Annotated in this window: 54 protein-coding genes and 2 pseudogenes (2 of these 56 only partly in view); 20 read left to right on the forward strand and 36 right to left on the reverse strand. The window is 61.3% G+C overall.

The genetic code is table 11. The annotated features are described in order from the left end of the window. Positions 1-30 carry the 3' portion of a branched-chain amino acid ABC transporter substrate-binding protein gene (locus ACSQ8V_RS27755; protein WP_213766039.1) on the forward strand. Its footprint begins 1,131 nt before the window's first position, so only the last 30 of its 1,161 coding nucleotides appear in the window; its start codon lies off the left edge, out of view; the stop codon is at positions 28-30. 1,121 nt (positions 31-1,151) lie between these two features. On the opposite strand, the gene ACSQ8V_RS27760 is transcribed toward ACSQ8V_RS27755, so the two are convergent. Beyond that, a complete protein-coding gene (locus ACSQ8V_RS27760; protein ID WP_436207829.1) occupies positions 1,152-2,066 on the reverse strand; it encodes a LysR substrate-binding domain-containing protein in 915 nt (304 codons plus the stop codon). A 125-nt stretch (positions 2,067-2,191) separates the two neighbouring features. Between ACSQ8V_RS27760 and ACSQ8V_RS27765 the strand changes: the two genes are divergently transcribed. The 3 genes from ACSQ8V_RS27765 to ACSQ8V_RS27775 all read left to right on the forward strand — a co-directional run bounded on the left by ACSQ8V_RS27765 (position 2,192) and on the right by ACSQ8V_RS27775 (position 5,937). After that, positions 2,192-3,346: a methionine aminotransferase gene (locus tag ACSQ8V_RS27765; RefSeq protein WP_436207830.1), complete on the forward strand. Its 1,155-nt coding sequence runs from the start codon at positions 2,192-2,194 to the stop codon at positions 3,344-3,346. Positions 3,347-3,396: 50 nt separating this feature from the next. After that, on the forward strand, positions 3,397-4,191 hold the full coding sequence (locus tag ACSQ8V_RS27770; RefSeq protein WP_436184764.1) for an ABC transporter substrate-binding protein: 795 nt from the start codon (positions 3,397-3,399) through the stop codon (positions 4,189-4,191). A gap of 177 nt (positions 4,192-4,368) precedes the next feature. After that, on the forward strand, positions 4,369-5,937 hold the full coding sequence (locus ACSQ8V_RS27775; protein ID WP_436207831.1) for a DHA2 family efflux MFS transporter permease subunit: 1,569 nt from the start codon (positions 4,369-4,371) through the stop codon (positions 5,935-5,937). A 140-nt stretch (positions 5,938-6,077) separates the two neighbouring features. Here ACSQ8V_RS27775 and ACSQ8V_RS27780 read toward each other — a convergent pair whose 3' ends face one another. From ACSQ8V_RS27780 to ACSQ8V_RS27790, 3 genes are all read right to left on the reverse strand, one after another. Continuing rightward, the gene (locus ACSQ8V_RS27780) at positions 6,078-6,440 is read right to left on the reverse strand and encodes a type II toxin-antitoxin system PemK/MazF family toxin (RefSeq protein WP_213764156.1); all 363 of its coding nucleotides are present in this window, start codon (positions 6,438-6,440) and stop codon (positions 6,078-6,080) included. Beyond that, positions 6,440-6,694, reverse strand: coding sequence for an AbrB/MazE/SpoVT family DNA-binding domain-containing protein (locus ACSQ8V_RS27785; protein ID WP_089165892.1), 255 nt, complete (start codon positions 6,692-6,694; stop codon positions 6,440-6,442). Before ACSQ8V_RS27785 ends, ACSQ8V_RS27780 begins: the two co-directional genes overlap by 1 nt. A gap of 188 nt (positions 6,695-6,882) precedes the next feature. Further along, on the reverse strand, positions 6,883-8,391 hold the full coding sequence (locus ACSQ8V_RS27790; protein WP_213764158.1) for an MFS transporter: 1,509 nt from the start codon (positions 8,389-8,391) through the stop codon (positions 6,883-6,885). 311 nt (positions 8,392-8,702) lie between these two features. On the opposite strand from ACSQ8V_RS27790, the gene ACSQ8V_RS27795 reads away from it, so the two are divergent. The 4 genes from ACSQ8V_RS27795 to ACSQ8V_RS27810 all read left to right on the forward strand — a co-directional run bounded on the left by ACSQ8V_RS27795 (position 8,703) and on the right by ACSQ8V_RS27810 (position 11,759). Next, the gene (locus ACSQ8V_RS27795) at positions 8,703-9,176 is read left to right on the forward strand and encodes a universal stress protein (RefSeq protein ID WP_436207832.1); all 474 of its coding nucleotides are present in this window, start codon (positions 8,703-8,705) and stop codon (positions 9,174-9,176) included. Positions 9,177-9,311: 135 nt separating this feature from the next. Beyond that, positions 9,312-10,052, forward strand: a complete 741-nt coding sequence (locus tag ACSQ8V_RS27800; RefSeq protein ID WP_213764160.1) for a helix-turn-helix domain-containing protein — start codon at positions 9,312-9,314, stop codon at positions 10,050-10,052. 105 nt (positions 10,053-10,157) lie between these two features. Continuing rightward, positions 10,158-11,501 (forward strand): SUMF1/EgtB/PvdO family nonheme iron enzyme, encoded by a 1,344-nt coding sequence (locus ACSQ8V_RS27805; protein ID WP_436207833.1) that lies wholly within the window; start codon positions 10,158-10,160, stop codon positions 11,499-11,501. Between the two features lie 114 nt (positions 11,502-11,615). Then, the gene (locus ACSQ8V_RS27810) at positions 11,616-11,759 is read left to right on the forward strand and encodes a MerR family DNA-binding transcriptional regulator (protein ID WP_436207834.1); all 144 of its coding nucleotides are present in this window, start codon (positions 11,616-11,618) and stop codon (positions 11,757-11,759) included. 81 nt (positions 11,760-11,840) lie between these two features. Here the strand turns inward: ACSQ8V_RS27810 and ACSQ8V_RS27815 are convergent, their stop codons facing one another. From ACSQ8V_RS27815 to ACSQ8V_RS27845, 7 genes are all read right to left on the reverse strand, one after another. Next, on the reverse strand, positions 11,841-12,194 hold the full coding sequence (locus ACSQ8V_RS27815; RefSeq protein WP_436207835.1) for a copper-binding protein: 354 nt from the start codon (positions 12,192-12,194) through the stop codon (positions 11,841-11,843). After that, on the reverse strand, positions 12,191-15,409 hold the full coding sequence (locus ACSQ8V_RS27820; RefSeq protein ID WP_436207836.1) for an efflux RND transporter permease subunit: 3,219 nt from the start codon (positions 15,407-15,409) through the stop codon (positions 12,191-12,193). Before ACSQ8V_RS27820 ends, ACSQ8V_RS27815 begins: the two co-directional genes overlap by 4 nt. After that, entirely contained in the window at positions 15,406-16,950 is a 1,545-nt protein-coding gene (locus tag ACSQ8V_RS27825; protein WP_436207837.1) for an efflux RND transporter periplasmic adaptor subunit, read from the reverse strand. Before ACSQ8V_RS27825 ends, ACSQ8V_RS27820 begins: the two co-directional genes overlap by 4 nt. 11 nt (positions 16,951-16,961) lie before the next feature. Next, positions 16,962-18,263 (reverse strand): TolC family protein, encoded by a 1,302-nt coding sequence (locus ACSQ8V_RS27830; protein WP_436207838.1) that lies wholly within the window; start codon positions 18,261-18,263, stop codon positions 16,962-16,964. A gap of 112 nt (positions 18,264-18,375) precedes the next feature. Further along, positions 18,376-18,741: a hypothetical protein gene (locus ACSQ8V_RS27835; protein ID WP_255631328.1), complete on the reverse strand. Its 366-nt coding sequence runs from the start codon at positions 18,739-18,741 to the stop codon at positions 18,376-18,378. A gap of 145 nt (positions 18,742-18,886) precedes the next feature. Then, entirely contained in the window at positions 18,887-19,141 is a 255-nt protein-coding gene (locus ACSQ8V_RS27840; protein WP_436207839.1) for a DUF2933 domain-containing protein, read from the reverse strand. Between the two features lie 129 nt (positions 19,142-19,270). Beyond that, positions 19,271-19,516 carry a hypothetical protein gene (locus tag ACSQ8V_RS27845; RefSeq protein WP_436207840.1) on the reverse strand — a complete coding sequence of 82 codons (246 nt, stop codon included), beginning with the start codon at positions 19,514-19,516 and terminating at the stop codon, positions 19,271-19,273. A gap of 699 nt (positions 19,517-20,215) precedes the next feature. On the opposite strand from ACSQ8V_RS27845, the pseudogene ACSQ8V_RS27850 reads away from it, so the two are divergent. The 4 genes and pseudogenes from ACSQ8V_RS27850 to ACSQ8V_RS27865 all read left to right on the forward strand — a co-directional run. Continuing rightward, positions 20,216-20,374 (forward strand): annotated as a pseudogene (locus ACSQ8V_RS27850) (winged helix-turn-helix domain-containing protein); the annotation flags it as partial. Positions 20,375-20,376: 2 nt separating this feature from the next. Further along, a pseudogene (arsB, locus tag ACSQ8V_RS27855) lies at positions 20,377-21,363 on the forward strand (ACR3 family arsenite efflux transporter); the annotation flags it as partial. After that, a complete protein-coding gene (gene arsC, locus ACSQ8V_RS27860) occupies positions 21,360-21,785 on the forward strand; it encodes an arsenate reductase (glutaredoxin) (RefSeq protein ID WP_436207841.1) in 426 nt (141 codons plus the stop codon). The pseudogene arsB and the gene arsC, both read left to right, overlap by 4 nt. A 602-nt stretch (positions 21,786-22,387) precedes the next feature. After that, entirely contained in the window at positions 22,388-23,701 is a 1,314-nt protein-coding gene (locus tag ACSQ8V_RS27865) for a diguanylate cyclase domain-containing protein (protein WP_213764171.1), read from the forward strand. Between the two features lie 112 nt (positions 23,702-23,813). Here ACSQ8V_RS27865 and ACSQ8V_RS27870 read toward each other — a convergent pair whose 3' ends face one another. Then, positions 23,814-24,401: a TetR/AcrR family transcriptional regulator gene (locus ACSQ8V_RS27870; RefSeq protein WP_436207842.1), complete on the reverse strand. Its 588-nt coding sequence runs from the start codon at positions 24,399-24,401 to the stop codon at positions 23,814-23,816. 121 nt (positions 24,402-24,522) lie between these two features. Here ACSQ8V_RS27870 and ACSQ8V_RS27875 point away from each other — a divergent pair, with 121 nt between their 5' ends. Next, a complete protein-coding gene (locus tag ACSQ8V_RS27875; protein ID WP_436207843.1) occupies positions 24,523-25,884 on the forward strand; it encodes a carotenoid oxygenase family protein in 1,362 nt (453 codons plus the stop codon). Between the two features lie 209 nt (positions 25,885-26,093). Here ACSQ8V_RS27875 and ACSQ8V_RS27880 read toward each other — a convergent pair whose 3' ends face one another. The 12 genes from ACSQ8V_RS27880 to urtA form a co-directional block, all read right to left on the reverse strand. Further along, on the reverse strand, positions 26,094-27,035 hold the full coding sequence (locus ACSQ8V_RS27880; RefSeq protein ID WP_436207844.1) for a phosphotransferase: 942 nt from the start codon (positions 27,033-27,035) through the stop codon (positions 26,094-26,096). 13 nt (positions 27,036-27,048) lie between these two features. Further along, complete coding sequence (locus tag ACSQ8V_RS27885) at positions 27,049-27,975, reverse strand: phosphotransferase (protein ID WP_436207845.1); 927 nt, start codon at positions 27,973-27,975, stop codon at positions 27,049-27,051. A 4-nt stretch (positions 27,976-27,979) separates the two neighbouring features. Then, positions 27,980-29,269 (reverse strand): Zn-dependent hydrolase, encoded by a 1,290-nt coding sequence (locus ACSQ8V_RS27890; protein ID WP_436207846.1) that lies wholly within the window; start codon positions 29,267-29,269, stop codon positions 27,980-27,982. Next, positions 29,244-29,993 carry a DeoR/GlpR family DNA-binding transcription regulator gene (locus ACSQ8V_RS27895; protein ID WP_213764176.1) on the reverse strand — a complete coding sequence of 250 codons (750 nt, stop codon included), beginning with the start codon at positions 29,991-29,993 and terminating at the stop codon, positions 29,244-29,246. Before ACSQ8V_RS27895 ends, ACSQ8V_RS27890 begins: the two co-directional genes overlap by 26 nt. A gap of 73 nt (positions 29,994-30,066) precedes the next feature. Beyond that, complete coding sequence (locus ACSQ8V_RS27900; protein ID WP_436207847.1) at positions 30,067-31,605, reverse strand: amidase; 1,539 nt, start codon at positions 31,603-31,605, stop codon at positions 30,067-30,069. A 44-nt stretch (positions 31,606-31,649) separates the two neighbouring features. Then, a complete protein-coding gene (locus tag ACSQ8V_RS27905) occupies positions 31,650-32,378 on the reverse strand; it encodes an ABC transporter ATP-binding protein (protein WP_255631330.1) in 729 nt (242 codons plus the stop codon). Continuing rightward, on the reverse strand, positions 32,375-33,100 hold the full coding sequence (locus tag ACSQ8V_RS27910) for an ATP-binding cassette domain-containing protein (protein ID WP_213764178.1): 726 nt from the start codon (positions 33,098-33,100) through the stop codon (positions 32,375-32,377). Before ACSQ8V_RS27910 ends, ACSQ8V_RS27905 begins: the two co-directional genes overlap by 4 nt. Further along, a complete protein-coding gene (locus ACSQ8V_RS27915; RefSeq protein WP_436207848.1) occupies positions 33,100-34,167 on the reverse strand; it encodes a branched-chain amino acid ABC transporter permease in 1,068 nt (355 codons plus the stop codon). Before ACSQ8V_RS27915 ends, ACSQ8V_RS27910 begins: the two co-directional genes overlap by 1 nt. Next, a complete protein-coding gene (locus ACSQ8V_RS27920) occupies positions 34,164-35,030 on the reverse strand; it encodes a branched-chain amino acid ABC transporter permease (protein ID WP_213764180.1) in 867 nt (288 codons plus the stop codon). Before ACSQ8V_RS27920 ends, ACSQ8V_RS27915 begins: the two co-directional genes overlap by 4 nt. 13 nt (positions 35,031-35,043) lie before the next feature. Continuing rightward, positions 35,044-36,285 carry an urea ABC transporter substrate-binding protein gene (locus tag ACSQ8V_RS27925; protein WP_436207849.1) on the reverse strand — a complete coding sequence of 414 codons (1,242 nt, stop codon included), beginning with the start codon at positions 36,283-36,285 and terminating at the stop codon, positions 35,044-35,046. Positions 36,286-36,510: 225 nt separating this feature from the next. Next, complete coding sequence (gene urtB, locus ACSQ8V_RS27930; RefSeq protein ID WP_213764181.1) at positions 36,511-37,413, reverse strand: urea ABC transporter permease subunit UrtB; 903 nt, start codon at positions 37,411-37,413, stop codon at positions 36,511-36,513. Between the two features lie 69 nt (positions 37,414-37,482). After that, complete coding sequence (gene urtA, locus ACSQ8V_RS27935) at positions 37,483-38,676, reverse strand: urea ABC transporter substrate-binding protein (RefSeq protein WP_436207850.1); 1,194 nt, start codon at positions 38,674-38,676, stop codon at positions 37,483-37,485. A gap of 419 nt (positions 38,677-39,095) precedes the next feature. Between urtA and ACSQ8V_RS27940 the strand changes: the two genes are divergently transcribed. From ACSQ8V_RS27940 to ACSQ8V_RS27970, 7 genes are all read left to right on the forward strand, one after another. Then, positions 39,096-40,277, forward strand: coding sequence for a transporter substrate-binding domain-containing protein (locus tag ACSQ8V_RS27940; protein WP_255631332.1), 1,182 nt, complete (start codon positions 39,096-39,098; stop codon positions 40,275-40,277). After that, the gene (locus ACSQ8V_RS27945) at positions 40,277-40,876 is read left to right on the forward strand and encodes an ANTAR domain-containing response regulator (RefSeq protein WP_213764183.1); all 600 of its coding nucleotides are present in this window, start codon (positions 40,277-40,279) and stop codon (positions 40,874-40,876) included. Before ACSQ8V_RS27940 ends, ACSQ8V_RS27945 begins: the two co-directional genes overlap by 1 nt. 453 nt (positions 40,877-41,329) lie before the next feature. After that, on the forward strand, positions 41,330-41,770 hold the full coding sequence (locus tag ACSQ8V_RS27950; protein ID WP_213764184.1) for a hypothetical protein: 441 nt from the start codon (positions 41,330-41,332) through the stop codon (positions 41,768-41,770). Positions 41,771-41,855: 85 nt separating this feature from the next. After that, positions 41,856-44,252, forward strand: a complete 2,397-nt coding sequence (locus ACSQ8V_RS27955; protein WP_436184788.1) for a N,N-dimethylformamidase beta subunit family domain-containing protein — start codon at positions 41,856-41,858, stop codon at positions 44,250-44,252. An 18-nt stretch (positions 44,253-44,270) separates the two neighbouring features. Then, positions 44,271-45,179 (forward strand): hypothetical protein, encoded by a 909-nt coding sequence (locus ACSQ8V_RS27960; protein WP_436207851.1) that lies wholly within the window; start codon positions 44,271-44,273, stop codon positions 45,177-45,179. Beyond that, positions 45,176-45,859 carry a tetratricopeptide repeat protein gene (locus tag ACSQ8V_RS27965; protein ID WP_436207852.1) on the forward strand — a complete coding sequence of 228 codons (684 nt, stop codon included), beginning with the start codon at positions 45,176-45,178 and terminating at the stop codon, positions 45,857-45,859. Before ACSQ8V_RS27960 ends, ACSQ8V_RS27965 begins: the two co-directional genes overlap by 4 nt. A gap of 15 nt (positions 45,860-45,874) precedes the next feature. Then, positions 45,875-46,177 (forward strand): hypothetical protein, encoded by a 303-nt coding sequence (locus ACSQ8V_RS27970; protein ID WP_436207853.1) that lies wholly within the window; start codon positions 45,875-45,877, stop codon positions 46,175-46,177. Here ACSQ8V_RS27970 and ACSQ8V_RS27975 read toward each other — a convergent pair whose 3' ends face one another. The 12 genes in view from ACSQ8V_RS27975 to urtC are tightly spaced (at most 59 nt apart) and all read right to left on the reverse strand, a layout consistent with a single transcriptional unit that may run on beyond the window. After that, positions 46,178-47,905 carry a nitric oxide reductase activation protein NorD gene (locus tag ACSQ8V_RS27975; RefSeq protein WP_436207854.1) on the reverse strand — a complete coding sequence of 576 codons (1,728 nt, stop codon included), beginning with the start codon at positions 47,903-47,905 and terminating at the stop codon, positions 46,178-46,180. Between the two features lie 9 nt (positions 47,906-47,914). Then, a complete protein-coding gene (locus ACSQ8V_RS27980) occupies positions 47,915-48,745 on the reverse strand; it encodes a CbbQ/NirQ/NorQ/GpvN family protein (protein ID WP_436207855.1) in 831 nt (276 codons plus the stop codon). 36 nt (positions 48,746-48,781) lie between these two features. Next, entirely contained in the window at positions 48,782-49,600 is an 819-nt protein-coding gene (locus tag ACSQ8V_RS27985; RefSeq protein WP_436207856.1) for an urease accessory protein UreD, read from the reverse strand. After that, positions 49,590-50,252 (reverse strand): urease accessory protein UreG, encoded by a 663-nt coding sequence (ureG, locus tag ACSQ8V_RS27990; protein WP_436207857.1) that lies wholly within the window; start codon positions 50,250-50,252, stop codon positions 49,590-49,592. The genes ACSQ8V_RS27985 and ureG overlap by 11 nt, the downstream gene beginning before the upstream one ends. A gap of 19 nt (positions 50,253-50,271) precedes the next feature. After that, positions 50,272-51,975, reverse strand: a complete 1,704-nt coding sequence (gene ureC, locus ACSQ8V_RS27995) for an urease subunit alpha (RefSeq protein ID WP_436208021.1) — start codon at positions 51,973-51,975, stop codon at positions 50,272-50,274. A gap of 9 nt (positions 51,976-51,984) precedes the next feature. Next, positions 51,985-52,683 carry an urease subunit beta gene (gene ureB / locus ACSQ8V_RS28000; RefSeq protein WP_436207858.1) on the reverse strand — a complete coding sequence of 233 codons (699 nt, stop codon included), beginning with the start codon at positions 52,681-52,683 and terminating at the stop codon, positions 51,985-51,987. 18 nt (positions 52,684-52,701) lie between these two features. Next, on the reverse strand, positions 52,702-53,421 hold the full coding sequence (locus tag ACSQ8V_RS28005; RefSeq protein WP_436184796.1) for an urease accessory protein UreF: 720 nt from the start codon (positions 53,419-53,421) through the stop codon (positions 52,702-52,704). Beyond that, on the reverse strand, positions 53,372-53,869 hold the full coding sequence (gene ureE, locus ACSQ8V_RS28010; RefSeq protein WP_436207859.1) for an urease accessory protein UreE: 498 nt from the start codon (positions 53,867-53,869) through the stop codon (positions 53,372-53,374). Before ureE ends, ACSQ8V_RS28005 begins: the two co-directional genes overlap by 50 nt. Positions 53,870-53,875: 6 nt before the next feature. Beyond that, positions 53,876-54,916, reverse strand: coding sequence for an aliphatic amidase (locus ACSQ8V_RS28015; protein WP_436207860.1), 1,041 nt, complete (start codon positions 54,914-54,916; stop codon positions 53,876-53,878). A gap of 59 nt (positions 54,917-54,975) precedes the next feature. Beyond that, positions 54,976-55,665: an urea ABC transporter ATP-binding subunit UrtE gene (gene urtE / locus ACSQ8V_RS28020; RefSeq protein ID WP_436207861.1), complete on the reverse strand. Its 690-nt coding sequence runs from the start codon at positions 55,663-55,665 to the stop codon at positions 54,976-54,978. Between the two features lie 2 nt (positions 55,666-55,667). Beyond that, positions 55,668-56,405 carry an urea ABC transporter ATP-binding protein UrtD gene (gene urtD / locus ACSQ8V_RS28025; RefSeq protein WP_436184798.1) on the reverse strand — a complete coding sequence of 246 codons (738 nt, stop codon included), beginning with the start codon at positions 56,403-56,405 and terminating at the stop codon, positions 55,668-55,670. Beyond that, on the reverse strand, positions 56,402-56,533 hold the end of the coding sequence (gene urtC / locus ACSQ8V_RS28030) for an urea ABC transporter permease subunit UrtC (protein ID WP_436207862.1). It continues 1,032 nt past the right edge of the window; the window shows 132 of its 1,164 coding nt (coding positions 1,033-1,164); its start codon lies beyond the right edge, outside the window — the gene reads right to left on this strand; it ends in the stop codon at positions 56,402-56,404. Before urtC ends, urtD begins: the two co-directional genes overlap by 4 nt.

Consider the following 56,533-nt stretch of genomic DNA (forward strand, 5'->3'; position numbering starts at 1 on the left):
GTGCCGATCGTGACGAAGAGCGGGACGTAACCAGGGGGCGCGCGCAGCGCGAGAGGGGGGGGCGCTGCGCGAGGGGGTTTTCGTTCGCACTTGGGGGTGGGGGCGGGGTTTTGGGTGTTAGTGGTCGGGGTCGATGCCGGGGTGGTCGGTTTTGGGGTTAGCAGTTGGGGTTAATGCTGGGGTGGTCGATTCTGGGGTTAGCGGTCGGGGTCAATGCCGGGTTGGTGCTTTCGGCCGTGGTGGTCTGCGAGAGTCGGATTTTCTCTTTATCACTATTAGCCACTGTGCGTGGCGGCACGTCATTTCTTTGTCCAAAGCGACAAAGAAACGAAGCAAAGAAAACGCTTTCAACCACGCTACCCTAAGTGTCCACAGCGTGCAGTTTTCATTCATAGGTGCCCCAAAAGCACGGTGCTCGCCAGAGCCTGGAATATTTGAACCCCTCCTTCTCGCGAATCCTGACACGAACACGCTTCGCCCCGTACGCTCTCGGGCAAGCACATTTGCCAAGGAACCTGCACGGCCTCACACGTCTTTATTTACTGTCATGTCTTGGTGGGTTGCCCGCGTGGTCAGCGCAGCTCGGTGGGCTATACGGCCGACCCATATTTAAAGCTTCTTTTTTTACAGATCATTTGCGTGGCCCGCGCCTTATTTGCGCCGGTCATGGCCTCACGCACTTTGCGGCCTCGTTTCCAGGAGGGTTGGCTACGTGGTTCGAGACGCGCACAAATTCGGCGAGCGGTCGTCCGCGGATAACGCGGGGCGCCCCTTGGGCAGGTTCAATCACTGGTGGCGAAGCGTGTGGGTATCCGTGTTCGGAGAAGGAGGGTTTCACACATCCGTGGCTCTGGCGAGCACCGTGCTTTTGGGGCACCTATGAATCAAAACTGCACGCTGTGGACACTTAGGGTAGCGTGGTTGAAAGCGCTTTCTTTGCTTCGTTTCTTTGTCGCTTTGGACAAAGAAATGACGTGCCGCCACGCACAGTGGCTAATAGTGATAAAGAGAAAATCCGACTCTCGCAGACCACTAAGGCCGAAAGCAGCAACCCGGCATTGACCCCGACCGCTAACCCAGAACCGACCACCCCGGCACTGACCCCGCCCACTAACCCCAAAACCGCCCCCCACCCCAAGTGCGAACGAAAATCACGCGCTCATGTAAGCCAAAAGATTCGCCCGCGTCACCGCAGCCTCCTCCTCAAGCCATTCAGCAAACTCCCGCAATACCGGCGAAGGCGCCGGCCGCTCCGGATAGATCAGATAATACGAAGCCCCGCTAGGCACACAAAGCGAAAACGGCGTGATGATTCTCTGCGCCCGCAAGTCCTCCTCGATCAGCGATAAATCCCCAATCGTCACGCCCAAGCCCTGCATGGCAGACGAAATGGCAAGATCAAGCGTATCGAAATGCTGCGCTTTCGCCGACGGCAACCCGTGATACCCATACGCTTCCAGCCACCTGAGCCAGTCCCGTCGATCACGCGTTGGATGCAACAAAGTCTGATTGGCAAGATCATCCGGCGTAGCTGCGCCGGCCCGCCCCGCTTTCCACAAGCCCGGCGCGCACACCGGCGTGAGCACTTCATCGAACAGATGATGCGAACTCACCCCCTTTAACGTCGGCCGCCCGAACACAATGGCGGCATCGAACTGCTCGGCATTGAACTCCACCCCGTGCGACACGGCCGCCGTCACCTCGATCGCGAGCTCCGGCCGCTCGTTCTGCAACCGGATCACACGCGGCAAAATCCAGCGCATCGCGCACGTGGGACATTTCACCCGCAACGTGCCCGACTGCGCCCCGCTACGCTCCAGCGCCTCAGTAATCTGCGCCAGTGCCTGCTGCAACGGCGCGAGCAGCATCGCGCCATTCGGCGTCAGCGCAAGACCTCGCGGCTGGCGCACGAACAGCGCATAACCCAGATGCGCCTCCAGCCCGGAAATCTGCCGGCTGACAGCGCCTTGCGTGATGTTGAGAACATCGGCGGCACGGGTAAAGTTCAGTCGCTGTGCCACGACCGCGAAGGTTTTAAGCACATCCAAAGACGGCAGCGGTTTCATTGTCGGATCTCGTAAGCCATGAGCTGGATTCATGGCTAGTATGACAAACTTTCGATTGTCCGTACTTTATTGCTGCGGTCGAATGACAATCGATACTTGAATTCAGTCCTCCGGAGACAACCGCCGTGAAAAGTGCCTGGACCCCCGCGTCGAAGCTGCCGAATGTCGGCACGACCATTTTTACCGTGATCGGCCAGCTCGCCGAGGAACATCAAGCGCTGAATCTCTCGCAAGGCGCACCGAATTTCGCGTGCGATCCGAAACTGGTGGACGACGCCGCCCGAGCCATGCGCGCCGGGCATAACCAGTACGCGCCCATGGCCGGCGTGCTGGCGCTGCGCGAAGCCCTCGCGCTGAAAACACAGCAGCTCTACGACGCCACCTACGACCCGGGCAGCGAAATCACCGTGGTGGCAAGCGCCAGCGAAGGGTTGTACGCCTCGATCAGCGCACTCGTCCATCCCGGCGACGAAGTGATCTACTTCGAACCGTCATTCGATAGCTACGGCCCCATCGTGCAATTGCAGGGCGCCACGCCCATCCCGATCAAGCTCTCGCCGGTGGATTTTCATATCGACTGGGATGAGGTGGCCGCGGCCATCACGCCGCGCACGCGCATGATCATCATCAACTCGCCGCACAATCCGTCCGGCAGCGCGTTCACCACGGAAGACATCAATCGCCTCACGGCACTGACGCGCGATTCGAAGATCATCGTGTTGTCGGATGAAGTGTATGAACACGTTGTGTTCGACAGCGCCCTGCATCAAAGCATGGCGCGTTATCCGGCGCTCGCCGAGCGCAGCGTGATCGTGTCGTCGTTCGGCAAGTCGTATCACGTGACGGGGTGGCGGGTCGGTTTCACGCTCGCTCCGGCCGAGTTGACCAACGAAATCCGCAAGGTCCATCAGTTCATGACCTTCGCCGCCGATACCCCCATGCAGATCGCGTTCGCGCAAGCACTCGGCGACGCATCGAGCTATCTCGGGCTCGGCGAGTTCTATCAGAAGAAACGCGATCTCCTCGCCGAAGCGCTGAGCGGTTCACGCTTCGAACTCTTGCCGAGCGCTGGCAGCTTCTTCATGCTGGCGCGCTTCGGCGCGTTCTCCGATGAATCGGACAGCGACTTCGTGCTGCGCCTGATTCGCGAAAACCGCGTCGCGACCATTCCCTTGTCGGCGTTCTACACCGACGGCACGGACAACCGCATCATCCGACTCAGCTTCGCCAAGGACGACGACACGCTGCGCGAAGGGGCGCGCCGCTTATGCGCGGTTTGACATTGCCCGCCTTATGCCAATTCAACTTCTACCAATAAAGAGACGCTCCAATGAAAAACACCGCTCGCGTTCTGTCGGCCGCCCTGTTGCTGGCCTCGTCGTTGTGTAGCGCCGCCGCGTACGCCGCCGAGTCCAACACCCTGCGCTACGGCGTGGAAGCGCAATATCCGCCGTTCGAATCGAAGGCGGCATCCGGTGAATTGCAGGGGCTGGATATCGATGTCGGCAACGCGGTGTGCGCCGCGGCGAAAATGAAATGCGTGTGGGTCGAAACCTCGTTCGACGGTTTGATTCCGGCCCTGCAAGGCCGTAAATTCGATGCAATCAATTCCGCGATGAACGCAACCGATCAACGCCGCCAGGCCATCGAGTTCACGACGGTTGTGTATCGCGTGCCCACGCAACTGATTGCGAAGACGGGTAGCGGGCTTGAGCCGACGCCGGCGTCGCTGAAGGGCAAGAACATCGGCGTGTTGCAGGGTTCGATCCAGGAAAATTTCGCCAAGGCGCATTGGGCGAACGCGGGCGTGAATGTCGTGCCGTACCAGGATCAGAACCAGGCTTATACGGATCTGAAGGCCGGCCGTCTCGACGGCACGCTCGTCCTCTCCGCTGCCGGACAAACCGGCTTCCTGTCGAAACCGGACGGCGCGGGATACGGCTTTGCCGGCGGCCCGGTCAGCGACGACAAGATCCTGGGCAGCGGCATTGCATTCGGCATTCGCAAGAGTGACGACGCGCTGAAACAGCGCTTGAACACGGCTATCGCGAAGCTCAAGGCGGACGGAACGATTGCGCAGTTCGCGAAGAAGTATCTCGGCGACATCGACGTGTCAGCTAAATAAAGCTCGTCTGAAACAGGGATATCCGAAGTTGATGGAAGGGCCGCTTAAAGCTTGATAGCTGGATGAAAGCCGCAGCGCGATCAGCGAGGTTTTTTGAACGCTGGCACACTGCGGCCTTCGTTGTTGGCACAATCGGCCGCTGTGTTGCATCGGGTGGCCGCTTTATCCGGATATCCCATGAGCACTGCGCCTGCCGCGCTGCCTGCGCCCTCCCCGCCGCCGTTGAAAGGCGGCCAACTGGTTCTCGCGACCATTGCCGTGGCGCTCGCCACGTTCATGAACGTGCTCGACTCATCGATCGCGAACGTCGCTATCCCGACTATTTCCGGCAATCTCGGCGTGTCCGTCGATGAAGGCACGTGGGTCGTGACGGTGTTCGCCGCGGCCAATGCCGTGTCGATTCCGCTGACCGGCTGGCTGACTCAGCGCATTGGGCAGATCAAGCTGTTTGTTGGCGCAATATTGTTGTTCGTGATTTCTTCGTGGCTTTGCGGGCTTGCACCCACACTGCCGATCCTGCTCGCCGCGCGGGTTTTGCAAGGCGCCGTTGCCGGGCCGCTGATTCCGCTGTCGCAGGCGATCTTGCTGGGTTCGTATCCTAAGGAGAAAGCGTCGATGGCGCTCTCCCTTTGGGCGATGACCGCCGTTGTCGGGCCGATTGCCGGGCCGGCTTTAGGTGGCTGGATTACCGACAGTTATAGCTGGTCGTGGATCTTCTATATCAACATTCCCGTCGGATTATTCGCCGCCAGCGTCACGTGGTTCATCTATCGAAAACGTGAATCGGCGACGCGTAAGGCGCCTATCGATACGATCGGGCTTATTTTGCTGATTGCCTGGGTTGCGTCGCTGCAGGTCATGCTCGACAAGGGACGGGACCTTGACTGGTTTTCATCACCGGTAATCGTATGGCTGGGCATCATTGCGCTGATTGCCTTTGCGCTTTTTGTGGTGTGGGAATTGACCGATGCCAATCCTGTCGTCGATCTTCGGCTGTTCGCCGGGCGGAATTTCTTCGGCGGAACGGTGGCTATTTCCGTGGCTTACGGGGTCTTCTTCGGCAACCTTGTTTTGTTGCCGCAATGGCTGCAGGAATATCTGAATTACCGTTCCGTCGATGCCGGGCTGGTCACCGCGCCATTGGGGATCTTTGCGGTGATTCTCACGCCGGTCATGGGACGGTTTTTACCGCGGAGTGACGCGCGTGTTGTCGCGACCATGGCGTTTATCGGGTTCGCCATTGTGTTTTACATGCGCTCGAAGTATGTGATTGAGGTCGATACCTGGCACTTGGTGTTGCCAACGCTTTTGCAGGGCATTCCCATGGCACTGTTTTTTGTGCCGTTGACGTCGATTATCTTGTCGGGGTTGCCGCCATCGAAGATCCCGGCTGCTGCGGGGTTATCGAATTTTGCGCGGGTGTTTTGCGGGGCGGTGGGGACGTCGCTTGCAGGCAATGAGTGGACGAATCGGATAGCCTTGCATCATGAGCGGCTGACCGAGCAAGCCAATGCAAATAATCCGATATTCTTGCAGTCAATGCAGGCGTCGCAGGGGGTGCTGAATATCAACGAAGCTCAGGCGCGCGGGTTGTTCGATTTCACGGTGAATACGCAAGCCGCGATGATGGGGCTGAACGATATCTTTTTCGCTTCCTCCATTATTTTCATTCTGATTATTCCGCTTATCTGGATTACAAAGCGGGCGAAAGGCGGTGGAGGCGGAGCGGCGGCAGGCGCGCACTGAGTTTCGCTCGCGCGGGGGATTAAGGTGGTCGTTTGGCGGCCCCGCGCGATCCGGGTTCGGAAAGCGAGAACGATCAGTTTAACCACTCATTGCGACGTGTCAGCCGCAGCTTGGGCCACGTCGCTATGCTTTATCTTTTCCTAGTCGCCAATCGCGATAATCTGGTTCAACTGCTCGCACGCTGCGGCAAACACCTCATCGGATGCACGCTTCCACGGATGGGCCTTCGCTCCTCGCGCTCGCCAATCGAAAGACTTGGGCTGGTGTCCAAGCACGTAGCTCGTAACGTTTCTCGGCCCCTGGAATTTGATTGCAAACGGATTCGTGTCGTTGAATGCCGCTGTCGTCATTGGAAGCCCGATGACGATCCCGGTGCGCTCGTTGAATGGCTTCGGTGACAAAACCAGCATGGGGTGCATATCCTTCATCTCGCGACCGACCTGAGGGTTGCAATCAATCCAGATAATGTCGCGTCGATCCGGCGCCCACAAAGCGACTGCCATCAAAACTCCTCCACACCGATGCGGCCCGTGGCCATCGCTTCACCACCGTGCGTTGCAGGATCGAACTTCGCCAGTTTCTCCGCGAGCGTGAGCTTGCGAGGACCCACCGGCTTCACCGTCACGCCGATCTCGTCAGTCGTCACCTCGACCTCCTGACCGACCTCGAAATGCGCGGAGCGTGCAATAGCGGCGGGGATACGGACAGCCAGACTGTTTCCCCACTGCTGGATCGTGAGCGTTGCTGTTTTCGCCATGATGCCAACCTCCCATTAACGTTGATACAAGTATATACGTTGCATAGCGAGGTTTCAACATGTCTAAACGGCCAAAACGCGCTTGGGGTCAGTGATATGCCTGGGGCAAAAGCCCGTGTGCTGCCCGTCGATTTTCAGGCCGGTTGCAAACGCCCTGTCAATGATGTTCGACAAGTAATACCCACCCCCTACCCCTTCCGAAAGGTAATGTGCGAAACCCTCCGCACCATCAGCACCGCCGATAACGCCGCCACCGCGGTCAGCGCCACACCAATGTGAATGGACTGCACGAGCACCTCGCGGGCGCTCTCGATCAGCGCCGGCCCATCCAGCCCGGCCGGCACCAGATCGGCCAGCAACTTCCCCCGCAACGCGGAATCAATCAGGATTCGCGGATCGTCAAATCTTGGCAGCCACGCGGTACTCGCCGGTTCGCCGAGCACTCGCAGCGTGCGCGTAATCACGTCCCGGTAATGATGCTGCACGATCACCGCGACCACGCTCGTTCCGAGCATCCCGCCGACCATTCGAGTGGACTGCAGCAACGCCGTGGTAATGCCAAAGCGCTCACGCCCGGCAATCTCCTGCCCGAATACGTTCAGGTTATTCAGCACGAAACCCAGGCCGATACCAATACCCGCCATCGGAATCTCGATCCAGATATGCTGCGTGGAAGCATCGGCAAACGCCAGCGCAATGCACGCGAATAGCAGCAACGTGAATCCAATCGACAAGATGAATGTAGGCTTACGCAAATGAATCACAATGCGCGTGTTGATAAAACTGCCGATGGCAATAAACATCGCAATTGGCGTAGCCAGTAATCCAGCCTCCTGCGGCGATAAACCAAAACCACCCTGCAGCAAAAGCGGCGCAAAAAAGATCAGCGAAAACATCACGAAACCTGACAGCATCGACAACGTGAATAACGTAACAAGCTGCGGGTCTTTGAAGAGGTCGAGGGGAATGATCGGATGCGTCGCGCGACGCTCGCAGATCAGCAACGCCACGGCGGCGCCCGCCACGCACACAGCCAACACCACGTTCCCCGTGGTCAGGCCGCTCTTCGGCACGGCTTCAATGAATGCCTGCAAGCCGCCGAGCACGAGGGCAACCAGCACCGCGCCCAGCCAGTCGATCTTCACCGCACCCTCGCGCGGCCGATGGAAATTCGGCAAATGCGCCCATATGAAATAAAACGCGGCAATCCCCACCGGCAGGTTGATCAGGAAAGTCGAGCGCCATCCCCAATGCTCACTCATCCAGCCGCCCAACGACGGCCCCGCCGCCGTCCCGATTCCATATGACGCCGCCATTACCACCTGCCAGCGCACCCGCAAACGCGGATCGGGGAAGAGATCGGGAATCGACGCGAACGCCGTGCCGACCATCATCCCGCCACCCACGCCCTGCAAACCGCGCGCGATGACCAGGAACAGCATGTCGTTGGCCACGCCGCACAACACCGAAGCCGCCGTGAACGTGATCACCGCGGCAATCACGAACCACTTTCGCCCGAAATAATCGCCAAGCCTGCCGAATACCGGCACCGTCACCACCGACGCCAGCAAATACGCGCTCGCAATCCACGCGTAATACTCGAAACCATGCAATTCCGCGACAATCGACGGCAGCGCGGTACTGACCACGGTCTGGTCAAGCGCAACCAGCATGTTGACGAGACCGATGCCGAGCATGGCGAGAAGAGCGTTGCGGAAAGGCAGTGGAGCGGGGGATTCGGGATCGGACGGGGAAGCGGACTGAGGAGCAGATTGGGACACGGGCTGGGACTAGGAGAGTAAAAATAGAAGGAATCGATACAAAGACCACGTTCCGGATTGTATGACGACATTATTTCGTCCGGTTGGTCAGGATTGAAGGGTTGTCGACAAAGAAGAACATTAATCGGATTATTACTGTCGTACATTTGTAAGCCGAACAATCAGACGCGACCGTTTTCATCGATTAAAAACCGTCGCTTGCATTTCAACCGCTGAAGGAGAACCGTATGTTCAAACGAATCGTCGTGGCTATTGACGGCAGCCACACCTCGCGCCGCGCATTCGAATCCGCGCTCGAACTCGCCGCCACGCACGGCGCGGTGCTGCAGCCCTATTACGTGGTCGCGAACGCATCGGTCTATTACGACGTGCCGGGCTACGACCCATCCAGCCTGCGCGACGAGCTTGTCGACGAGGGCGCCAAACTCGCCAGCGAGGCCAACGCCGAGATGAAACAGCGCGGCGTGCAAGGCGCAGTGGTCATTGCCGAAGGTTCGTCGGTGGATGATGTCGCGGAGATGGTGCTTGCCGCCGCAATCGCGTTCAACGCGGACCTGCTCGTGATGGGCACACACGGCCGCAAGGGCTTCCAGCGGCTGCTACTCGGCAGTGTCGCGGAAAGGTGCCTGCGCCAGGCAACGTTGCCGGTGCTGCTGATTCCAGCCGCCGCCGGGGCCGAAGCACCCGAGTCAAAGGAATAAACGCGGCGGGGAGAGCGAGCAAGCGCGCAAGCGAGCAACAGCGTTCTCACGCGACGTTTTGCCACCCGGGGGCGGATCGCATCGATGGGACAATTTCCTTGTTCCAGATCAAAACGAACCAAAAGCGAGCGAGCCATGCAAACCGTCCACGAGACCTCAGTTCCTCTGCCCAGCGCCCCCTCGCGCCACGCCGCGCATTGCTCGACCTGCGCCTTGAAGCACTACTGCCTGCCACAAGGCCTCTCTTCCGACGACGTCAACAGGCTCCAGACGGTCATCGTCAACGCTCGCACGATCAAGCGGGGCGAAACCCTGTTTCGCGTCGGAGACACCTTCGACACCCTCTACGCCATCCGTTCCGGCTCGATCAAAACGGTTGTATCAACACCGAACGGCAACGGCCGCGAACAGGTCATGGGTCTTCATCTCGGCGGCGATGCGCTCGGCCTCGAAGGATTCGATAATGGCCGGCACGCATGCCACGCCATCGCCCTCGAAGACAGTTCGGTCTGCCTGATCCCCTACGTGCACTTTGAGCGCGCCTGCCGCGAGACCAGTTCCCTCCAGCGCCGGCTGCTGCAGTTGCTGAGCCGCGAAGTTGTCCGGAAGGCGACGCAAACACTGATCCTCGGCACATTGCGCGCCGACGAGCGGGTAGCCGCCCTGCTGCTTGATCTCTCCGCCCGGCTGGCCCGCCGCGGTTATGCGGGCAACGAGTTCAACCTGCGCCTCACGCGCGACGACATGGGCAGTTTTCTCGGCATCACGCTGGAAACGGTCAGCCGGACGTTGTCGCGTTTTCAGGCAAAGGGCCTGATCGATGCAAACGGCAAGCTCATCCAGATCCTCGACTTCGACGGCCTGCGCGCGATCTGATTTCCGGCCGCTTCTCCGGCCCGCCTGGCGATCCAAGCAGGCTTGGCATGTCCTCTGCTACGATTTATCGTTCTGCATCGGCCCATGCCCGGAGACAAGAGCGAAATGAATCGCGAACCTACCCCGCTGCATCCGCTGCTCGCCCGCCTGCGCGAAGCGCGCCAGACTACTGACGCGTTGTTCGGCATCGTCAAATCCGAATTCCTGTATGAACGCCCGATTTCCGAGCGGCATCGGATCGTGTTCTACATCGGGCATCTGGAGGCGTTCGACCGCAATCTGTTCGATCAGCGGCTCTTCGACCTGCCCAGCCGGAATCCCGAGTTCGACCAGTTGTTTGCATTCGGCATTGATCCCGTCGATGGGGGTCTGCCAAGCGACCAGCCTCAAGACTGGCCGACGCTCGACACGATTCGCGCCTATGTGCAGCGGATTCGCGATGACATCGATGCGCGTTTCGATTCCGTCGAAATTACAAACCGCGAAGATAGCCATGACAATTCCAGCGCTCCGGAAGCTGCGCCCGAAACGCTGCTGGAGGTCGCGATCGAGCACAGGCTGATGCACGCGGAAACGCTCGCGTACATGTTGCATCAGTTGCCGCTGCATCAGAAAACCGGACCCGCGGTCACCGAAGACACTGCGAAACACCCGCTCGACGAGACCCTGCCAAGGGAAATGGTCCATGTGCCTGCAGGGGTAGCCACGCTGGGGCTTAAGCGTGATAGCGGCACGTTCGGCTGGGACAACGAGTTCGGTGAACATAGCGTGGAGGTGCCGGCATTCGAGATGGACCGCTACATGGTGACGAATTCGGACTGGCTGGATTTCATCGATGCCGGCGGTTACGCGCATCGCGATTACTGGCGCGACAGCGACTGGGCGTGGAAAGAACGTGAGGGCATCGAAAAGCCGGCGTTCTGGGTACGTGATGAATCGTCGGCGGAATCGGAAGACTCCGCAAAGCGCTCACGCTGGAAGCTGCGGACCATGTTCGCCGAGATTCCGCTGCCGGCGGACTGGCCGGTGTATGTGAGCCACGCTGAAGCCAGCGCCTATGCGAAGTGGGCGGGCAAGTCGCTGCCGACCGAAGCACAATGGCAACGCGCCGCCGAGGCGGCCCCACATGCCCAACAGGGCAATTTCGATTTCCGCCGATGGGAACCGTCACCGGTCCAGGCTCACCCGGAGAATCACAGCGCGGCGGGCGTGGTGGGACAGTTCGGCAACGGCTGGGAGTGGACGTCGACGACCTTCGGGCCGTTACCCGGGTTCGAGCCGTTTCCGTTCTACCTGGGTTACTCCGCGAACTTCTACGACGACCAGCATTTCGTGCTCAAAGGCGGCTCGCCACGCACGGCGGCTTGCATGCTGAGACCGAGTTTTCGTAACTGGTTTCAAGCGCATTATCAGTACGTGTATGCCGGGTTTCGGTGCGTGCGGGGGTGACTACTTAAGCAATAGTTGACTCTTGATGTCGCTTATTGCTTTACCGTGAAAAATTGCCAACTATCGTTCGGCCGCAAGACGTGTCATTTGCCAATCGACTAGGATCATCCGTGTATGAGCGCGACTTATTCTATTGGTGCGTCGAGCACGCTCTGCGGCGTCAATATCGAAACCATCCGTTATTACGAGCGCGTGCGGCTAATGCCCATGCCAGCGCGCCGCATTCAAAGTCGGTTCGGTGTGGCCGGGCACGTTTGAACGCGGTCCAGCGCCAGCAAGGCAATGCGGGGCGCCAAGACAAGACGCCGCCACATTGCCGTGCAACCGGCGTAACGGGCGTTACTGTTTCATCAGCTTCACGATGGTCAGCGTCCCATCGATATTCTCCACGCGAACTTTGACCTTCTCACCCTCCTTCGCCTGTTTGATCATTGACGCGTCCTTCGCCTTGTAAGCCATCGTCATCGCCGACATGTTGATGTTCTTCAAGGCTCCATGCTGAAGCGTCACCATGCCGGTGGATGGATCAACCTTCTTGACGACCGCATCGGTGAGCGCCGAGTTGTCCGGCGCCATGGCACTCATTGCGCCATTGTCCATCTTCATGCCCGCCATGTTGTCGGCCGCCAGCGCTGCGGTGGCCAGCGTGAAGGGGGCACAAAAGGCGGCGGTCAGGGTTATCAACTTCTTCATTGGCTTTCTCCAGAGTGAGTTTGCGGCACGAGCGTGCCAGTGGGTACTGCGTGAGGTTGAAGCGTTTCCTTGGTGTTTCGATTCGCGCGCGCGACGCGTCGGCGTTGCAGCAGGAGCCAGGCCGCCGGAATGATGAGCATGGACAAAAGCGGTGCGGTCACCATGCCGCCAACCATGGGCGCCGCGATGCGCTGCATGACTTCGGAGCCGGAACCATGGCCCAGCATGATGGGGATAAGGCCCGCCAGTACGACGGCGACCGTCATCGCCTTGGGTCTCACGCGCAGGACGGCGCCTTCACGGATGGCATCGATGAGCGTTGCTTCGGTAAAGGGCTCGCCTTCTTCTAGCCGACGATTAAGCGCGCCCTTCAGATAGAGCAGCATCACGACACCGAATTCCGCCGCCACGCCCGACAACGCGATGAAACCTACCGCCGTGGCAACGGACACCGCATGTCCCAGTATCCAGATCAGCCAGAAGCCGCCGACCAGTGCAAAAGGCACCGTCGACATCAGCAACAACGCATCGGCCGCCGAGTTGAACGTCAGGAAGAGCAACACGAAAATAACGACGAGCGTCACCGGAATTACCGTCCGCAACTTGGCCGCCGCTCGCTCCAGATACTCGAACTGCCCCGACCACGCGATCGAATAGCCGGGCGGCAGCACGACATTCTGCGCAACCGCGACCTGCATCGCCTTCACGGCCGATTGCAGGTCCGTGTCGCGAATGTCGACGTAGACGTAACCCGTCAACCGCGCATTTTCGCTCCGGATCATCGGCGGCCCATCGGAAATCTTCAGGGTGGACACGTCGCCCAACGTGATCTGCGCGCCCCGGTCCGTGACGATCGGTAACTGCCGCAGATTGTCAACGGAGTTCCGGATCTCCCGTGGATAGCGGATATTGATCGGAAAGCGCTCGCGCCCATCGATGACCTCACCGACGTTATCCCCGCCGACAGCGGACGACACGATGGATTGAACGTCAGTAATCGACATGCCATAACGGGCGGCCGCCAGCCGGTCGATATCGACGTCGATGTAATGCCCGCCGTTCAGACGTTCCGCCAGTGCCGACGTCACGCCCGGGACGTTCTTGACGGTGGACTCGACCTGCGTCGCGATCTTGTCGATCTGCCCGAGGTCGGGACCGGAGATCTTCACCCCCACTGGTGTCTTGATGCCGGTCGACAGCATGTCCAGGCGATTGCGGATCGGCGGCACCCAGACGTTCGACAAACCGGGAATCTTGACCCGCGCGTCGAGTTCATCGATGAGCTTCTGGGGCGTCATGCCGGGGCGCCATTCGCTGCGCGGCTTGAACTGGATGGTGGTCTCGAACATCTCGAACGGCGCGGGGTCGGTCGCGGTGTCGGCACGGCCCGATTTGCCGAACACGGTCTTCACTTCGGGCACCGTCTTGATGAGCCGATCCGTCTGCTGCAGCAACTCGGCCGCCTTGTCTGCCGAGATGCCGGGTAACGCGGTCGGCATGTAGAGCAGGTCGCCTTCGTCGAGCGGCGGCATGAATTCGCCACCGAGCCGCGACACGGGAATCATCGTGACACCGAGCGCGACGACCGCCAGCGCAATCGCAATCCATGGCCGCCGTAGCGTCGCTTCGAGCAATGGGCGGTACAGCCGAATCAGCACACGATTGATCGGATTGGCGTTCTCATGCGGAATCCGGCCGCGGATCAGAAAGCCCATCAGCACCGGCACGAGCGTCACGGATAACCCGGCCGCTGCGGCGATCGTGTAGGTCTTGGTGAACGCCAGTGGTGCGAAAAGCTTCCCTTCCTGACCTTCGAGCGAGAACACCGGGATGAACGACAGCGTGATGATGAGCAGCGAGAAGAACAGGGCTGGCCCGACCTCGGCTGCGGACTCTGCAATCAATTCCCATCGCTGGGCGTTGGTGATCGGTACATCGGGGTGCTTATGATCGTACGCTTCCAGATGCTTGTGAGCGTTCTCGATCATCACGATAGCCGCATCGATCATCGCACCAATCGCAATCGCAATGCCGCCTAGCGACATCAGGTTCGCGTTGACGCCCTGATAGCGCATGACGATGAATGCGGCCAGCACGCCCAGCGGCAACGACAGGATGGCAACGAACGCACTGCGCAAGTGGAACAGGAACACCGCGCAGACCAGCCCGACGATGATGAATTCCTCAAGAAGCTTGTCCTTGAGGTTGTCGACCGCACTGTTGATCAACTGCGAGCGGTCATACGTCGTCACGACCTCGACGCCCGGAGGCAGCGATTTCTTCAGGTCTGCGAACTTCGCCTTGACTGCGTCGATGGTCGTCAGCGCGTTTTTGCCCGAACGCATCACGATCACGCCGCCCGCCACCTCGCCTTCACCGTTCAATTCAGCGATACCGCGGCGCATTTCAGGCCCGATCTGGATGCGGGCGACGTCGCCAAGCAGCACGGGCGTCCCTGCGTCATTCGTGCGCAGCGCGATGTTGCGGAAGTCGTCGAGCGAATGCAGATACCCGGATGTCCTGATCATGTACTCGGACTCGCCCAGTTCGACGACGGACCCGCCCGATTCCTGGTTCGCCTTGCCAATCGCCTCCCCAACGGTTGCCTGTGTGATGCCGAAGGCGCGCAACTTGTCCGGGTCCAGGACGACCTGATATTGCTGCACCATGCCGCCGATGCTGGCAACCTCCGAAACGTCCGGCACCGATTTCAACTCGAATTTGAGGAACCAGTCATTGAGCGCGCGAAGCTGTCCCAGGTCATGCTGGCCAGTTCGATCGACGAGCGCATATTCGTAGACCCAGCCGACACCGGTCGCATCCGGTCCGAGCGACACGGTGGCTCCCGGTGGCAAACGACTCTGCACCTGGTTCAGGTATTCGAGCACGCGTGATCGTGCCCAATACTGGTCCGTCTTGTCATCAAAAAGCACATAGACGAACGCGTCCCCGAACGAGGAATACGCGCGAATGGTGGTCGCCCCCGGCACACCCAGCAGCGTCGTCGTAAGCGGATACGTCACCTGATCCTCGATCACCTGCGGCGCCTTGCCGGGATACGAGGCCTTGATGATGACCTGCGTGTCCGACAGATCCGGAAGCGCATCGAGCGGCGTCTGGGTCAGCGAATAAAAGCCCCATGCGGTGACGAGCACGGTTGCGAGCAACACGAGGAAACGGTTGTAAATCGACCAGCGAATGATGCGTGCAATCATTTCACCCCTCCGACCGGCTCGACCTTCGTCAATTGATATCCGTCATCAGACTGCTTGAAGACGAAATGCACGGCTTCACCTACCGAGACGTCCGGGAAAGCCGTTGGAGACGGCTTGTCGAAGGTCATGGTCATCGCTCCCCATCCCAACGCCGGCACGGGTTGATGCGAGAACGTAATGTCACTGGAAGTGACTTTCTCGACCTTTCCAGTCGTTTCGTAGGTTTGCGCGACAGCAGGCGTGGAAGCGGAGGCAGCCGCAGGTGCCACGGCCGGTGCCGACGCGCCGGGAGCCGCGCTTCCTTCGAGCTTCGGCAGCACGGAGGTCAGACTCGCTTCCGAGTCGATCAGGAACTGGCCGGAGGCGACAACCTGCTGACCTTCAGTGAGCCCGCTCGCGACTTCAGTGCTGTTGCCGCTATCGTTGCCTACGGTGATCTCCACAGGCTGCAGCCGACCGTCGCCATTCCTGACGATAACAATCGACCGCTTGCCGGTCGTGATGACCGCTTCGGACGGCACGAGCAGGCGCGATACCGGTTTCGCTCCACTGACGCGCGCACGCATCAACATGCCCGGGGTCAGTTTCAACCCGGCGTTATCAATTTCGAGGCGCGCCTGCAACGTGCGGCTGTCGGCACTGATGCCCGGCAGGATTTCGCGGATGTGGCCGCTGAAATGCTGTGACGGGTCGCCGGCGAAAGTCGCGTCTACCGTCATGCCGGGCTGTGCCTGCAACGCGAGCGACTCGGGTATTTCCACGATCAGCCATAGCTTCGACAGACCCGCGATCTTGGCGAGCGTTTGCCCCGGCGCGACCATCGCGCCGTCGCGGACATTGAGCTCAGTCAACACACCCGCGTCCTGAGCAAACAGCGTCACGTGCGTCTGCGCTTTGCCGGTCCGGTCCAGGCTTGAGATGAGCCCTTCCGGAATCGATAGCGCCTGCATGCGTGCGCGTGCCGCGGCAAGCAGGCCGTCATCCATGCCACCGCGCTTGAGCGCCAGATATTCTTCCTGCGGCGCCAGCCAGTCCGGAACGAACAACGACGCGACCGGCGCGCCCTTGGCCACCCGCTGCATCGGAGCGCTGGCATACAGGTGATCGATATAACCGGTCACGCGCGACTGGACGACGTCCGCCATCGACTCGTCGAACTGGGTGGTGCCGACCGCGTCGAAACCTTCGGCCGTGTCCTGCCGGCGCACCGTTGCGTATCGGATGCCGAGATTCTGTTGAAGCCCGGAGTCGACCTTGACGCCGCTTGAACCGCCTTCGTCCGCAAAGACGGGCTGAAGCTCCATGTTCATGAAGGGAGATTTTCCGGGCTTATCGAAGTGCTGGGCCGGTACCATCGGGTCGTGCCAATACAGTACTTTGCGGCCCGTCTTCGGATCGATGTCATTTCCTGACGCCGGCGTGGCGGCGGCCACGGGGGCTTCTGTTGCGAGACGATGGGTGCCGGCCACATAGCCGGCACCGAGCAGCGCGGCGGCAACGAACACCGCTGCAACGGCACGTACGAGTAGTTTCTGATTCATGTTTTTTCTCTTCATTGGCTGGCGGTCACGTCAGGCGGCAGAATCTGATATTCGAGCTGCGCCCAGATCAACGAAACGTCCCGTTCGACGTTCAACACCTGGAGGTCCGTTTCGAGCTGCATGTGCCTCGCGTCCAACGCATCGGAGAGCGTGCCGGAACCAGACCGATAGGCGGCATTGGCAAGTTCCACTTTCTGTTCAGCGGCGGGGAGAACGGTTTGCTTCAGATTGGCCAGACGCTCTCGGCCGCTGGCGAGCTTCGCCGTCAAACTCTGGATATCGGCCAGGACTTGTCGCTCGGTATCTTCGTAAATGAGCCGCGCTTGCGTACCCATCTCGGACTTCTGCTGGACGTCGCGATCCTCGACATTCCTGCGGTTGATCGGCAAAGGGATGGAAACCCCTACCGACACGTAGTCCGGAAAATTCCCGCCGCTCTTGAAGTAGGTCAACCCCCAGGTCCAGTTCGGGCTTCTATTGCTTCGGGTCACGTCTGTGTCGGCGTCCGCCAGCGAGATGGCCGAGCGGGCCGCGATCAATGCAGGCTGAACCTGATCGAGTTGCTCGGTGCTTAAACCGGACACTTGCGATTCAAGCTCGGGCGGATCTCCCGCGACCTCCAGCACGTTGCCTCTGGCGGTCCAGCGCGACAAGACGATCAACGCGATCTTCTCGTCTTGCTGCGCATTGATCAGTTCGTTACGCGCATTGCCGAGGGTCAGGTTCGCCTGGGCGACATCGACCGCAGTCCCTTTTGCGCCACGATACGACGCTTTTTTTGCGGCAAGTTCCTGGCCCAGATGGTCCACCAGGGCCTGGTTCAAGGCGACAGCCTTTTTCGCATAGATGGCGTTGAGCCATGCCATCGCCGTTTGTTGACGGACGTTGGCCACGGTCTCGAGGTAAGTCGATTTATCGCGGTCCACAGCCCGATTCGCCATCGCCGTTTGTAGCCTGCGCTTGTCCGCGGACACCCATTCCTGTTGAATGCCGACGCCACGCATCGTGAAATTATCTTGTCCGATGGTGAAGGCATTACGTCCATTGATCGGCAGGTCCTGAACACTCAGGTTCAAGGTCGGATTAGGCAGTTGTCCGGCTTTGACGACCACATCGGATGTGCCCCGAACCGAGGCTTGCGAAGCCTGGATCGACGAAGAGTTGCTGGTCGCTATTTGAAGCGCCTCGTTGAGCGTCATGCCCGCGTCCTGAGCGTGCGCGGCGCTGCCTGCAAAAATACTGAGCGTGAAGAAAACGGCACGCGAGTGTGCCGAGGCACGCCAGTATCCCGGCGTGCCGATAATTGAAAGCATGGTCTAACCCCGAATGGTCGAGCCACGCATGACCGCACGAGCGGACATACGGACTCACGTCCTGAGAAAGGACGACATCACCGCGTCAAAGCGGCGAACCAGAATGATGGAGTTAGAGAGACCGCGGAGGACGCCAGGGGCCATCCGGCTCGCGGACGGAGAGCGACTCTGCGTAGTGGAAACTGACGGGGACAAACGACCCGACGGGCCGGACAACGGTGGGAGAAGAGACCGGGTGATAGAGGCTGCCCATCTGACACTGGGCAGTCACCTTGCATAAAGACGCTTTCGACTTACCGTGCTCGCTGGACGCTGGTGTCATCGAATCACAATTCGGCATATCGGCCGACATGGCAGCGGTGTCGCCGGTCATGTCGGCTTGCATCGGGCACTGTCCGGTCGTGCCGCTCGCTGCCAGCCCGCTCAGGGGCAGCATTGCACACAGCAGCAAGACGAGAAGTGTCCGGAGAATTTTCATCGCAGCAAGTATAGCTCAGCAATTTCGATCTGATTGGCGGCCGTTTAACTCGACGAGTCAGTGTTCCGCGCAGGCGTTGCAATGACGACGCAGACGAAGATTCAGCGGACTCCATTTTCGTCTGCGTCTCTACGTCGTTGGTTGCTTATAGCCGGCTCGACCTGCTTTCGCTTGAGGACAGCAACTTGCTCGCTTGTGGCGCGGCAGTGCTGTCCGACTCAACGGGGCGCTGCATGAACCACATCATCAGCAGCATCGACAACGGACACAGCATCACTGCGGCGAAAGGCGCCAAAGCCAGGATCCCGGCGCGATACTGAGGCAGTGCCCAATATGCGATCACGAGAACCGCTGCCAGCGCACCGGCGACTCTAAACAGGTATTTCATATTGCATTTCATGGAAGACTCCAGCCTCGGGGCCGATCGGCCCCGAGGCGTCAGCAAAGCTCAGTTAATAAAGTGATGCGTCGACCTCATCCAAAGCGAACCGCTGCGGATCGATACCGCCTCATTGGACGGGTCTCGCTCTCAGTTTTTGCCGTTCGCGCGCTGCTTGCCCATCATCGGACAGTCACCGTTGCTCATCATTGGACAACCGTCCATGTTCATCCCGCTGCTGGCCCCGGATCGCATCATTGGGCCCGCGTTATCGACGGCAAGGGAATCGGTCGGATACGCTCCACCACGAGGTCCACCGCCGTTGGCCATGGCCAGACTGGCGAAACCAGTGATAAACATGAGCAGAAGGGACATTGTCAGTCGTTTGATATTCATTTTGAACTCCGGAAATGAGAGGTAATTCGGGTTGCGTGTTCGAGACAGGAGCGCGCGGGACCAGGCAGGGATCGCGACTAGGCTGAACGCCCGGCGAGCGTTACACGCGCTCCGATCGACAGACGGCCTGACGCACGGCAGCGTCGTCACGGCTCTGTTTTACAGGGGGCGGGGTTAAGCGGTTTGTGGGGGGCGTTGGGGCGGTTCGGGGACGAACTGCGCATTGAGGACGCGGCTCATAGGCCGGTAGGAGGGCTCCAAAGCCGTCGCTGCAATGAATTGATAGGGTGGTGAGGCAAGCATGCCCAACGGGCCGCAGCAGGGACTATATGTGCCGGTTTGACACGCTGTCTGCATCTGGACACATGGTGCTTTGATGCCATCTGTGTGCCGGTCCGAATCGGCCGTTGCAGACAGGTGCTCGTGGCTGGAGGAAACCGCTATCGAATTCCCGGAACAAACCGGTGCCTGCGCCGAGTAGCCGACGAGCGGCAACCAGGCAATCAGAAAGCAGGCCATCAGTTTGATCAGGAATTTCATGGTCTCAGTCAAGGCACCGCATCTTCGCCCACTGCGTCAGGTCTTTCTGGATACTCAACCTTCCCTCGGTGGGAAGGTCAACACTTTTTTCAAACTGCTTTTGTCACGTCATTTCGATGATACTTGAAATATCGAAACCAGTGCTTTAAGGTTCAACGCATGGACTCCAATCTCGTTGTACGCGCCCTGAGCGCGCTCGCCCATGAATCGCGTCTCGCTATCTTCCGCATGCTGGTCGTAGCGGGGCCGGACGGCATGGCTGCCGGTGAAATCGCACAGCAGCTCGGGCTTTCCCCTTCAAGCCTGTCGTTCCACCTCGTATTCTTCTCGGGCAGGTGCTTCCCCAGTTCTTTCAGGCGATCGGCCGCATGGAAGTGGCACAGGTCAATCTTCCGGTCGGCGTGCTCATCTGGGTGATGATCATTCCGATGCTGGTCAAGATTGATTTTGCCGCGATGACTCAGGTCAAAAGTCAGTGGCGTGGCATTGGCGTCACGCTATTTGTGAACTGGTTCGTCAAACCGTTCTCGATGGCGTTGCTCGGCTGGATCTTCATCCGCCATGTGTTCGCGCCGTGGCTTCCCACTGATCAGCTCGACAGCTATATCGCCGGCTTGATCCTGCTGGCCGCGGCCCCTTGCACGGCAATGGTGTTCGTCTGGTCGCAGCTCTGCAAGGGCGATCCGTATTTCACGTTATCGCAAGTGGCGCTGAACGACTCCATCATGATCGTGGCCTTCGCGCCGCTCGTCGCGTTGTTGCTTGGTTTGTCGGCCATTACGGTGCCGTGGGATACGCTGATTATTTCGGTCGGCCTCTACATCATCATCCCGGTCATCCTCGCTCAACTGCTGCGCCGAATGCTGATGGCGAAGGGCGAGGCGCATTTTCGGAAGACCGTCGCACATCTCGGCCCTTATTCGATCTGCGCGCTGCTCGCGACATTGGTGCTGCTCTTCGCCTTCCAGGGGCAGGCGATCATCGAGGAACCGTTCGTGATTGCGATGCTCGCAGTGCCGATCCTCATTCAGGTGTTTTTCAACTCCGGCCTCGCCTACCTGTTGAATCGCCGGCTCGGTGTCGCACATTGCGTTGCGGGACCGTCCAGTCTGATCGGTGCGAGCAATTTCTTCGAGCTGGCCGTGGCGACGGCAATCAGCTTGTTCGGCTTTCACTCCGGCGCGGCGCTGGCCACCGTGGTCGGCGTGCTGATCGAGGTCCCGGTGATGCTGCTCGTCGTCGGGGTCGTCAATCGATCGCAGCATTGGTATGAAGCGAAACACAGCATCAAAGGACAACGTGTATGAGCGTCACGATCTATCACAATCCGGATTGCGGCACGTCGCGCAACACGCTGGCGATGATCCGTAACGCGGGCATCGAACCGGAGATCATCGAGTACCTGAAAACCCCGCCGAACAAGAGCACGCTGAAGGATCTGATCTCCCGCGCCGGTCTCACGGTACGCGCTGCGCTGCGTGAAAAGGGCACGCCTTATGCCGATCTTGGCCTGGGCGATCCGTCAGTAGGTGATGAGCAATTACTCGACGCGATGCTGGAACACCCGATCCTCATCAATCGGCCGCTGGTCGTCACACCACTTGGCGTACGCCTGTGCCGGCCCTCCGAAGTCGTTCTCGACATTCTGCCCTCAGCGCAAAAAGGTGCTTTCACCAAGGAGGACGGCGAACCTGTCATCAATAGCGAAAGACGCAGGGTCCACGAATGACACAGGATCGTCCCAACGTCAGCACACCACACGTCGGCACGCGCAACTCGTGTCGTGGGGTTCGATCTATTACGCGTTCTCGCTGTTTGTCGGGCGGCCGGTATCAAACTGATTTGCGACGCTCGACGCCAGTTCGTCAGCGGCTCTTGTCGTGGCCTGTTGGCGCCTTTGCCAGCTATCGTCGAAATGGATCACGGAGGGATCGCGTTCGCCCCGAGGACGCTCATTAGAGTCTTCGCGTTACGCTGTCCTTGGTCCTCCTGATCATTGGCCTATATGCCGCGCGCCGCTACCGTTTAACAGTTGAAGGATGGGCCTCGACCGAGGTAGCGGCCCGTTTAAAATCTGTATTTCGCCGCGATCCGAAGGCGGTCCAATTGCAGAACCGGTATCGCCCCCGAGAGCGCGCGACATCCCGCAAAACTGCCTACCAGATCCTCCTGCCACCTGCAGGCGATTTACTTTCAAGACCAAGTCAATTCCAACATTTCATTTCATTTGTCGTATAAATTGGATTAACTGCTGGTGCCGCCATGCATTCGACGCGACCTTCGCACGGAGCATCAAGCCCGACGGAACGCCCTTGTCAGGAGACGGATCGCGTGAATTTCAATTTCTATGGGCTCCCGGAATTTGTCTCTTACAGCATCTTGCTGGGGATCTCTCTTGTCCTGATCAGGCAAAAGCGGGAGGTCCGGCTGCGATATTGGCTGGCCGGTTGGCTTCTCGTCCTTTTGCACGCCGGCATTTTCATGCTTTTGCCGCAAAGTTTTCCGTTCGACGTGCTTGCCCGAGGGACCCTCGCTTTAGCCGGGCAGGTATTCGTTCTCGCCGCCTATTATCAAGGGCCGACGATCGACTCCTCCCGGCTCATTCCGAGGGTGGGCCTTTCGGGAGCATTGAACCTGACCTTTGCGGTGGCGTGCGCGGCCTATGCCGAATTGCAGCCGGCTGGCCAACAAGTGGGGCCGTTCTATCTACTGACGGCGCTGGGAGCAGCCAGCACCGTCTGGCTCGCCGCTGCCGACAACGCGGAAACCAGCTGGCATCCTCGCGTCTCGGTCGCGCTGGTACTACTGGCGTACGCGCTCCAGGCCTGGGCGCTGCATGCGTATGGTATCGCCATGGCCAGTCAGTGGTTGATGTGCTGGACCTATCTCGCGGTGGCGTATTTCTTCCTGCGCCAGACGCCAAAGCTGACCATGGGCGTCGTGTTCATCGCACTAAGCTTCGTCCTTTGGGGCCTGGTTTTCCCTGTCTACTCACTGCTCAACTTGCATGCCCCAACGATTTCGAGTCACATCGAAGCGGAAGTCTGGAACCTGCCGAAATTTCTCGCTGCCGCCAGCATGATTCTCGTGCTGCTGGAAGAGCGCGTGGACCTGGCTACCCATCTTGCCGCCCATGACGAGCTGACCGGTTTGCCGAACCGTCGCCTGTATGCTGACCGCTTCGACCAGGCCGTGGCACGAGCCGCCCGTGACGGTTCCGGATTCGGCTTTCTGGTCATCGATCTGAACCGCTTCAAGCTGGTGAACGACACGCTGGGCCATCAGGCCGGGGACGATGTGCTGAAAGGGGTCAGCGATCGGTTCCGTAAAGTCCTGCGCGGCGTTGACACGCTTGCACGAACCGGCGGGGACGAGTTCACCGTGATCCTGGACGGTATCAGCAATTTGCCTGATGCCGAGGCTGTCGGCGATGCGCTGCGGAAAGCGCTCGATGCTCCGATCCTTCTCGCGGAGGGACCGTACCATGCGAGCGCCAGCGTCGGCGCCGCCGTCTATCCCGGCGACGGATTGACCCAGATTCAGTTACACGCTGTCGCGGACGAACGCATGTATGCCGGCAAGGAGCAGTACCGCATCGAGTCGGCGCACTACGGAAAGGTAATCAACGATCCAGACCGCGCTTAGGATTGCGCCGGGCGCGGGATCGATTTCACCGCGCCCGCCCCTTCTCAGCCGTTCAGGTCCGCGCGACTTGAATGGCCGCTCGAAAACGAACTGTGGAATCTCCCTGGAAAGCTTAAAGAGCAAGCTCCGCCAGCAAAGTTTCAAGTGCTTGCGGCACGAAGCCGTCCGCCTTCAGCATTACCAGTCCATGCAACTGGGCCCACACCGCCGTGGCCGATCTCAATGGCCCGCTACGGCCACGGACCGAGACGCCCGCGAGCAGCAATTGGTAGCTTTCCTCTGCCGCCTGGCTCAGCGGGCTATCCGGCGCGGCATCGGGAACCAGGCGCGAGGCGAACATCAATCGATAAAGTTCCACATTTTGCTCGCCGAACCGCAGGTACGCCGCAGCCATAGGCCTGACGTAACCATCGTCTCCTCCAGATTCCGCCGCATGGCGCAGCGCCGCTGAAAACTCATGGAATCCTTCCACCGCCACCGCAAACAGCAGGTCATCCCGGTCCACAAAGTGGCGGTAGGGTGCCGACTGAGCGACGCCGGCACGCCGTGCAAGTGAAGCGAGCGTCAGACTCTGGGCGCCGTTCGCCGTGATCTCTTCGCGCGCGGCGTCGAGCAACGCCCGTCGCAGATCGCCATGGTGATAGGTCTTGCGGTCCCGGGATCGTTTCTCGGGCGTCTTTGTCGTCGTGTCTTTGCTCATAACCATGTTTTGAGGTCGATGTGATAGATCATAACTTTTTCTTGACTCCCGACTGGGAAGGGCAGCAAAATGATACCTCATCACATTACGAGTAGCGACCCAAATGACACCAATGACACCAATGACCCACGAACCCGTCCACCCCATCTCATCGGGAGAAACCTATCTGTCTGGCAATTTCGCGCCAGTCGAGGTCGAAACGACCGCTTTCAATTTGAAGGTAACGGGGAGCATCCCCGAGGAACTTAACGGCCGCTTCCTGCGAATCGGCCCCAATCCGGTGACGGTGCCAGATGTGGCTCGCTATCACTGGTTTGCTGCATCGGGCATGGTGCATGGCTTGCGGCTTCGCGACGGCAAGGCTGAATGGTTCCGGAGCCGCTTCGTCAAGGACGCAGATGCGTCTGCGGCCTTGGGCCGTGAGCCAATACCAGGCCCCGCGCCGCAGCACCGTGACGGGCCGGTAAATACAAATTTCACGCGAGTCGGGGACAAGGTGTATGCGGTCGTCGAAGCTGGCAACTTACCGGTCGAACTCGACTACGAACTGGAGAGCGTCGCCCGCTCTGACTTTGACGGGACGCTGGAGACCGGCTTCACAGGGCACCCCAAGTTCGACCCCATCACCGGCGAACAACACGCTTTGACGTACGAGCCCGAACAGCCGATCCGGTACGTTTCAGTCGACCGAAACGGCCGCGCCACCACCAAGGCACGTATCGACTTACCCCACATCCCGCTCATTCACGACGTTGCGTTCACGGCATCATTTATCGTTGTGCCTGACCTGCCCGTGACCTTCCAGCCGCAGACCGCGCGAACGGCTTTCCCGTGGATATGGGATGAAAGTCGCGATTCCAGAATCGGTCTGCTGCCACGGGACGGCGACGTGTCGCGTCTTCAATGGTTTTCGGCTCCTCGCTGCTTCGTCTTCCACTTCGTCAATGCTTATGACGAGAGCGATCGCACGATCATCGACCTCATCCGCCATCCGCGCATGTTCGAGCGCGATCATCACGGTCCCAACGAGGGCGTGCCGGTTCTCGTCCGCTGGACGCTCGAGCGCAGCAGCGGCCGGTTGAGCGAAACCGTACTTGACGATCGCGGCAATGAATTTCCGCGCATCAATGGTCGCTTTGAAGGGCAGGCCTATCGGTATGCCTATACGGCGCACTGGGGCGATCAGGTTTCGTTTGGTCCGGCCAGGAAGCACGACATGCTGCGCGGCACATCTGAAGTGCATGACTACGGCGCTGGCCGAATGACGCTTGAGCCGGTGTTCGTGCGACGCCCGGGCGCCGTTCAGGAGGACGACGGCTGGATCATGTCCTACGTCTACGATGGCAACCGCAACCTCAGTGACGTGGTCATTCTCGACGCGCAGGACTTCGCAGGCGACCCAATCGCGACTATCCGCCTACCGGTTCGCGTGCCATTCGGTTTCCACGGCGGCTGGGCCGCGGATACGGGTCCGTCCTCGTGATGCATCTGACGCATCAGACGCATCGCCCTTGAGCGGACATTGCCTCGTGCGGGGCGAAAAGCGTCTGACCGACTGGCTGACATTGCGCGAAGACTCATTCGAGTTCCTCGGAACACATGTTCATTGCGCAGAACGTCATGAGCCGGTTGAACAGGGGCTCAGGGCGAACTTATGAAAAAAGAAAGGTATCCTGATTACATCATGCTCACTCAACAACTGCGCAAGAGCTCGTTCCATGCGGGTTCATCGATCACGGAGCGCGCACGCATGAATTTCCACGCGCCGTATTTGAAGTAGTCGAAGTCGAGCGTCGATATTTCGTTCTGAAGCATCGACCAGGTCGCCCATTTCAGATCCGCAAGCGCCTTGTGCACGGTGACACGCGCCAGGTTCGCCGGGCTCACGCTGCCGAAGTAGGACTCGACCATTTCTTCTTCGACCTCACGCGTAAAAAACATCTCGCCGCTCAACGCGCCCAAGTCGTAGCATCGGTCGTTATTCGATGCGTATTCGTAGTCGATCAGAAGGATTGTCCCGGCTTCATCGCGGAGAAAATTGCCTGGCATGGGATCGTTGAAACACGGGACAATATCCAGTCCCGATGCTTCCAGCGCGGCACGTGCGCGGGTGTATTCCCTATAGAGCAGCGGGAAATCGGCGGGCAGCTTGCCACCCGCCTGGCGCACCTGCTCAACATGTTCATCGATCAGATCGAAAATGGTCTTGGTCAACGGCAACAATGGCGAGGCATGTAGCGCGCGGTATGCGTTCATGACGGAAGCGCGAACCGGCGCATCGAGAAAATCGCGGTTCGAGCACGTGGTGCGCCCCTCCACGAAGTCGTTGATCTCCACGCCTAGCTCCGCCGCATAATCATATAAGCGCGGGCCGATGCCAATGCTTTCAGCCTGCTTGCTCGCCGCGAACGCCGCCTTCCGGTCGATGAACTGCTCTGTTCCGCGGCCCGGCACCTTGACGAAATAACTGGACACTTCGCCGTCCAGCCAGACACGCCAGTTGCTATTGCTGATACCGCCCGCTACGGGCGCATATCGCAACGCGCGGCCGCTCCAGGGTTGGACGCTGCGCAACACGGCTTCAATTTCCCGTTCGGCGTCGCTTGAGCCAGCGCCCAGCATTTTTGTCTGCATCGTCATCGCCCTTTCAGATCAGCTTGAGCAAGCCGTCGGCATCGATACGCGACGACGCCATCGAGCAACGCAGCAGACGCCATTGCGCATACTTCAGGAACTCTATATGGCGCCGTGGCGACGTTGCGTTCATCTTCAATCCCCACAGTCCCCAGCGCAGGTCGTCGGCGAATGCGTAGCAACGGCTGCGCGCGAGCTCCGCGTCCGTGACGTGGCCGTTTGCCATTTCCAGCGCTGCCGGCCACGCAGAAAGCGCCGGCAGGATTTCATTTAACGTCACGGCAAGATCGAATGCGGGATCGGTGTTGGCGGCTTCGTCGAAATCGACGAGTTGCAACGCGCCGTCCTCACGCAGCATCACGTTGGATGTCACGCCGTCCGCGTGACAGGGGCACATGTCGATGCCGGAAGCGGCCATGGCGGCGCTCATGCGCGACGCGGTCGCTGTCAATGCTGCAAGGTCTGCCGTCAACGTCATGGAAGCGGCGAGACGGACGATGCGATCGAAGACGTTCGAATCGCGTTCGAACTGCGGGAGCGCATGGATCGCGCGCTTCGCCGCGAGCAGTTTTTCAAACGTGGCCGGCACGGCGAGGTCGTCGAGATGGGCGGTCTGCCAGGTTTCGTCGAGCAGATCGAACACGGTTATACCGAACGCTTCGTTTGAATGACGCGGGCCTGGCGTGAGACCGATTGCGGCCACGGCGGCAGCGGCGCGAAACGATGCCCCCGTGTCCACCGTTTCAGCCAGATCAGGATGCGCTATCTTGACGAAGAACACCGGTGGCGCGTCGTCGATACCCACGCGCAAGCACTCGCTCGACACGCCGCGATGCATCGGCGACATGACCGGCGAAAGCGCGTGTTCATAGCTGATCCGGCGGTTCGCCCAGGCATCGATTGAATGGAGCGCGGCGTCCACGCTTGGCGATATGGACATGGAATCAGCCTCTCGCCGCTGCGATCACGGGGTCGCCGCCCGACTGGCAGAGACGGGTGGCCACGTCCATGAGCACCGTCATGCCTGTATCGAGATCGTCCGTGTGCGTGTCCTCGTTTTCGTTGTGCGCAATGCCGCCGATGCTCGGCACGAATACGAGTCCGGTGGGACATGTGTCGAGCAGGCTAAGTGCGTCGTGACCGGACACGGTATCGATCTCCCGGCTGCGCACGCCCGCTGCCCGCGCGCAAACCTTCACGAGTTCGCCCACCGCCGAAGGCAACACCCGAATCGGCCGGCTCGTGCGATTGACGATCTCGAACGTGACATTAGCGAGCCGCGCGGCCCGCTCGATTGCCTGGATCGCGATGGTTTCAGCTTCCTGGAGAATACTGTCCTCGATAGCGCGCATTTCTATGGACAGTTCCGTTTGCGAGGGCACCACGTTAGGAGAGTTGGGCTGCACGACGAGCCTTCCCACCGAGGTATGAATGCGGTCATGCCACTTGTGGGCGATCGCGCGCACGTCGCAGATCACCTGCGCCGCTGCAAACAGAGCGTCGCGGCGCGCGCCCATTTTTGCAGGACCCGTATGCGCCTGCTCGCCCTTGAACGACACATCCATCTTCGCCGCGCCCCAGTTGCGCGTGACGATTCCGATAGGAACGTCGTCCGCTTCCAGCAGCGCGCCCTGCTCCACATGCAGTTCCACGTAGCAGGAAGGCGCGGGAGGCGGCGCATCCTTGCCACGGTAGCCTATCGCAGCGAGAGCGTCGGCGAGCGTCACGCCGTCGTCGTCGCGACTCGCGAGTGCATCGTCCATGGTTATCTTGCCGACGAACGTCCCGCTGCCGAGCAAGCTCGGGCGGAATCGCGCGCCCTCCTCGTTGGTCCAGTTGACCGCGCAAAAATCGCAGTCGAACGATGCTCCGGCGTGCTTCGCAAGCATCAGGCGACGTCCCGCCTCGAATGCCGCCAGCACGCCCAGCACGCCGTCGAAGCGGCCGCCCCGCGGCTGGCTGTCGAGATGCGAGCCCATCATCACGAGCGGCGCACCGGTGCGATGCGCCAGCCTGAAGATGCCAAACTGATTGCCAACGCCATCGGTGAGAACCTCTGCGCCTGCCTCACGCAGCAGCGTCGCGAACGCATCGCGCGCTTCTCCGTCCGCCGCGCTTGCACACAGGCGAGTCACGCCGCCCGTGGTTAAACCGCCAAACTGGGCGAAATGGGCAAGCAGGCTGGTGAGCTTGCCCGTTTCAGATGTCTCAGGAATGGATGAGTTCGATGTCATGCTCTGCAAAAATTTCCTTGAATGGCGCAGATGGCGCGCGGTCACAGACCACCGTCACCTTTTCGGTAATGGGAAACGTATTCAGGTAAGCCTCGCGCCCGAACTTGTCGATATCGGCGAGGATCACCGACAAGCGCGCTTGTGACTTCAGCACGCCGCGCAGGTTCGATTCGTGTTCTTCGTAGTCCATCCAGCCGTGCTTCAGGTCGCATGCAGCGATCCCCATGAACGCGGCATCGTAGAAAAAGCGCCGCGCGTACGAGAGCGTCTCGTAACCCACAAGCGCGTTGTCCTTGCCGCGCAACATGCCCGGCGTCAGGTTCACGCGGCTCACGCTGGTGCCGAGCAGCAGCGCAATGTCGATGGAATTGGTCGTCACCGTCACGTTGCGCCCGATCAGCCGGCGCGCGAACGCAATCGTGGTCGTGCCCGAATCGATGAACACCGACATGCCGTCCTCGACCAGCGTCTGCGCCAGTTCCGCGACGCGCGCCTTGCCGCGCACATTGACCTTGCCGCGCTCGGTCACGGGACGTTCCACGTCGAGCCGTGGCGGCACCGCGCCGCCATAGATACGCCGCAGCATGCCGCTTTGCTCCAGTTCCTTCAGGTCGCGGCGGATGGTTTCCTCCGACACGCTCAGCAGCTTCGCAAGCGGCGTCACCGAGACGCGCCCATTGTCCCGAAGCCGGGTCAGGATCTCCTGATATCGATGCTCGGACATAACTTGTTCTGTTCCTGCGTGTTCACGATTGCACCATGGCGTGGATTGCACCATGACACGATAGCGGCCGTCCTCACGGCTGCAGGACGGGCGTTCGCCGGTGAGCCCCGGCAGTTTCGTAATCGTAAGCCATCGCGAGCAGCGCCGGCTCGCTCCATCGGCGGCCGACGAAGATCAGGTTGAACGGCGAGCCCGATTCGTAGTATCCGGCCGGCAGCGTCACCCCCGGCAGCCCGGCAATATTGATCTCGCACACGGTCGTTTCGTGCAGCGTTTCCGTGCCTTCGCGCGGCGGCAATGCATCGCGCAGTTGCGGGAACACGAGGCCGTCAAGTGCGTGCTTCGTCATGACGTCTTCGAAGATCGAAAGATAGGTTTCGCGCAGTGCATAGAACGCACTGATCACCGGTGGAGCCGCGGCATTGCGCAAGTTCGCTTCCATGTCGGGCAGCGTCGACATGTAGGTCAGCACGCCCGACGGACCCAACGGATCTTCGGCGCGGGTGGCATTGACGAAATCACTCCACGTCCTGATCGTATTACCCGGGCCGAGGCGTTCAAGGTACTTCTGCATGTCGTACGGGAGGCTTTCCATGCCGCGTGCATCGAAGTGATCGGAGCCCGGCGCCGGCTTGCCGAGCGCCGCGAAACCGCTGCCCGCAAACGGGTCATCGACGAGAATCGCACCGCGTGCTTCGAGCTCTTTCTGCGCGCGCTCATACAGCGCGATGGTTTCCTCCGATAACGCCCGCGCGCGCCATCCCGGTCCGTAAAGCCCGAGCCGCTTGCCCTTGAGCGCGTCGTCGCGCAAGTCCGCCGCGTAACCGCCGCGCGGCTTCATTCCCACGCCCGCCACGGTCTTCAGGTCTTCCTCGCAGAAACCCGCGAGCACGTCGAGTGTGAGCGCCGCGTCCCGCACGCAACGCGCGATAGGACCGACTACGTCGCGCGTGCTGCCGGCAAGCGGCATCACACCCGCATTGGGCACGAGCGCGAAGGTTGGCTTGATGCCGACCAGCGCCTGCGCCGATGCAGGATTCTGGATCGATCCCCCGGTTTCTTCGGCGAGGCCAAGAACGGCCATGCTCGTGCCGACCGCCGTCGCCGTGCCCGCGCTGCTGCCGCCCGGCATGAACGATGTGTCCACCGAGTTGAGCGTCGGGCCGGCCCAGCTATCGTTCGCGTGCGAACCCGTGGCGCTCAGTACCGGCACGTTCGTCTTGCCGAGAATCACGCAGCCGGCCGCGCGCATGCGAGCCACGACCGGCGAGTCCGTGGCCGGCATCAGGTCGACGCCGCCCGTCGGGCTGTAAAGAAGCGTCCAGCCACCGGTCGTGGGGAAACCGGCCATGTCCATGGTGTCCTTCACCACGACCGGCACGCCCGCGAGCGGGCCGAGCGCTTCGCCGGCTGCGCGGCGTGCGTCGATGGCGCGAGCGTCGTCAAGTGCCTGGGGATTCAGGAAGATGATCGCGTTATAGCGCGGATTGATTTGCGCAATGCGTTCGAGGAACGCCGCGGTCAGCGACTCGGAGGTCAGTGCGCCGCTCGCAAAGCCGGACTGGATTTGCGCGACGGTGAGTTCGATGACATCGGGGGTCGTGTGGGTCATGGAAAAGTTCCGGTTTCAAACGAGCGATGAATGAGTGAAATGGATCAGGCAATGCCGGCAAACTCGTCGAGCATGGCCGGGTCGGTGACGATCTCGGGCGGAATCTCGCGCGTGACCGTGCCCTTCTGCAGAATCAGGATGCGCTGCGACAGCGACGCAATGAAGTTGAGGTTCTGCTCGACCAGCAAGATGGTCAGGCTGCGCTGCTCCGCGACGCTCTTCAGCGTGTCGATGATTTCATCGATGATCGAAGGTTGAATCCCTTCTGTCGGTTCATCGAGCAACACGATGCGCGGGCCGCCGCACAGGCATCGCGCGAGCGCCAGCAATTGCTGCTCGCCGCCCGAGAGCGCACCGCCCGCCCGGTCGAGATACGCCTTCAGCCGTGGAAACAGCTCAAGGATTTCCGCGATGGTCTCGCTCTCGCCACGCTTTGACAGCAGGCAGCCTACGCGCAGGTTTTCCATCACGCTCAGGGTCGGGAAGATCTCACGCCCCTGCGGCACGTAGCCAATTCCCGCTTTGGCGCGCGCCGTTGCGCTGTCATGCGTGATGTCAACGCCGTTGAAACGCACCTGCCCGGACGTGGTCGGCAAGTGCCCGGTCAACGTGCGCAGCAGCGTGGTCTTGCCCATGCCGTTATGGCCGAGAATGCCCACGCGCTCGCCCTGCTTCACTGAAAAATTAACCTCGTTGAGAATCGGGATGCGCCCATAACCGGAACACAACCCGGTCGCCTCGAACAGCACTGCGCCTGCGTTTTCATCGATCATGCCGCACGCCTCCCGAGATATACATCTTTCACGCGCTGGTCCGACAACACGGTATCCACCGACCCTTCCACCAGCACCGCGCCCTGCGAGAATACGGTCACGGTACGCGCGATCATGCGAATGAACTGCATGTCATGCTCCACGACCACCAGCGCCTGCGTCTTGTTGATTTCCTGGATCAGTTCCGCCGTGCGATGCACTTCTTCGTGGTTCATTCCGGCGGCGGGCTCGTCGAGCAAAATCAGTTCGGGTTCCTGAGCAAGCACCGTTGCAATTTCCACCCACTGGCGTTGCCCGTGCGCGAGTTGGCCGACGATCCGCTCGGCGATGCCGTCCAGCTTGAGCCGCGTCAGGGTTTCATCGACGATACGCCGGGCGTGAGCCAGCGACTTGCGCCGGCCCGCACCAATGAACACGTTCTCGCGCACGCTGAGTCCGTTGAATACATTAGGCACCTGCGTCTTGATGCCCACGCCCAGGCGAGCGATCTGATGCGGGTTGCTGCCGGTGATATCGTGGCTGCGAAAATGGATGCTGCCCTCGGTCGGCTTCAACTGCCCGGTCAGCATCTTGAAGAAAGTACTTTTACCCGCGCCATTCGGGCCGATGAGGCAGCGCAGTTCGACTTCCCGCAAGGTGAAATCGACAGCACGAACGGCAGTCACACCGCCAAAGCGCATGGTGACGCCTTGTGCCTGGAGAAGCGGAGGAAGCGCATTCATCAGCGTGACTCCGGTTTGGCGGCGGATGATGAAGTAGACGAGGAGGTAGACGAGGAGGCCGTATTTCCCCTGGATGGCGAAGTCACGCGCAGCAACAGCGCGCGTGCGACCGGCACGACGCCTTGCGGCACGAGCAGCACGAACGCCACCAGCACGATGCCCAGACCCAGGCTTGGATCGATGACATGCTGCGTGCCCGCAATGTTGATCAGATACTGGATCGCGACCGCACCGAGAATCGGCCCGATCAGTGTCCCCAGTCCGCCGATCAGCACCGAGATGATCACCTGCGCCGACATGGTGAGCGCGAACACGGTCGGGCTGATGAAGCCGCCCCAGTTCGCGAAGATGCAGCCCGCCGCGCCGGCAATGCCTGCGCCAACGACGAACGACAGCAGCTTGTACATGCGCGGGTCATAGCCGATCAGCATCGCCCGCGTTTCGTTCTCGCGGATAGCCACCACAACCCGTCCGAAGCGTGACGCAAGGATCCATTTCAGCAGCGCGTACACCACGATCAGCGCGCCCATTGCGATATACCAGACGCCGATCTGGTCAAGCGGCTCGTCCGGTTTGCCGGGCGGCGCGAACACCGGAATGGCGGGGATGCCGTTGAAGCCGCCCAGCACCGCATCGCCGATGTGATACTGGCTGCCCGAGGTCGAGTTCATCAACTCGAACAGGATCACGGACACAGTCAGCGTGATCACGCCAATGTAGGCATCGGAGATACGGCCGTAGAACATGAAGTAGCCAAGCAACGCCGCGAACAACATGGGCGCGACGATCGACAACGCGGCGGCCAGCGTGGTGTCGCCGAGATTGATCGCCGCAATGGCGTACGTGTAGGCGCCAATGCCGAGAAACGCGGCCTGCCCGAACGACAGGATGCCCGCGTAACCCCACACGAAACCCTGGCTCAGGCCGTAGATCGCCATGCCCGCGAACAGCGTTGCCTGCATCACGCCGAACGCGCTGATTGTGCGGGGCAGCGCGAACATGACCACGAGGCAAACGACGACCACCAGCGTGCCGCCTGAAAAGGTCCTTGAACGAAGCGATTTCATGAGCTGCGCCTGAGGAAACGTCCCGTAATGCCCTGCGGCAAGATACGGATCAGCAAGACCGCTGAAGCCAGCAGGGCGATATCGCCAATGACCGGCGTAGACAGGAACGAGACGATTTCATTGATGGCGCCGAACAGCCCGGCCGCGAGACCCGTCCCCGCGATGATCGCAGGGCCGCCGCCCAGCACGGTAATGAACGCCTTCGCAATGTACGCGCCGCCCATGCCCGGCGACACGCCCGAGATGGGCGACAGCACGCCGCCCGCAAGACCGGCAAGCGCCGCGCCAAGTGAGAACGTGGCCATGTAGACCGCCGATGGCCGCACGCCGAGCGACGCCGACATGGCCGGATTCTGCATCGTCGCGCGCAGGATCAGGCCGAAGCGCGTGCGGCGCAGCAGCACCAGCAGCGCCACCAGCACGACCACGCCAACGCCGATGATAACCAGGCTATACGCGCTCACGTGGTACTGCCCGATCGAAAAACTACCCACGGGCATCTGCACCGACTTCACCACGTTGCCGAAGATCGACGTGATGAGGCCGATGAGACCCAGACTGATGCCCCAGGTGGCGAGCATCGTGTCCATCATGCGGCCGTAGAGGAAACGGATGATGGTCCGTTCCAGGACCAGACCGACGAGGCCGACAACAATGGGCGGCAGGATCAGCATCGACACCCAGATGTTGATGCCCGCCGTGCTGGCGGTCACGGCCGTGTAAGCCCCGAGCATCATGAACTCGCCGTGCGCGAGATTGATGATGCGCATCATGCCGTAGATGACGCCGAGGCCGATCGTGATCAGCACAAGCGTGGCCACGCCGGTCAGCACATTGAAGGCGAGTAGCCCGGTCATATCCATGAGTCGCGCCTCCTCAGGCCGGCGTGAACTGCTTGTTCGTGCGCGGTGACTTGATGAGATCGCATGCGCCGCCCGTGTCGGAGGGAAACTGGTTCGGGAAGGTCTGCAGGATCTCCCAAGCCTTGTCTTTCGGACGCGCGAGATAGGCGTTGCGAATGGTATGGTGCGTCGCCGGGTCCATCTTGACGGTGCCCGACGGCCCTTCGATCGTGATGCCGGTCTCGAGCGCCGTCACCACCTTCGCCTGTTCAACGGAACCCGCCTTCTTCACCGCCTCCGCCCATAGCATGATGCCTTCGTAGGTAGCGGTGTCGAGTTCGCCGAGGTCCGTGAGGCTCGGTCCGTACTTTGCCTGCATGCCCTTGATGAACGCATTCGCGTTGGGCGTGTTGAGGTTGTTGTAGAAGCCGAAGCAGGTGATGATGCCGTCGGTGGTCGCGGCGTCCATGGTCGTGAGTTCATCGCCGAGACCAAACACGGTCGCGCCCACCGGGATCTTCGACTTCATTCCCGCCGCCGCCCATTGCCGGTAAAACCCCACGTGGTTTGCACCGACCAGCGCCGAGAGCACCATGTCGGGCTTCGCTTCCTGGATGCGGCTGATGGTGGAGGAAAAGTTGGTGACGTCCAGCGGGAAGAAATCGGTATTCACCACCGTGCCGCCCGCCGCCTTCACGAACTTGGTCATCCAGCTCGCGGTGATGTGGCCATAGTTGTAGTCGGCCGCGATGATGTACACCTTCTTGCCCCAGTTCTTCATCGCATATTCGACGATGTGGTCCACCGTCTGCGCGGGCGTCGTGCCGGTGCAGAACACGTTGCGGTCGCAGACGCCGCCTTCGTATTGCGTATTGTAGAAATAGAGCGTCTTGCTGCGGTCGAAGATCGGCCGGATGGCTTCACGCGACGCCGACGTGATGCCGCCCTGGATTACATCGACCTTATCCTGCAGTACCAGTTGCTGCGCGTATTGCGTGTAGAGCTGGATGCTGCTTTGCGTGTCGTACGCAATCAGCTTGACCGGCCGTCCGAGCAGGCCGCCTTTATCGTTGATCTGGCCGACCGCGAATTCGGTTGCCTGGATCATGCGCCGGCCTTCGAGGCCAAGTGCTCCGGTTCCGTCGAGCAGGCTGCCCAGCTTGATCGGCTCCGCCGCCGATGCGTTGCGCGTAACGTACGGTCCCACCAGGACGCCCGCTGCGGCCGCCGCTCCAAACTTCAACGCTTTACGACGAGATCCGGATTCCATAGTCATCGATTTGCTCCGCATGCGATTGTGTTTGATTTGCCCGGTTCCAGTGTAGGCAACCAAAAATAAGCAAGATATTTATCAAAATAACCAACACATCGGGCAAATCGGGCATGATCAGGCAAAATAAAAGGTGCTGGCGGCAGCACCTTGACGCTTGAGCGCTTCACGCGAAGCGCGTTGCGTTGTTTACCTCGAAGGCAAATCTCGAAGGCAATCGAGGTGGCTCCGTCATCGCCGCAACTTCAGCGCGAACAGCCCTTGCGGCCTGAAATACAGCGCGACAATCACGAGGAGCAGGATGCTCGCCTTGGCCATCGAACCGCTCAGGAGGAGTTCGAACATCGACTGAAGCTGGCCGATCGCGAATGCTGAAAGGAAGGTTCCCAGCAAGCTTTCGATCCCGCCGAACACGACCACGATGAACGTGTCCACGATGTACTGCTGCCCTGTTGCGGGACCCGTCGACGCCAGCATGGTCAGCGCACTGCCCGCGATCCCGGCGAGCCCGCAGCCCACGGCGAACGTCACGGCGTCGACCCGTTCGGTATCGATGCCGGCCGCGCCCGCCATCGCGCGATTTTGCATCACCGAGCGAATCCGCAGCCCCCATCGGCTACGGAAAAGGAAGAGGTAAACCACGAGCGCCACCGCGAACGTCAGGAACAAAATGAAGATGCGGCTGAGCGGCAGCGCAATGTTGGGCGTCACGTTCCAGGCGCCCTGCAGCCAGCTCACCGTCGGGACGCTGACATCGATCGGCCCGAATATCTGGCGATACACCTGCTGGAGCACCAGCGAGAGGCCCCAGGTTGCCAGCATGGTGTCGAGCGGACGATGATAGAGACGGCGGATCATGACCCGTTCGAGCACGAAACCCACAGCCGCGGTCACGGTGAAGGCAATCACGATCCCCACCAGGAAATAGGCGCCCATCAGCGAGGGAAGCCAGCGCTCGAATATCACCGCGGTCAGATAGGTCATATACGCGCCCAGCGCCATGAGTTCGCCGTGCGCCATGTTGATCACGCCCATCAATCCGAAGACGATGGCAAGGCCGACCGCCATCAACGCAAGGACCGTGAATAGCGACAAGCCGTTAAATACCTGGACGAGAAAGGTGTCAAGAGACATGGGGCGACCCTGTAAGCGAACATCGGGAGCACAAGGAAACAAGGCTCCCGATGTTCTTCATCAAGCGACTTAACCGAGCTTCGGGAAAGGGTTCGGTTCGATCAGCGGCGATTCGTAAATGATGTCGACCTGGCCATCGGGTTTGAACATCCCGATGAGGGAATGCTTCCACAAGTGATGGTTGCTGACATGGAAATGCACGTCCCCTTCGGGCGCGCTCCAGCCCAGTCCGGATGACGCGGCCACCACCTTGGCGACGTCGGTGCTCTGCGCTTTCTCTACACCCAGCTTCCACAAATAGACCGCCGTATAGGCCGCTTCCAGCGTGTCGCCCAGCACACGGTCCTGTCCATATTTCGCCTTGAAGGCCTTCACGAATTTTTCGTTCTGGGGGTTCTTCTCGCTCTGGAAATAGCCCATGCACGAATAGACTCCCACCAGATTGTCCGTGCCGATACCGATCGCCTCTTCCTCGGTCACGGCGAGCGCCATGATTGCCTGGTTCTTGCCCGTGATGCCTACCGAGTTGAGCTGCTTGTAGAAAGCAACGTTCGAACCACCGACAATCGTCGAGAGAATCACGTCCGGCTTGGCCGCCTTGATCTTGCTGATGACCGACGAGAACTCGGTTGCGCCCAGCGGGAAATAGTCTTCTCCGACCACCGTGCCGCCGGCCTTGGCAATTGCCGACTTGGCAATGCGGTTGGTCGTGCGCGGCCAGATGTAGTCCGAGCCGATCAGGTAGAACTTCTTGCCCTTGTTCTTCGCCAGCCAGTTGACCGCGGGAATGGTTTGCTGCGTGGCTTCCTGCCCGGTGTACATGATGTTCTTCGACATCTCCAGCCCTTCGTAATACGTCGGGTAATAGAGCAGGCCGTTATAGCGCTCGAACACCGGCAGCACCGCCTTGCGCGAGGCCGAGGTATAGCAGCCGAACACGGCCGCCACCTTGTCGCTCTCCACGAGCTTCTGCGCCTTTTCCGCGAAGGTCGGCCAGTCGCTGGCGCCGTCTTCGACAATCGGCGAAATCGGCCGGCCCATGACACCGCCGGCGGCGTTGATCTCGTCGATAGCGAGTTTTTCGGCATCCACTACATGGGCTTCAGCGATCGCGATCGTGCCGGTCAGCGAATGCAGGATGCCCACCTTGATCGGGTCCGCGGCGTTTGCCGCGCGTGCGCCCAGCATGAGCGCTCCCGGGATCGCACTGGCGGCAGTCGCGGCGGCGGCGGTCTTCAAAAAGTCGCGGCGAGAATTCTTCATGGTGCCTTCATCGAGAAAAGGTAAACGAAAAAAAGCCCGCAACTAAGGATGACTTAGTTGTCGGGCTTTTTGGCCATTGCCGCAAATGACACCTTTGTCACATGCGGCGGAATTCACTATGATCGGACTGCAGGACTGGCGTGCTGCTCCAGATCACGAACGTTAGTCAGCAAGGTTCGTGCCAAAATGGCCGCATCCGGATTCGATTCGGCCAGCCGCTTGGCACCGCCTTATACATTGAATGAACGACGACGCGGCAAGCTCATGAAGTCTCCATTTTCGTCTGGCCGTGCCTGCATCCGGCACGCCAATTTGTGGCAGACGCGCACTTCAACTGTGCGCATCACGGTCCCTGCGCACAAGTTTGGGCGAATCGAGGCAATAACGAAAAGGCGCGTCGGCGCAACAGGAAGCTCACTATGTCTTCGCCCATGTATGAACCCGTGAAAATCGGTGTGGTGTATTCGACCACGGGGGTAACCGGTCTTATCGAATCCACGCAGCAGAGCGCCACCCTCTTCGCGGCCGACGAGATCAACCGGGCCGGCGGTATCAACGGACGGCAGATCCAGCTATATCTGCGCGATCCGGGCTCCATTGCCGCGAACTATGCTTCCATGCTGGAACAACTGATCGTGGAGGACGGCGTGCGGCTCTTCATGGGCTGCTACATGTCCAGTGGCCGCAAGGCCGTGATTCCAGTGGTCGAGCGGCACAATGCGCTGCTCTTCTACCCCACGCTTTACGAAGGCTTCGAATACAGCCGCAATGTCTTTTGCACGGGCACGCTGCCCAACCAGACCTGCGTGCCGCTCGCGGACTACATGCTGGAGAACTTCGGTTCGCGCGTGTTCATGATCGGCTCGGATTACATTTACCCGTACGAGACGAATCGCATCATGAAAGACTTCGTGTTCGAGCGCGGCGGCGAAACGGTCGATGAAATCTACGTACCGCTCGACGCGAGCGAAGACAGTTACCGGGCCATCACGGACCGCATTGCCGCGCTTTCGCCGGACTTCGTTTTCTCGACGGTGGTCGGCGTAGGCGTCGAACGCCTGTACCGCAGCTTCGCAAAAAGCGGCCTCGACCCGAACGCCATTCCCATTGCCAGCGTGACGACCTCGGAAGCGGAAATCGCCGCCATGGGCGCGCATCTCGGCGAAGGCCATTTCACCTCGGCCTCCTACTTCCAGTCGGTTGATACCCCTACCAACCGCGCCTGCATCGACAATTACCGTCGCTTCATGGGCGGCGACGCCGTCACCAACATGTGCTGGGAGGCGGCTTACTTCCAGATGCACGTGCTCGCTAACGCCATGCGCAGCATGGGGTCATCCGGCAGCGACAACCCGGTGTCCCTGTTGCGCGTTTTACCGGGCATGGAGTTCGATGCGCCGCAAGGACGCATCCGCATGGACGAGGAAAATCACCACGCTTATCTGCATACGCGTATTGGCCGATGCAACGCGTCAGGGCAATTCGACATCGTCGCCGCGATGCCCGCTCGCGTGCGCGCCGATCCCTTCGTGATCGCGCACAAGCCGGCCGAGGGCGGTCAATTCGAAAGCTTCGCCCCCACGGTCGCCGGGAGCCGCTGATGACGCGCAGCCAGCCCACGCTGCAGTCCTTGCAGGACATACGTTCGCTGCGCATAGCGGTCGTGCACCCGCCCGACCAGGACCGGGATGAACTGCTCGGGCACCTGAAGCGGATCGGCTGCAAGGTCCAGGTGTGCTGGCCCAACCTGGACGCGGAGCTCCACGATGTCGACCTGGTGATCATGGCGGTGAATCCACAGACTGCGGCATGCCATTTCGAGTGGCTCGGCCAGGAAGGCGCGCCGCCCATCATTCCAGTGGTCACCTATGAGAACCCCGTGGTGATTCAGGCGGTCATGCAACTGAATGCGTTCAGCGTGATTCCGTCGCCGGTGCGTTCGTTTGGCATACTGACCGCGATTGCGGTGACGCTCGCGCAGCACAAGACGCAAAAAACACTTGAGAAAACCATCAGGCGGGTGGAAGAAAAATCCGCCAAGCAACGGACGATCGAACTCGCGAAGTCGATTCTCATGGAGACCCAACAGATCTCCGATAAAGACGCTTACCTTCTCCTTCAAACGCAGGCGCGCGTGAATCACTTGCACATAGAATCGGTAGCCGACGAAATCGTGAGAGCGGCCGCTGTCAGGACTTAAGACTTCACGCATGCAGTGCGATGCGCACCAAAGCAATCCGAAGACGCACCTCGATTGCACATATGATCCAGGCGCGAATTTGATGCACAAGGGCTCGCACTACACGCAGCATCAGTCAGCACAAGCGTCGGTAGTAAAATCGCCATGACCCAAAAATGTGGGCATGCTTGTTGCATTAAGATCGACGCACCACGTATTCGTTTCTGTTGATCGAAGCGGAACGGAAGCAACAAAGCACACCTTCTTGATACCGAACGAGACAAAGACGTCTCGGACGGTAACGGCCAAAAAGCCCGATTTGCCAGTGTTCCTGGCGATCGGGCTTTTTGCGTTTTGACGCGTGCCACACGTCGGTTCGGTCTGGTAAAGCGGATGCCGGACCGATCGGCTTGCATTGGCGCTCCGACATTAATAATTCGTAATCCTTCCAAATTTCTTGAAGAGGATGAACCCATGATACCGATTCCGAAGAAAGGAACGCCGGAACGCGATCGGCTGATCGCGCTTCACAAGGAATGCACCGAGTCCATGCATGGCGTGGCGGGCTTTTCGGTCCTCAAGTGCGGCACGCCCGGCGACACCACCGTCGTCACCGGCGGCACGCACGAACACGCCGATCTCAGGCGCGTGCTGCTGCGCATGCGCGGGGCATCGCCGAAAAACAAACTGGTGATCATCTGCACGAAGGTCGATGCCGAATGGCGCATCGGCCGCCTGTCAGGCATTCGCGGCGTCCCGCCCGTGTTCGCCACAGACGATGTATACGCGAGCGAACAGGACATCCAGCACGCGATCTTCCTGATGCGCCTGGACGAGATGCCCGAGACCGACGGCATGCCGGAACACTATACGCAGGGCTACAAGCGCCGCGACGACAACTGGCCGGTGACCTGATTCGCGCGCATAGCAACGTCCCTTTCAATGCTGTATCCCTACGACCACCGCTCAATGAGCGGCATGAAGGCAGGAGCCAATTACCATGTGTGCGATGCGACTCACCGGCTACGCGGACAAATTCAGCGTGCATCCGGGCGACACGATCAAGTTCTATGTCAACTGTGACGGCCCGGCGCAGTATCGCGCGTCGATCGTGCAAATGATCAACGGCGACACCAACCCGCGAGGCCCGGGCTTTGTTGAAAAAGCCGTCATGGCGGACTGCGAAGCCACCTACGATGGCCGTGCGCAAGCGGTCTACGGCGGCTCTTACGCCTATGTGGAAGACGCGCCGCAACTGCGGGTCGAGAGCTTTACGCTGCAATGCTGGATCTGGCCGACAACACCTTGCACCGACGCGCGCTACTGGAAGCATGGCGCGCAGGGGCTCATCACCAAATGGTCCGACGATGCGGGCTACGGCCTGTTCATCAACGAGCAAGGCTGCGCGGAGTTGCGCATCAACGGCAGGACCTTCACGACCGGTGCGCGCCTGCGCGATCACGCCTGGCACTTTCTCGCCGCCACATTCGACGCAAAGACCGGTGCGGTCATGCTGTATCACGAACCGCAGATCGTCTATGCGCTTGATCCGGTGATTGCGCCGGTCGAAGCACAATTCGCCGATGCCATTGCGCATGCCGACTACCCGCTCGTCATTGCGGGCTATGTCAAAGGCCTGGAAAGCGGCCCTATCGGCCGCTCGTCGCTACCGCAAGGCGTGTTGATCGGCGGCCATTACAACGGCAAGATCGACAGCCCGCGCCTGTGCAATCGCGCGCTCACGCGTGCCGAGATCGAGACCATGAAGGCAGGCGTTCAGCCGGGTCTCACCGAGCGCCGCAATTCCGGCCCGACCGGACCGCTTTCGGAATGCATTGTCGCTGCGTGGGATTTCTCGGATGGCATCGACACAATCGTTTGCCGCGATCAGGGTCCCTACAAGTTCAATGCATCCCTCGTGAATTGTCCGACCCGCGCGCTCACCGGCTACAACTGGGCCGGTCGCAACTTCGACTGGAAGCATGCGCAAAAGGAGTATGGCGCGATCCACTTTCACGACGACGATCTCGACAACGCACGCTGGGATGTCAGCTTCGAATGGACCGTGCCGGAGGACATCAAAAGCCGCTTCTACGCGGCGAAACTGACCACGTCCGAAGGCGACGAGGATTACATCCCCTTCTGGATCGTGCCGAAGCTCGGCGCGAAGAAGTCGAAGATCGCGGTGATGGTGCCGACCATCAGCTACATGGCGTACGCGAATGAACACGTGGCCTGCAACGCGGGCGGGGCGGAGCTGTTCGTGTACCGCGTGCCGATCATGCAACAGCAGAACATGTTCCTCTCCGAGCATCGCGAATATGGCGGATCGATCTACGATACCCACACCGACGGCAGCGGCATCTGCCTCTCCACGCGGTTGCGTCCGATCCTGAGCATCCGGCCCAAGTACGACCACTTCCTCGCCCAGGCGCCCTGGCAATATCCGGCCGACCTGCATCTGGTGTACTGGCTCGAGACGCTCGGTTACGAGTACGACGTCTTCACCGACGAAGACCTGACCTACGACGGACTCGCGCGGCTCGAGGACTACAACGTCATCATCACGGGTTCCCACCCCGAGCACAATTCCGGCGCGCAACTCGACGCGTTGCACGACTACACGCAGCGCGGCGGCCGGATCATGTACATGGGCGCGGACGGCTGGTACTGGGTCCATTCGTATCACCCCGCCTACGAGGACGTCGGTCGTGGCGTCGTCACGGAAATGCGCCGCTGCGAGTCGGGCATACGCACATGGCGCGCGGATCCGGGCGAGTACTACCATCAGGGCACGGGCGAGCTCGGCGGGATGTGGCGCTATCGGGGACGCTATCTCCATTCGGTCGCGGGCACCGGCATGTCATCGGAAGGGTTCGATATCTCCAGCTATTTTTCGCGCACGCCCGAGAGTCTGGACGATCGCGTCGGCTGGGCGTTCGAAGGTATCGAGTATGACGAAAAGCTCGGCAACTTCGGTCTGGTCGGCGGCGGTGCGGCGGGACTGGAACTGGATATTGTCGATACCATGCTCGGCTCGCCGCCGCATATCCTGACGGTTGCGACTTCGGCCGGACGGCACACTGAAGCGTACCTGCTCGTCATGGAAGACTTCGGCTTCAACCAGCAAGGTCTCGACGGCACGGTGCATCCACGTGTGCGCGCCGACATCACCTTCCATGAGACCCCGAACGGCGGCGGCTGCTTTGCGTTCAGCTCGATCGCGTATTGCGGGTCGCTGCCCTGGAACAACTGCGACAACAACATTTCGCGGCTCACCCAAAACGTACTCGACCGCTTCAGCGCCGATGGTCCGCTGCCCGCCGCACCGGACAGCGCGATCAAGCATCGGGGACGCGCGGATTATGAATCGCCGGCCGTCGTCACAACGAGCTGATCTTCCGGGAGACCCGCCATGAGTGCAATCGTTGCCCCACGAATGCACGCCGATGCCTACCATTCGCTGGCGTTCGCCCGGATCGAGGATGAAACGATCTGGACCCGCGAATGGCTTTGCATCGGTGTCGACGAGGATATTGCCGGCGCGGGCGACTTGTTGCCCTTCACCGCCGGCGATCACGCCGTGCATGTTCAGCGCCTCGCCAGCGGCCGCCTCGCGGGACGCTTTAATCTCGCGCAGCACGGCGGCTGCCGCGTCGTACCCTTGCAGTGCAGGCAGGGCGCGAAGACGTCATGTTCGTTCACGTCATGCGGACACAGCCGCGATCGTCCGCCCTTGCTGGCGGACGCCGCCAGCCAGCCCAGTGCGCAGATGCACCAGTATCTCGGGCTGCGGCCCGAGCGTCTCCTCGGGGTACGGACCGCCGTGGCGGGGGCCTTGCTGTTCGTTCATCTGGACCCGGCCGGCAGCGCATTCCAGGCGACCTCCGCCCCGGCCTTTTCTCATCATGCGCCGTCCCGGCAGGGTCACGCGTGGCTGGAAATCGAGGGCAACTGGAAGCACGTCGGCCAACGTATCGCGGCAGGAAAGATCGCGCCGGGCGACACGGATCGATGCGCGTCCTTTCATCGCGTCGACGGTACGGTCAACGCATCGTGGTTCTTCCCTAACCTGATCGTCCTCACGCATGCGGGGAGTACGTGTGTTGTCGTGCTTCAACCTATCGCGTTGCAGCGTACGGTGTGCCGCCTCAGCGTATATGGCACCGATTCGCTGCCTCTGTGGCACGACCGCCTGCTGCACGCCTGCATCCCGCCCTGTTCCCAAGCCGATGAATCCGATTCGCGCCGCTGGTTCGAGACCCTGCTGGACGCGCGCATCGCTCATCGCATGGACCTTACCTTTAATGGAGACGACCTATGAACCCTGTCAAGGAAGCCAGTCTGGCCGATGCCGTGACGCACTACACGAAGGGCCGCTTCAACGAAGCCTTCGTGTTATTCGAGGCCCTTGCTCACGACGGCGATCAACACGCGCAAGCGTGGCTCGCCGCGTTGTACGCGAACGGCGAAGGCGTCCCGGCCGATCTGCCGCGGGCGATCGAGTGGTACAAAAGGGCCGCGATCCAGGGCCATACGCAGGCGCAAACCAATCTCGGCGCGATGATGTTGTCGGCGCATGAGGCCTTGCGGAACGAGGTCGAGGGCGTGCGCTGGATCACGATTGCGGCCGAGAACGGGGACCCCTTCGCGCAGGCGAATCTCGCGGGCCTCTATACAAAGGGGCGCGGCGTGGCCCAGGACGATGCCGCTGCGGCGAGCTGGTACCGGCGGGCGGCGGAGCAAGGGCATTACCCTTCGCAGGCGCGATTGGGTTTCAGTTACGCGACCGGACGCGGTGTGGAACGCGACCGGGTGCAGGCGTTCGCGTGGCTGTCGCTTGCCGCGCAGCACGGTGTCGGCACCGCACTCAATGCACTTGAAAATGTGCTGACCGATATGTCGGTTGAAGAGAAGCGCGCGGGCGCCACGCTTTTCGATCAATGGCGCTCGCGCACGGCAAGCGGCGCGTCGCCCGCACGCCTGATGCCGTTGCCAGGCTAGCCGCAGGAGACGACGATGAACTACAGCGTGCAGCAGATCAAGTTCGAGTGCTTCAGCTATATCAAGGAATTCGGCGCCCGCATGGAAGACTGGGTGATCGGCGCGGCCAGCGATCCGGACAGCGCGCTGTTCGAGGAACTTGCGCTCGATCGCACTGACGATATCTGGATGTGGAAGCCGGCGTTGTCGCCGGCAGCGGCCCGCGCGGTTATCGAATTCATGACGTCGCGGTACCGGCTGGAACGCGCGTGGCCGACTATCGGCGATACCCCCGCGCGCTTCGTGTTCATGTACAGGAAGCGTACGGTCAACGCGTGATCACGTCACGCGTCTGAGTGCGTTTGCGAGTCCGGCGGGTTCGGTCAGCAACGCGAGGCGATTGCGGCCGAACATGGCGGCCGCCACATCGAGCGAGGCAACATCGGGCGACAGGCACGCGCAGCGAATCCCCTGCTCTGCCAGTTCGCCGATCGCGCGGCGCATGTCATCGCGCAGATAGCGGGGGTCGAAGCTGTCGATGTCATAGGGCACGCCATCCGACACCACACATACCGAGGCCGGTAAGCCTGTCGTCATCTGCGGCCGGAGTTGCTCGCCCATATGCCGGAGCGCTGCGCCAAAACGCGTCGAGAGGCCGGGTGTCGCGCGCATCAATCGCTGTTCGATGGCGGGATTCCAGGCATCGTCGAAATCCTTGAAGAGGTGAATCAGCACGCGCTCACGGCCATCGGAATGGAAGCCGTACAGCGCGAAGCGGCGCTCGCTCGCGGCGAGCGCGCGTCCGAGCACGCAACTCGATGCCAGTGCGCCCTGCATGCGCCCCGCCGTTCCCGACGATGCTGACAGGTCGAGCAGCACCGCCAGCGGCCCGCTCTCCGGGCGCATTCGCCGGGTGACAAACGCCTTGAAGTCGTCGGCTGCGCCACGTCGCGCATCGACGCGGCCTGCGATGCAGGCATCGAGATCGAGCACGTCTCCTTCGTGCGCACGCGTCCTCCCCGCCACCACGCGATGCCGTGCCGCCCGCAACATCGCGCGCACGCGGCGCCCGGCGGCGTCATCCGGCTGCGGCGCGACGATCGTCGCATCGGGTGGCTCGGCGCGCCGCATCTCGACGCGGCACCAGTTCGCCCGATAGCGCCGGATCACGTAGTCCCATTCGCGATACCGCGCGACCGACACGACAGTGAACGGCGTCTCGTCGTCGCGCCCATCCGGTCCCGACGCGTGAACTTCACCGGGGCTATCGGCGACCTTTTGGGGCGGCGTGGCATCGTCGGCCTGCAGGTTGCGCAGGTCCCGCGATGCCTGCATCGACGCATTGCGCTCAGCCGGTGCATCGTCGGGGGCAGGCGCAATCGGCGTCGGCTCCGCGTGCCAGACGAGGCTGTTGTCGTCGCGATACGGTGCTTCCGGCGCATAGGTCTTCGCATTGAACTGCACGCGCATCTGGCCCAGATCGTTGCCAAGCAGATTGCCGAGTTCGCGCGATATCAAGGGGTCCAAACCATTCGTGTCGCGGAACGCGCCGTCGAATAGCGTGCGGCCTTTGTTCACCCAGCCGTCATCGTCGGCATAGAGCGGATCGAGCAAGGCGCGCGACAGACGCGCCATCAGCGCCGTCGCCGTCTTCACGCTGCCCGGGCCGGTCTGGTGAAACGGCAGCCACCAGTTGCGCAGCCCGGGATAGCGCTGTATAGCCAGCCGCTCGACCCGCGCGTCCTCGATCGCACCGACCAGCGCCACCTGGAGCGGCCGGAGCTTGCCGCGCTCGTAACGCACGGTGGACCACGTCAGGTGAGCGGCCGCGTGGGCGGCACTGGCAAGATAGAAGCGCCGTTCGTCGACCCCGCCATCGCACGCAAGATGGGCGTCGGGCAGAAACAGGACCGCATCGGTCAGCACCGGGCGATCCGCGCGCAGCTCGCCATCTTCCCGCGCGGCCATCAATGGCTGAACCTGCGCCGCGACGTTCCAGGCCGCCTTGAGGTAGAAGCCCAGCACGCGCGTCGCGGCATTCACAGAGCCTGGTTCGGCGAGTGCCATCGCCGTCACCTAGCCGACTATGCCGGCTGCCACCGCGATCAGCGCGGCGCTCAGGTCCGGGTCGTCGGTCAGCGGCTGGATCACGCCGATACGGCATGCCGACGCCGCGTCCATCCCGCCCGCGATCAGCGTCGCGGCGTAGATCAGCATGCGCGTGGAGGCGCCTTCGGGCAGCGAAGCGTCATCGAGCGCGCGCGTGCGGCTGGCGAGCGTCACGAGTTGCCGGGCGACGTCCACGCTCACGCCCGTTTCGTGCGCCACGATCCCGGCCTCCACGTCCGCTTCCGGCCAGTGCATGTCGATGGCGACAAAGCGTTGCCGCGTGGAGGGCTTCAGGTCCTTCGATACATGCTGGTAGTGCGGATTAAACGAAATCACGAGGGCAAAGTCGGGATGCGCCGCAATCACTTCGCCGCATTTATCGATGGGCAGGATGCGACGCGAATCGGTCAGCGGATGGATGACCACGGTAGTATCCGTACGCGCTTCGACGACTTCATCCAGATAACAGATCGCACCGTGCCGCACGGCTTGCGTGAGCGGACCGTCCTGCCAGTAAGTCCCGTTGCCGTCGAGCAGATAGCGTCCTACCAGATCGCCCGCGGTCATGTCCTCGTGGCACGCAATCGTGACGAGCGGACGCCCGAGTTGCCACGCCATGTATTCCACGAGCCGCGTCTTGCCGCAGCCGGTCGGCCCTTTCAGCATGATCGGCAGCCGGGCGTGATAAGCCGCCGTGAACCACTCGGTTTCCCGATGCACGGGGCAATACCACGGCTCGCGCGAAAGCCGCCATGCGTCGAGCGGTTCGGTAGCGGACGCCAGGTGAGGTCGGGTCATGGACGCTCCTTGAGTTGAATGCGGGCGGACATGGCGTCAGGACGGCAACACGTGGCGCGCCGCATCGATCGCGCGCGCCAGCGTTGCGCGCAACGACTGGCTGTCGATCGCGAGGATGCGCGCGAACGCGCCGCAATGATTGGGCAGCAGGCCCGCGCCCGCGTAGAACGCGTCTTGCGTGGCGCGTTCCAGCGCATCGGCGACGGCGGCGGCCTCGGCTTTGTCGAAGGTCAGCACCATCAGGCCACCGTGCGCGGTAAAGACCTGGCGCACGCCGCCAAGGGGCCGGTCGGACGCGCCATCGAGAAAAAACCGGTCGCGCGCAAGCAGGCGACCCGCGCCGTTGCGCACGGACACTGCGGCATCGAGCGAACCGAACGCACGCGTGCCACCGCCCGGATCGTGCGATGTGTAGCAGTCGGCCACCAGGATGCGCGCACCCGGATGCAGGTTCACATCGATATGACTGACCAGTCTCGCCCCCGGAAAGAGGATCGACGGATGCGGCAACCAGTCGAGACGCGCGCCGTCGTGCACGTCGATACCGACGCGCGAAATCGCGTGGCCCCGCGTCATGCTATGAACGATGGTCGCCGCCGCCGTTTCCACCCGGGCATGCGCACCGGGGGCAGCCACGAGATGCTGGTGAACGTCGTCGTCCTCGAACAGGCCGCCTGAGGACGACTGCACGATCACGCGCGCGCCGCCCTCGTCCGTAAGCAGCCGTCCCACGTGAAAGGGGTACCCCGCGCGCTGCCGCGACAGATACGTCGTCCCTGACGGCGCGCGCGAAAAGCACAGGTCGAGTTGCGGGCGAGCGTGGCCGAGCGCGGCCGGCGGCGCTTCAAGTCGCATCGAAGAGCACGTTCGCCACGATCGCATCGACGACCGCATCCACGCCCACGCCGGTCGCGCAGTTCGTGAGCGATACCGCGCGCTGGCCCCGCACCTCAAGCGCCTCCTTCACCATGCGATCGAGGTCGACACCCACATACGGCGCGAGGTCGAACTTGTTGATCACGAGCAGGTCGCACGACACGACGCCGAGACCGCGCTTGCGGGGGATATCGTCGCCGGCGGCGACATCGATCACGAAGATCCAGTAGTCCACCAGGTCGAGCGAGAACGACGACGCGAGGTTGTCGCCGCCCGATTCGATCAGCACGAGTTGCAGGCCGGCAAACTGCGCGTCGAGTTCATCGGCGGCCTGCAGGTTAAGCGTCGGATCCTCGCGGATCGCGGTATGCGGACACGCACCGGTCTCGACCGCGAGCACGCGCGCCGGATCGATCAGGCCGCTGCGACGCACGCGCTCGGCGTCCTCGTGCGTCACGAGGTCGTTGGTGATTACAGCAAGGTCGATACCGCGCGCCGCGAAACGCGGGATCAATTGTTCGAGCAAGCGCGTCTTGCCGGAGCCCACCGGACCGCCGATACCCACCCTCGCCGCCCGTCCCGCAGGCAGCGTGGTTTGCTCAATTCCGAAAACTTCCATTTCACCTGGCATCAAATGTCTCCCTGGTCCTTCAGCGCAACATGTAGCGCCGTGACAGCGGCACTTCGTGCGCCGGGTCGCATCGAATGATCTGCCCGTCGATCATCACGTCGAACGTCTGCGGATTGACCGTGAGGTTCGGGCAGGCGTCGTTGTGCAGCATGTCGCGCTTCGTGAGCTTCCGCGTGCCATGGGCGCCGACCAGTTGGCGCGCAAGCCCGAGCTTGCCGGCAGCGCCCGCATCAAGCGCGAGCGGACTGACGAAATTGACCGCCAGCGAAGACGGCGCCCGGCCGAAGGCACCCCATTGCGGACGCATGGCGAGCGGTTCGCAGGTCATCAGCGAGGCCGCCGAATCGCCCATCGCGCCCCACGCGATAAACCCGCCCTTGATCACGACCTCCGGCTTGATGCCGAAGAACGCCGGACGCCACAGCACGATGTCAGCGAGCTTGCCGTCTTCGAGCGAGCCGACCGTATCGGCGATGCCGAACGTGCGCGCCGCGTTGATCGTGTACTTCGCGATATACCGCTTGATGCGCTCGTTGTCGCCCCGCGCCGTGCGCTCGGTGGACAGACGCCCGCGCTGGTCCTTCATCTTCGATGCAAGCTGCCAGGTCCGGCAGATCACTTCATTGATGCGCCCCATGCCCTGGCTGTCCGAGCCGAGCATCGAGATCGCGCCCAGGTCGTGCAGCACGTCCTCGGCGGAGATGGTCTGCGCGCGCACCCGCGACTCGGCGAACGCGACGTCTTCCGGCACCGCCGGGTTCAGGTGATGGCACACCATGATCATGTCGAGATGTTCATCGAATGTGTTGATGGTGTACGGGTTGGTCGGATTGGTGGACGACGGCAGGCAGTTCATGCGTCCCGCCACCGCGATGATGTCCGGCGCGTGACCGCCCCCCGCGCCTTCGGTGTGATACATGTGGATGGTGCGGTCCTTCATGGCCGCGATGGTATCTTCGAGAAAGCCCGATTCGTTGAGCGTGTCCGAGTGCAGCTGGACCTGGAAGTCGTATTCATCGGCCACGGTGAGACAGGTGTCGATGACAGCCGGCATCGCACCCCAGTCCTCGTGAATCTTGAGCCCCAGGCAACCGCCGCGCAGCTGGTCGACGAGCGAGCCCGGCTTGCTCGAATTGCCGCGTCCCAGGAAGCCGAAGTTGATCGGCCAGTGCTCGGAGGCCTGCATCATGCGCCCGACGTTCCACGCCCCGCCGCAGTCGATGCCCACGGTGATAGGCCCAAGCGATCCGCCGATCAGCGTGGTCAATCCCGATGCCAGCGCGTGCTCGCATAGCTGGGCCGAATCGAAATGCACATGCACATCTATGCCGCCCGGCGTCGCGATCAATCCTTCGGCATCCTTGACAGTTGTCGCCACGCCGCACACGAGCTTCGGGTGCACGCCGTCCATGACCTGCGGATTGCCGGCCTTGCCAATGGCGACAATGCGCCCTTCCTTGATGCCGATATCGCCCTTGATCACCCCGAGCACCGGATCGATGATCGTCGCGTTGCAGATCAGCATGTCGAGCGCGCCGTCAGCGCTGTCATGCCCCGCTTTCAGGCCCATGCCGTCGCGCAGGGTCTTGCCGCCGCCGTGCAGGCATTCATCGCCGGGCACCGCGAAGTCGTGCTCGATCTCGGCGAGGAGCGAGGTATCGCCGAGACGCACGGCGTCGCCCGTTGTCGGACCGAACATCTCGGCGTAGGCCTTGCGTGTCATCGTGACCATTCACGCTCCCTTGAAGCCGCGCGCAGCCGCGCGGCCGATCGCGGCTTCACGCAAGCCCGCTTCGCCCACGGCGCCGTCGGTCAGGCCATTGAGGCCGAATATTTCGCGCGAGCCGCCGAAGGCAACCAGCGTGACTTCCTTGTTGTCGCCGGGTTCGAAGCGCACCGCGGTGCCCGCGGGAATGTCGAGCCGCATGCCGAACGCGGCCGCGCGATCGAAGCGCAGCGCACGATTCACTTCGAAGAAGTGAAAATGACTGCCGACCTGGATCGGCCGGTCGCCGGTGTTCGTCGCGGTCAGCACGGCCTTCTCGCGGCCGGCATTCAGTTCGATATCGCCATCGGCGGCCAGCAGTTCGCCCGGCACGAGGGTGTCGGCGGCCGGTGGCTGGGTGCCCGCGCGAATGGGTTGATGCACCGTGACGAGCTTCGTGCCGTCGGGGAACGATCCTTCGACCTGCAGCATCGGCAGCAGGTCGGCGACACCCGGCAGCACATCGTCTTCGTTCAGCAGCGTCGAGCCGTAGGCAATCAGGTCCGCCACGCTGCGGCCTTCGCGCGCGCCTTCCAGTATCTCGTCCGCGATGATCGCGACCGCTTCCGGATGATTGAGCTTGAGGCCCTTGTCACGATGACGGCGCGCCAGTTGCGCAGCGGTAAAGAGCGTGAGGCGTTCATATTCGGTCGGTGTCAGCAACATCCGCGCATTCCTCTCGGTTCAGTTGGCAAAGAGCCGTGCTTCGTGGCGATGGCGCCGCATGACGGCAATGTCGGCGGCGAAGGTGCTCGACCAGAGATCGTCCATGGCGGGCGCCGGTGCTTCCAGCACGCTCGCGAGCGGCTCGCGCAGGCGCGTCAGGATCCGCTGCGCATCGAGATGCCCGACGATACCCAGCCGCACCGCCGAGCTCACCGCGCTCGTGCACGCTGCGTGCGCCGACATGGCGCGCGCTTCGTCCCGGCCGATGCCGAAGCTGCGCCACAGTCGTCCCTGCACGGCGCAAAGATGCCCCGGCGTGTGCCCCGCGATGATCGCGGCGCGCAATTCGGCGGCAACGGGCGAGTCGAGCCGGACGTGGACATCGGCGAGCGTGCGTCCGAGGCGGTGCGCCCCTTTTCGCATCGGTTCGGGCAAGGTCACGGTCTCGGCGAGCGCATCGACGTCGAGCCACGCATCGAAGGAATCGGCCTGCCACGCGGCGCAGACAATGCCCTGATCGAGACTCGCCCAGCGCGCGAGCGCCTGTCCTTCGACAAACACCTGCAACGACGGTGCGTCTCTGACCAGTCCGTCCTGCAGCAGCGCTTCGAGACCCCATGAGAAGGCCATCGAACCGCTCGGAAAGAAGCTGTCCGAATGCTGGAAGCTCGCGAGCAGACTCGTGAACTCACTCATGGGCATGCGCGTGATCGTGATGATGATGAGGGTGCTGCTCATGCTCATGCATCAGCTCGACGATCCGTCCCGCGTCGAACAGCGGGGCCAGCCGCGAACGATAATCATCGACTGGTCCCTTGAGCGCGACCTCCAGCACGTTGCCGTCGAAACGCACCGCCCAGTGCATGTTGCCCGCGAAGTAACCGAGCTCGAGCGCAGCGGCGGCGTCCCGCGCGCGCAGGCGCAGCCATCGCGTGTTCTCAGTCCGCACGACAAGCGCCCGGTCGGCATCGAGATGCAGCACCGCGCCGTCGAAAAGATGCGTCTGACGATCGAGCGCGATGCCGCATTCGTCGCCGCCTTGCGTGTGCACTCGCAAACGGTGGCGGCGGATATCGTCGGCGGCGAGCGTGACCGTGTCCACGCCGCCGCGATGCGCGAGCGTATGCAGCAGATCAGCCACACGCGGGTCGGACGCACTGCCTACGATGGACGTGTAAGTCCTCATGGCGCGTTACCGGTGCGTGAGGTCTGACGGGTTCGGAATGCCCGGGATCGGGCATTCCTCGGTGCCGGGCGTGCTGCGCGTCAGGTCCTCGACCATCTTGCGGGTCGCCTCGGGGTCCGTGATCCACTTCGAATAGAAATCGAACGGACACTCGGCCACGCCGTTGGCATCCTCCCGCGAATTGATCTTGCCCGTATAGCCGCGATGCAGGAGCTTGTACAGGTGGTTCTCCGACTGCATATTCTTGCGCGCATCGCGGATCAGGCTCTTCGAGAGCGCCGCGTACTGGATGCCCATTTCCTCGGTGCCGCATTCGCCGAGCGTGCGCCCGTCGAAGCCGACAATCGATGAATGGCCAAAGTACGAATACACGCCGTCGAAACCGGCTGCATTCGCCACCGCCACATATACGTTGTTCGCCCACGCCATGGACTTCGCCATGACGATCTGCTGTTCCTTGGCCGGGTACATGTAGCCCTGGCAACGGATGATGAGCTCGGCGCCCTTCATTGCGCAGTCGCGCCAGATCTCCGGGTAGTTGCCGTCATCGCAGATGATGAGACTCATCTTCATGCCCTTCGGTCCTTCCGATACATACGTGCAATTGCCCGGATACCAGCCCTCGATCGGCACCCACGGCATGATCTTGCGATACTTCTGCACGATCTCGCCCTGGTCATTCATCAGGATCAACGTGTTGTAGGGCGCCTTGTTCGGGTGCTCCTCATGACGCTCGCCGGTCAGCGAGAACACGCCCCACACCTTGGCGCTCCGGCACGCCTCCGCAAAGATTGCCGTCTCTTCGCCGGGCACGGCGGCGGCCGTGTCGTACATCTCCTGCTGGTCGTACATGATCCCGTGCGTGCTGTACTCCGGAAAGATCACAAGGTCCATGCCGGGGAGACCGGACTTCATGCCCTTGAGCATCTCCGCGATGTTCCGGGCGTTCGCGAGCACCTCCGCTTTCGTATGCAGGCGCGGCATCTTGTAGTTCACGACCGCAACGCCGACCGTATCGAGACTGCTTGAAATATCACCATGCATCATAGCCATCTCCTCGTGGATAGTGGGCGCCTGTCGGGGCGCCTGGGAAAGCAAAGGGTCAATCAGATAGTCAGGTAGCGCATGATGCGGTCCGCATCGACGTTCTCGCGCCGGTCGCTGTGCACGAAGCGTCCCTTCTCGATGATCAGGAAACGGTCCGCAATCTCAAGCGTGAAAGTCAGTACCTGCTCGGAGACGATCAACGCAAAGTCGCGCTCCTTTTTCAGGCGGTTCAGCGCCCGCGCGATGTCCTTGATGATCGACGGCTGGATGCCTTCGGTCGGTTCATCGAGGATCAGCACCTTCGGTTCCGAGACCAGCGCGCGCGCAATCGCCAGTTGCTGCTGTTGTCCGCCCGACAGGTTGCCGCCCCGGCGGTGACGCATCTCGTGCAAGACGGGAAACGATTCGAAGACGTAATCGGGAATCACCGGCCGCTTAAAGCGATCCATGCCCGAGAGGATGTTTTCTTCCACGCTCAGGTACGGAAAGATCATGCGGCCCTGCGGCACGTAGCCGAAGCCTGCGCCCACGCGGTCATAGCTCTTCGCCTTCACGAGGTCGCGCTCGTTGAGCGTGATATGGCCGCTGCGCGAAGGGATCATGCCGATCAGCGCCTTGAGCAGGGTCGTCTTGCCCATGCCGTTGCGTCCCATGACCGCGACGGTCTCGCCCGCCGCAAGATCGAAGCTCAGGTCGTGCAGCACATGGCTCTCGCCATAAAAGACATTGAGGTTATCGACAGAAAGCATGGTCAGTGTCCCAAGTAAACTTCAATGACCCGCGGGTCGTTCTGAACCTCTTCCATCCTGCCTTCCGCGAGCTTCTTGCCCTGGTGCAGCACCGTGACCTTATGGGCGACCGATTTCACGAATTCCATGTCGTGTTCGATCACGACCACCGAGCGGCCCTCGGCAATCTTGCGCAGGAGCACGCCCGTGAGTTCGCGTTCCTTCGCGCTCATGCCCGCAACGGGTTCGTCCAGCAGCAATAGTTCGGGATCCTGCATTAGAAGCATGCCGATCTCCAGCCACTGCTTCTGCCCGTGCGACAGCAAGGCGGCCTTGCGATCGAGTTGATCGTCGAGAAAAATCATCGCCGCGATGCGATCGATTTCGTCACGGACCTCTTCGGTCCGGTTAAAGAAGAGACAGCCGATGACATCGCGTTTCTTCGGATAAGAGATCTCGAGATTCTCCGCGACGGTAAGGTCCTCATAGACCATCGGGTTCTGGAATTTCCGGCCCACCCCCGCGCGCGTGATCTGGTACTCCAGCATCTTTTCGAGGTACAGCCCTTTGAACTCGATTCTGCCGCTGGTTGGCTTCGTCTTGCCGCAGATCATGTCCAGCAACGTGGTCTTGCCAGCGCCGTTCGGTCCGATCACCACGTGCAGTTCGTTCTCTTCCACGTAGAAATTGAGGCCATCCACGGCCTTGAAGCCATCGAAGGAGACAGTAAGGTCTTCCACCGCCAGGATCATCGGCCTCATTGCGCGCCTCCATGATTTTTATCCTGACGGATCTGCTCGCGGTCGCGTAACCAGTCGATGATCCCGGCCAGTCCCTTCGGCAGGAACATCGGCACGAAGATAAACAGCGCGCCGATGAAATACACCCA

Source organism: Caballeronia sp. LjRoot31, from assembly GCF_964253885.1.
Classification (GTDB): Bacteria; Pseudomonadota; Gammaproteobacteria; order Burkholderiales; family Burkholderiaceae; genus Caballeronia.

Bases quoted from the DNA above. Each gene is read 5' to 3' on its own strand.
- ACSQ8V_RS27760 (WP_436207829.1), bottom strand. From the start codon at position 2,066: ATGAAACCGCTGCCGTCTTTGGATGTGCTTAAAACCTTCGCGGTCGTG.
- ACSQ8V_RS27770 (WP_436184764.1), top strand. From the start codon at position 3,397: ATGAAAAACACCGCTCGCGTTCTGTCGGCCGCCCTGTTGCTGGCCTCG.
- ACSQ8V_RS27775 (WP_436207831.1), top strand. From the start codon at position 4,369: ATGAGCACTGCGCCTGCCGCGCTGCCTGCGCCCTCCCCGCCGCCGTTG.
- ACSQ8V_RS27780 (WP_213764156.1), bottom strand. From the start codon at position 6,440: ATGGCAGTCGCTTTGTGGGCGCCGGATCGACGCGACATTATCTGGATT.
- ACSQ8V_RS27785 (WP_089165892.1), bottom strand. From the start codon at position 6,694: ATGGCGAAAACAGCAACGCTCACGATCCAGCAGTGGGGAAACAGTCTG.
- ACSQ8V_RS27790 (WP_213764158.1), bottom strand. From the start codon at position 8,391: ATGCTCGGCATCGGTCTCGTCAACATGCTGGTTGCGCTTGACCAGACC.
- ACSQ8V_RS27795 (WP_436207832.1), top strand. From the start codon at position 8,703: ATGTTCAAACGAATCGTCGTGGCTATTGACGGCAGCCACACCTCGCGC.
- ACSQ8V_RS27800 (WP_213764160.1), top strand. From the start codon at position 9,312: ATGCAAACCGTCCACGAGACCTCAGTTCCTCTGCCCAGCGCCCCCTCG.
- ACSQ8V_RS27805 (WP_436207833.1), top strand. From the start codon at position 10,158: ATGAATCGCGAACCTACCCCGCTGCATCCGCTGCTCGCCCGCCTGCGC.
- ACSQ8V_RS27810 (WP_436207834.1), top strand. From the start codon at position 11,616: ATGAGCGCGACTTATTCTATTGGTGCGTCGAGCACGCTCTGCGGCGTC.
- ACSQ8V_RS27815 (WP_436207835.1), bottom strand. From the start codon at position 12,194: ATGAAGAAGTTGATAACCCTGACCGCCGCCTTTTGTGCCCCCTTCACG.
- ACSQ8V_RS27820 (WP_436207836.1), bottom strand. From the start codon at position 15,409: ATGATTGCACGCATCATTCGCTGGTCGATTTACAACCGTTTCCTCGTG.
- ACSQ8V_RS27825 (WP_436207837.1), bottom strand. From the start codon at position 16,950: ATGAATCAGAAACTACTCGTACGTGCCGTTGCAGCGGTGTTCGTTGCC.
- ACSQ8V_RS27830 (WP_436207838.1), bottom strand. From the start codon at position 18,263: ATGCTTTCAATTATCGGCACGCCGGGATACTGGCGTGCCTCGGCACAC.
- ACSQ8V_RS27835 (WP_255631328.1), bottom strand. From the start codon at position 18,741: ATGAAAATTCTCCGGACACTTCTCGTCTTGCTGCTGTGTGCAATGCTG.
- ACSQ8V_RS27840 (WP_436207839.1), bottom strand. From the start codon at position 19,141: ATGAAATGCAATATGAAATACCTGTTTAGAGTCGCCGGTGCGCTGGCA.
- ACSQ8V_RS27845 (WP_436207840.1), bottom strand. From the start codon at position 19,516: ATGAATATCAAACGACTGACAATGTCCCTTCTGCTCATGTTTATCACT.
- arsC (WP_436207841.1), top strand. From the start codon at position 21,360: ATGAGCGTCACGATCTATCACAATCCGGATTGCGGCACGTCGCGCAAC.
- ACSQ8V_RS27870 (WP_436207842.1), bottom strand. From the start codon at position 24,401: ATGAGCAAAGACACGACGACAAAGACGCCCGAGAAACGATCCCGGGAC.
- ACSQ8V_RS27875 (WP_436207843.1), top strand. From the start codon at position 24,523: ATGACCCACGAACCCGTCCACCCCATCTCATCGGGAGAAACCTATCTG.
- ACSQ8V_RS27880 (WP_436207844.1), bottom strand. From the start codon at position 27,035: ATGCAGACAAAAATGCTGGGCGCTGGCTCAAGCGACGCCGAACGGGAA.
- ACSQ8V_RS27885 (WP_436207845.1), bottom strand. From the start codon at position 27,975: ATGTCCATATCGCCAAGCGTGGACGCCGCGCTCCATTCAATCGATGCC.
- ACSQ8V_RS27890 (WP_436207846.1), bottom strand. From the start codon at position 29,269: ATGACATCGAACTCATCCATTCCTGAGACATCTGAAACGGGCAAGCTC.
- ACSQ8V_RS27895 (WP_213764176.1), bottom strand. From the start codon at position 29,993: ATGTCCGAGCATCGATATCAGGAGATCCTGACCCGGCTTCGGGACAAT.
- ACSQ8V_RS27900 (WP_436207847.1), bottom strand. From the start codon at position 31,605: ATGACCCACACGACCCCCGATGTCATCGAACTCACCGTCGCGCAAATC.
- ACSQ8V_RS27905 (WP_255631330.1), bottom strand. From the start codon at position 32,378: ATGATCGATGAAAACGCAGGCGCAGTGCTGTTCGAGGCGACCGGGTTG.
- ACSQ8V_RS27910 (WP_213764178.1), bottom strand. From the start codon at position 33,100: ATGAATGCGCTTCCTCCGCTTCTCCAGGCACAAGGCGTCACCATGCGC.
- ACSQ8V_RS27915 (WP_436207848.1), bottom strand. From the start codon at position 34,167: ATGAAATCGCTTCGTTCAAGGACCTTTTCAGGCGGCACGCTGGTGGTC.
- ACSQ8V_RS27920 (WP_213764180.1), bottom strand. From the start codon at position 35,030: ATGGATATGACCGGGCTACTCGCCTTCAATGTGCTGACCGGCGTGGCC.
- ACSQ8V_RS27925 (WP_436207849.1), bottom strand. From the start codon at position 36,285: ATGACTATGGAATCCGGATCTCGTCGTAAAGCGTTGAAGTTTGGAGCG.
- urtB (WP_213764181.1), bottom strand. From the start codon at position 37,413: ATGTCTCTTGACACCTTTCTCGTCCAGGTATTTAACGGCTTGTCGCTA.
- urtA (WP_436207850.1), bottom strand. From the start codon at position 38,676: ATGAAGAATTCTCGCCGCGACTTTTTGAAGACCGCCGCCGCCGCGACT.
- ACSQ8V_RS27940 (WP_255631332.1), top strand. From the start codon at position 39,096: ATGTCTTCGCCCATGTATGAACCCGTGAAAATCGGTGTGGTGTATTCG.
- ACSQ8V_RS27945 (WP_213764183.1), top strand. From the start codon at position 40,277: ATGACGCGCAGCCAGCCCACGCTGCAGTCCTTGCAGGACATACGTTCG.
- ACSQ8V_RS27950 (WP_213764184.1), top strand. From the start codon at position 41,330: ATGATACCGATTCCGAAGAAAGGAACGCCGGAACGCGATCGGCTGATC.
- ACSQ8V_RS27955 (WP_436184788.1), top strand. From the start codon at position 41,856: ATGTGTGCGATGCGACTCACCGGCTACGCGGACAAATTCAGCGTGCAT.
- ACSQ8V_RS27960 (WP_436207851.1), top strand. From the start codon at position 44,271: ATGAGTGCAATCGTTGCCCCACGAATGCACGCCGATGCCTACCATTCG.
- ACSQ8V_RS27965 (WP_436207852.1), top strand. From the start codon at position 45,176: ATGAACCCTGTCAAGGAAGCCAGTCTGGCCGATGCCGTGACGCACTAC.
- ACSQ8V_RS27970 (WP_436207853.1), top strand. From the start codon at position 45,875: ATGAACTACAGCGTGCAGCAGATCAAGTTCGAGTGCTTCAGCTATATC.
- ACSQ8V_RS27975 (WP_436207854.1), bottom strand. From the start codon at position 47,905: ATGGCACTCGCCGAACCAGGCTCTGTGAATGCCGCGACGCGCGTGCTG.
- ACSQ8V_RS27980 (WP_436207855.1), bottom strand. From the start codon at position 48,745: ATGACCCGACCTCACCTGGCGTCCGCTACCGAACCGCTCGACGCATGG.
- ACSQ8V_RS27985 (WP_436207856.1), bottom strand. From the start codon at position 49,600: ATGCGACTTGAAGCGCCGCCGGCCGCGCTCGGCCACGCTCGCCCGCAA.
- ureG (WP_436207857.1), bottom strand. From the start codon at position 50,252: ATGCCAGGTGAAATGGAAGTTTTCGGAATTGAGCAAACCACGCTGCCT.
- ureC (WP_436208021.1), bottom strand. From the start codon at position 51,975: ATGACACGCAAGGCCTACGCCGAGATGTTCGGTCCGACAACGGGCGAC.
- ureB (WP_436207858.1), bottom strand. From the start codon at position 52,683: ATGTTGCTGACACCGACCGAATATGAACGCCTCACGCTCTTTACCGCT.
- ACSQ8V_RS28005 (WP_436184796.1), bottom strand. From the start codon at position 53,421: ATGAGCAGCACCCTCATCATCATCACGATCACGCGCATGCCCATGAGT.
- ureE (WP_436207859.1), bottom strand. From the start codon at position 53,869: ATGAGGACTTACACGTCCATCGTAGGCAGTGCGTCCGACCCGCGTGTG.
- ACSQ8V_RS28015 (WP_436207860.1), bottom strand. From the start codon at position 54,916: ATGATGCATGGTGATATTTCAAGCAGTCTCGATACGGTCGGCGTTGCG.
- urtE (WP_436207861.1), bottom strand. From the start codon at position 55,665: ATGCTTTCTGTCGATAACCTCAATGTCTTTTATGGCGAGAGCCATGTG.
- urtD (WP_436184798.1), bottom strand. From the start codon at position 56,405: ATGAGGCCGATGATCCTGGCGGTGGAAGACCTTACTGTCTCCTTCGAT.